The sequence below is a fragment of the Rhizobium esperanzae genome (assembly GCF_002204185.1).
Lineage (GTDB): Bacteria > Pseudomonadota > Alphaproteobacteria > Rhizobiales > Rhizobiaceae > Rhizobium > Rhizobium esperanzae.
On the sequence record NZ_MXPU01000022.1, the window covers coordinates 55,460 to 96,743 of the forward strand.

Annotated in this window: 35 protein-coding genes and 3 tRNA genes (1 of these 38 only partly in view); 16 read left to right on the forward strand and 22 right to left on the reverse strand. The window is 61.7% G+C overall.

Annotated elements, in window-relative coordinates; translation table 11 throughout:
- Together B5E41_RS26195 and B5E41_RS26200 are read left to right on the forward strand one after the other, a co-directional pair.
- Window positions 1-294, forward strand: the final stretch of a protein-coding gene (locus B5E41_RS26195; RefSeq protein WP_088396673.1) for a lipoprotein-releasing ABC transporter permease subunit. 1,011 nt of this gene lie to the left of the window's left edge; 294 of the gene's 1,305 nt are visible here — the last part of the coding sequence; its start codon lies beyond the left edge, outside the window; it ends in the stop codon at window positions 292-294.
- Between the two features lie 14 nt (window positions 295-308).
- A complete protein-coding gene (locus B5E41_RS26200; protein WP_011424942.1) occupies window positions 309-992 on the forward strand; it encodes an ABC transporter ATP-binding protein in 684 nt (227 codons plus the stop codon).
- A gap of 10 nt (window positions 993-1,002) precedes the next feature.
- Here B5E41_RS26200 and B5E41_RS26205 read toward each other — a convergent pair whose 3' ends face one another.
- On the reverse strand, window positions 1,003-1,467 hold the full coding sequence (locus B5E41_RS26205; protein ID WP_088396674.1) for a DUF5680 domain-containing protein: 465 nt from the start codon (window positions 1,465-1,467) through the stop codon (window positions 1,003-1,005).
- A 500-nt stretch (window positions 1,468-1,967) separates the two neighbouring features.
- Between B5E41_RS26205 and dnaE the strand changes: the two genes are divergently transcribed.
- The gene (gene dnaE, locus B5E41_RS26210) at window positions 1,968-5,465 is read left to right on the forward strand and encodes a DNA polymerase III subunit alpha (RefSeq protein WP_088396675.1); all 3,498 of its coding nucleotides are present in this window, start codon (window positions 1,968-1,970) and stop codon (window positions 5,463-5,465) included.
- Between the two features lie 19 nt (window positions 5,466-5,484).
- On the opposite strand, the gene B5E41_RS26215 is transcribed toward dnaE, so the two are convergent.
- Complete coding sequence (locus B5E41_RS26215; protein WP_088396676.1) at window positions 5,485-6,741, reverse strand: L,D-transpeptidase family protein; 1,257 nt, start codon at window positions 6,739-6,741, stop codon at window positions 5,485-5,487.
- Window positions 6,742-6,966: 225 nt separating this feature from the next.
- On the reverse strand, window positions 6,967-8,259 hold the full coding sequence (locus B5E41_RS26220) for a DNA polymerase IV (protein WP_088396677.1): 1,293 nt from the start codon (window positions 8,257-8,259) through the stop codon (window positions 6,967-6,969).
- 76 nt (window positions 8,260-8,335) lie between these two features.
- On the opposite strand from B5E41_RS26220, the gene B5E41_RS26225 reads away from it, so the two are divergent.
- Window positions 8,336-8,923, forward strand: a complete 588-nt coding sequence (locus B5E41_RS26225) for a GNAT family N-acetyltransferase (protein ID WP_088396678.1) — start codon at window positions 8,336-8,338, stop codon at window positions 8,921-8,923.
- On the opposite strand, the gene B5E41_RS26230 is transcribed toward B5E41_RS26225, so the two are convergent.
- Both B5E41_RS26230 and B5E41_RS26235 read right to left on the reverse strand, forming a co-directional pair.
- On the reverse strand, window positions 8,898-9,566 hold the full coding sequence (locus B5E41_RS26230; RefSeq protein ID WP_088396679.1) for a hypothetical protein: 669 nt from the start codon (window positions 9,564-9,566) through the stop codon (window positions 8,898-8,900). The genes B5E41_RS26225 and B5E41_RS26230 overlap by 26 nt on opposite strands.
- Window positions 9,567-9,568: 2 nt before the next feature.
- Window positions 9,569-9,874 (reverse strand): DUF3572 domain-containing protein, encoded by a 306-nt coding sequence (locus B5E41_RS26235; protein ID WP_088396680.1) that lies wholly within the window; start codon window positions 9,872-9,874, stop codon window positions 9,569-9,571.
- 133 nt (window positions 9,875-10,007) lie between these two features.
- Here B5E41_RS26235 and B5E41_RS26240 point away from each other — a divergent pair, with 133 nt between their 5' ends.
- Both B5E41_RS26240 and B5E41_RS26245 read left to right on the forward strand, forming a co-directional pair.
- The gene (locus B5E41_RS26240; RefSeq protein ID WP_003547430.1) at window positions 10,008-10,379 is read left to right on the forward strand and encodes a response regulator; all 372 of its coding nucleotides are present in this window, start codon (window positions 10,008-10,010) and stop codon (window positions 10,377-10,379) included.
- Window positions 10,380-10,397: 18 nt separating this feature from the next.
- Window positions 10,398-11,771 (forward strand): PleD family two-component system response regulator, encoded by a 1,374-nt coding sequence (locus B5E41_RS26245; RefSeq protein ID WP_088396681.1) that lies wholly within the window; start codon window positions 10,398-10,400, stop codon window positions 11,769-11,771.
- Between the two features lie 747 nt (window positions 11,772-12,518).
- On the opposite strand, the gene rpmG is transcribed toward B5E41_RS26245, so the two are convergent.
- The 9 genes from rpmG to B5E41_RS26290 all read right to left on the reverse strand — a co-directional run bounded on the left by rpmG (window position 12,519) and on the right by B5E41_RS26290 (window position 24,037).
- Window positions 12,519-12,686, reverse strand: a complete 168-nt coding sequence (rpmG, locus tag B5E41_RS26250; RefSeq protein WP_003587245.1) for a 50S ribosomal protein L33 — start codon at window positions 12,684-12,686, stop codon at window positions 12,519-12,521.
- A gap of 92 nt (window positions 12,687-12,778) precedes the next feature.
- Window positions 12,779-13,963 (reverse strand): MFS transporter, encoded by a 1,185-nt coding sequence (locus B5E41_RS26255; protein ID WP_011424950.1) that lies wholly within the window; start codon window positions 13,961-13,963, stop codon window positions 12,779-12,781.
- 250 nt (window positions 13,964-14,213) lie between these two features.
- Window positions 14,214-14,666 (reverse strand): DUF983 domain-containing protein, encoded by a 453-nt coding sequence (locus B5E41_RS26260; RefSeq protein ID WP_088396682.1) that lies wholly within the window; start codon window positions 14,664-14,666, stop codon window positions 14,214-14,216.
- A gap of 71 nt (window positions 14,667-14,737) precedes the next feature.
- The gene (rnr, locus tag B5E41_RS26265) at window positions 14,738-17,110 is read right to left on the reverse strand and encodes a ribonuclease R (protein ID WP_088396683.1); all 2,373 of its coding nucleotides are present in this window, start codon (window positions 17,108-17,110) and stop codon (window positions 14,738-14,740) included.
- A 1-nt stretch (window position 17,111) separates the two neighbouring features.
- Complete coding sequence (topA, locus tag B5E41_RS26270; RefSeq protein ID WP_088396684.1) at window positions 17,112-19,766, reverse strand: type I DNA topoisomerase; 2,655 nt, start codon at window positions 19,764-19,766, stop codon at window positions 17,112-17,114.
- Window positions 19,767-19,994: 228 nt separating this feature from the next.
- Complete coding sequence (dprA, locus tag B5E41_RS26275; protein WP_088396685.1) at window positions 19,995-21,137, reverse strand: DNA-processing protein DprA; 1,143 nt, start codon at window positions 21,135-21,137, stop codon at window positions 19,995-19,997.
- Window positions 21,137-21,757, reverse strand: a complete 621-nt coding sequence (plsY, locus tag B5E41_RS26280; RefSeq protein WP_088396686.1) for a glycerol-3-phosphate 1-O-acyltransferase PlsY — start codon at window positions 21,755-21,757, stop codon at window positions 21,137-21,139. The genes dprA and plsY overlap by 1 nt, the downstream gene beginning before the upstream one ends.
- A 37-nt stretch (window positions 21,758-21,794) precedes the next feature.
- On the reverse strand, window positions 21,795-23,084 hold the full coding sequence (locus B5E41_RS26285; protein ID WP_088396687.1) for a dihydroorotase: 1,290 nt from the start codon (window positions 23,082-23,084) through the stop codon (window positions 21,795-21,797).
- Window positions 23,081-24,037 carry an aspartate carbamoyltransferase catalytic subunit gene (locus tag B5E41_RS26290; protein ID WP_088396688.1) on the reverse strand — a complete coding sequence of 319 codons (957 nt, stop codon included), beginning with the start codon at window positions 24,035-24,037 and terminating at the stop codon, window positions 23,081-23,083. Before B5E41_RS26290 ends, B5E41_RS26285 begins: the two co-directional genes overlap by 4 nt.
- Before the next feature lie 177 nt (window positions 24,038-24,214).
- Here B5E41_RS26290 and B5E41_RS26295 point away from each other — a divergent pair, with 177 nt between their 5' ends.
- Window positions 24,215-25,873, forward strand: a complete 1,659-nt coding sequence (locus B5E41_RS26295; RefSeq protein WP_088396689.1) for an acyl-CoA dehydrogenase family protein — start codon at window positions 24,215-24,217, stop codon at window positions 25,871-25,873.
- Here B5E41_RS26295 and B5E41_RS26300 read toward each other — a convergent pair.
- Both B5E41_RS26300 and B5E41_RS26305 read right to left on the reverse strand, forming a co-directional pair.
- Window positions 25,855-26,073 carry a type II toxin-antitoxin system VapB family antitoxin gene (locus tag B5E41_RS26300; protein WP_088396690.1) on the reverse strand — a complete coding sequence of 73 codons (219 nt, stop codon included), beginning with the start codon at window positions 26,071-26,073 and terminating at the stop codon, window positions 25,855-25,857. The two genes, B5E41_RS26295 and B5E41_RS26300, sit on opposite strands and share 19 nt — an antisense overlap.
- Window positions 26,074-26,218: 145 nt before the next feature.
- The gene (locus tag B5E41_RS26305) at window positions 26,219-29,092 is read right to left on the reverse strand and encodes an Rne/Rng family ribonuclease (protein ID WP_088396691.1); all 2,874 of its coding nucleotides are present in this window, start codon (window positions 29,090-29,092) and stop codon (window positions 26,219-26,221) included.
- A 622-nt stretch (window positions 29,093-29,714) separates the two neighbouring features.
- On the opposite strand from B5E41_RS26305, the gene B5E41_RS26310 reads away from it, so the two are divergent.
- From B5E41_RS26310 to prfB, 4 genes are all read left to right on the forward strand, one after another.
- Window positions 29,715-30,974: an N-acetylmuramoyl-L-alanine amidase gene (locus tag B5E41_RS26310; RefSeq protein WP_088396692.1), complete on the forward strand. Its 1,260-nt coding sequence runs from the start codon at window positions 29,715-29,717 to the stop codon at window positions 30,972-30,974.
- Window positions 30,974-31,141, forward strand: coding sequence for a hypothetical protein (locus B5E41_RS31905; protein WP_176439489.1), 168 nt, complete (start codon window positions 30,974-30,976; stop codon window positions 31,139-31,141). The genes B5E41_RS26310 and B5E41_RS31905 overlap by 1 nt, the downstream gene beginning before the upstream one ends.
- Before the next feature lie 194 nt (window positions 31,142-31,335).
- On the forward strand, window positions 31,336-33,795 hold the full coding sequence (locus B5E41_RS26315) for a penicillin-binding protein 1A (RefSeq protein ID WP_088396693.1): 2,460 nt from the start codon (window positions 31,336-31,338) through the stop codon (window positions 33,793-33,795).
- A gap of 101 nt (window positions 33,796-33,896) precedes the next feature.
- A protein-coding gene (gene prfB, locus B5E41_RS26320) for a peptide chain release factor 2 (protein ID WP_176439490.1) occupies window positions 33,897-35,028 on the forward strand; the annotation gives its coding sequence in 2 pieces (ribosomal slippage) (window positions 33,897-33,965 and window positions 33,967-35,028; 1,131 coding nt in all).
- Window positions 35,029-35,079: 51 nt separating this feature from the next.
- Here prfB and B5E41_RS26325 read toward each other — a convergent pair.
- Genes B5E41_RS26325 through B5E41_RS26335 form a run of 3 tightly spaced genes read right to left on the reverse strand, consistent with a single transcriptional unit; the run spans window position 35,080 to window position 37,413 of the window.
- Window positions 35,080-36,099 (reverse strand): alpha/beta hydrolase family protein, encoded by a 1,020-nt coding sequence (locus tag B5E41_RS26325; RefSeq protein ID WP_088396702.1) that lies wholly within the window; start codon window positions 36,097-36,099, stop codon window positions 35,080-35,082.
- A gap of 32 nt (window positions 36,100-36,131) precedes the next feature.
- The gene (locus B5E41_RS26330; RefSeq protein ID WP_088396703.1) at window positions 36,132-36,635 is read right to left on the reverse strand and encodes a hypothetical protein; all 504 of its coding nucleotides are present in this window, start codon (window positions 36,633-36,635) and stop codon (window positions 36,132-36,134) included.
- A gap of 4 nt (window positions 36,636-36,639) precedes the next feature.
- Window positions 36,640-37,413, reverse strand: coding sequence for an NAD kinase (locus B5E41_RS26335; protein WP_011424966.1), 774 nt, complete (start codon window positions 37,411-37,413; stop codon window positions 36,640-36,642).
- 157 nt (window positions 37,414-37,570) lie between these two features.
- Between B5E41_RS26335 and B5E41_RS26340 the strand changes: the two genes are divergently transcribed.
- Window positions 37,571-37,646 (forward strand) — tRNA-Thr (locus tag B5E41_RS26340).
- Window positions 37,647-37,689: 43 nt separating this feature from the next.
- Window positions 37,690-38,118, forward strand: a complete 429-nt coding sequence (locus B5E41_RS26345) for a hypothetical protein (protein WP_176439492.1) — start codon at window positions 37,690-37,692, stop codon at window positions 38,116-38,118.
- A gap of 53 nt (window positions 38,119-38,171) precedes the next feature.
- Here the strand turns inward: B5E41_RS26345 and B5E41_RS31910 are convergent, their stop codons facing one another.
- The 3 genes from B5E41_RS31910 to rlmB all read right to left on the reverse strand — a co-directional run bounded on the left by B5E41_RS31910 (window position 38,172) and on the right by rlmB (window position 40,085).
- Entirely contained in the window at window positions 38,172-38,330 is a 159-nt protein-coding gene (locus tag B5E41_RS31910; RefSeq protein ID WP_020921038.1) for a hypothetical protein, read from the reverse strand.
- Window positions 38,331-38,455: 125 nt separating this feature from the next.
- Window positions 38,456-39,148 (reverse strand): AprI/Inh family metalloprotease inhibitor, encoded by a 693-nt coding sequence (locus B5E41_RS26350; RefSeq protein WP_088396696.1) that lies wholly within the window; start codon window positions 39,146-39,148, stop codon window positions 38,456-38,458.
- A 46-nt stretch (window positions 39,149-39,194) separates the two neighbouring features.
- Window positions 39,195-40,085, reverse strand: a complete 891-nt coding sequence (gene rlmB / locus B5E41_RS26355) for a 23S rRNA (guanosine(2251)-2'-O)-methyltransferase RlmB (RefSeq protein WP_011424969.1) — start codon at window positions 40,083-40,085, stop codon at window positions 39,195-39,197.
- A 203-nt stretch (window positions 40,086-40,288) separates the two neighbouring features.
- On the opposite strand from rlmB, the gene B5E41_RS26360 reads away from it, so the two are divergent.
- The 3 genes from B5E41_RS26360 to B5E41_RS26370 all read left to right on the forward strand — a co-directional run.
- A tRNA-Tyr gene (locus B5E41_RS26360) sits at window positions 40,289-40,373 on the forward strand.
- Between the two features lie 24 nt (window positions 40,374-40,397).
- Window positions 40,398-40,471 (forward strand) — tRNA-Gly (locus B5E41_RS26365).
- Window positions 40,472-40,803: 332 nt separating this feature from the next.
- The coding region (locus B5E41_RS26370; RefSeq protein ID WP_141098809.1) for a GTP-binding protein at window positions 40,804-41,284 on the forward strand (481 nt) is incomplete at its 3' end.

A 41,284-nucleotide genomic window follows, 5' to 3' on the forward strand; every position in this document is an offset into this window, starting at 1 on the left:
ATCTTCTTCATGACCGGAGCGGCGATCGGCATCGTCGGCACGCTTGCCGGTGTGCTGCTCGGCGTTCTCGTCTGCGTCAACATCGAATCCATCCGCCAGTTCTTCTCCTGGATCTCCGGCACCGTGATTTTCAATCCCCAGGTCTATTTCCTCAGCCAGCTGCCGGCCGAGATGGATATCAGCGAAACGATCTCGGTGGTCGTCATGGCGCTCAGCCTCTCCTTCATCGCCACCATCTTCCCGGCATGGCGCGCCTCCAGGCTCGATCCGGTGCAGGCCCTGCGCTACGAATAAGGAATGCCGCATTCATGAATCGCAACGTCGTCCTCAAGCTTACCGGCGTCGAGCGCCATTACGGGCAGGGTGATACGCTGCTCACGATCTTGAAGGGAGCGGATTTTTCGCTGGCGAAAGGCGAGATCGTCGCTCTTGTCGCCCCCTCCGGCACCGGCAAGTCGACGCTGCTGCATGTCGCCGGCCTGCTCGAGCATCCCGACGGCGGCGAGGTTACCATCAACGGCCATGCCTGCGACGGCCTTTCCGATGAGAAGCGCACGGCGATCCGCCGCCGCGAGATCGGCTTCGTCTATCAATTTCACCACCTCCTGCCGGAATTTTCGGCGCTTGAGAACATCATGATGCCGCAGCTGATCGCCGGGCTGTCCTGGAAGGAAGCCCAGGAGCGGGCCGGGCAGCTCCTCGACTATATGCGCATCGGCCATCGCGGTTCGCATCGCCCGGCCGAGCTTTCCGGGGGCGAACAGCAGCGCGTTGCGATCGCCCGCGCTGTCGCCAATGCGCCGACGCTGCTTCTTGCCGACGAACCGACCGGCAATCTGGATCCGGAAACGGCAAGCTACGTCTTCGACGCGCTGGAGGCGCTGGTGCGCCAATCCGGCCTTGCGGCCCTCATCGCCACCCACAATCACGAACTCGCCGGCCGCATGGATCGGCGCGTCACGATCTCCGATGGCAAGGTCGTAGAGTTTTAGTCGACGGTGATCACGGGATGACCAGCCCGCCGCGGTAATCGAGCACATAGGCCTTCCTGCCGGCGACCATGATGCATTCATGGCCGCTGAAACGCTCGCAGCCGCCTTCGCTACGGTCGACATAGCGGCCGAACGGATGATCGAATTCCATTCCGCCAAGAAAGCGGCGCTCCCGATACATTGCCGACAGCGCTGCCTTGATCACCGTTCCGGCGGCACTGCCGTCGATGAGATCGGGCGCGACGACGCGGCCGAAATAATTCATCGCCCAGACGGGTTGGCGGGCAAACCAAACCACTTCCTGTCCCGCGAAGTCGGTGCCACCGAAATAGCTGTCGAGATAATGCCAGTCGCCGCTCTCATACCCGACATCATGGGAACCCGGCCGGCAGGGCGTGCGCGGCACTCCGCCGCCGACATAGGTCGCAGCCTTCGCCTCCACGATGAATTCGTTCAGCTTCGCAATGTCGAGCATGTCATTCTCCTCTGGGCGGGATGCTGGCAAATATCCTGTGGCATGTAAAGAACATAAAGAGAACATGCGTCGGAATTCAGAAGATCGACTTGGGCGGTGGCCTATCTGAACGGAATGGCGGATCTGTCGAAGATTGGGAAAGGGGGCGGGCTGCTGCCTATCGAACCGAGCGCAGGCGCCCATGGGAATCGCCAAGCGCGTCGAGATTCTTCAACGCAAGCGCAAAGGAAAAGATTCCTGTTGACATCGGAACATAGATGGAACAAATTGAAAACATAACGAGTAAAGGAGAGCCAGATGATTGACATGATCCGTGATATCGCAGCATTCACCTCCATCGCAATGTTCGTTGCCAGCTTCTCGCTTATTGTCATCGCAATCTAAATTTTTCGGGGATCGCATGGCAGTCATGCGGTTCGCACGCGGGTCTCTTCTGGACATCATCGCCCTCAATGCCGACAATGCATCCGATTCATTTCGGCTGATTGGGAAGGCATATCATGGCGGAGACGGAAAAGGGTTCAATGGGTGAGGCGACCGGCGGCACGCCGGGCTTCATCCACCTGAGAGTCCATTCCGCCTATTCGCTTCTTGAGGGCGCGCTGCCTCTGAAGAAGATCCTCTACAAGGCGACCGGCGACAGTCAGCCGGCGATCGCCATTACCGACACCAACAATCTCTTCGTCGCCCTTGAATTCTCCCAGAAGGCAATGGACGAGGGCCTGCAGCCGATCATCGGCTGCCAGGTCTCGATCGACATGGAAGACGGATTGGAAAGCGAAAAGCGCGGCGGTCAGCCGGCCCTAGTCAAGCTGCCGTCGATCGTTCTTCTTGCCGCGACGGAGGCTGGTTACGAAAGGCTGGTCGATCTCGTCAGCCGCGCCTATCTCGGCGGCGATAGCAACCAGGCCATCCATATCAGAACCTCCTGGCTGGAAGAGGCAGGCACGGAAGGGCTGATCGCCTTGACCGGCGCCCTGACCGGGCCGGTCGACGCAGCTGTCAGGGAAGGTCATCCCGCCCAGGCGGAAGCCCGGTTGCTCACGCTGAAGCGTCTCTTCGGCGACAGACTCTATGTCGAGCTGCAGCGGCACGGCACCTACGACAAGCGGCACGAGCAGAAGATCGTCGGGCTTGCTTACACGCATGACCTGCCGCTCGTCGCCACCAACGAGGCGTTCTTTCCGACCCGCGACGATTACGACGCCCATGATGCGCTGATGGCGGTTGCGCATAATGCCATCGTCTCCGACGACAGCCGTTTTCGCCTGACTCCGGATCACTACCTGAAGAGCCGGGCTGAGATGGCCAAGCTCTTTGCCGACCTGCCGGAAGCGCTTGAAAACACGATCGAGATCGCGAGGCGCTGCTCCTTCGTGCTGAAAACGCGAAAGCCGATTCTGCCGCGTTTCACGGGCGCCACCGACGATGCCGAGGAGGCGGAACGCGCCGAGGCGGGCGAATTGCGCCGTCAGGCGGTGGAAGGGCTGGACATGCGGCTTTCGACCCTCGGCATGTCGCCCGGTTATGAGGAAAAGGATTATCGCGAGCGGCTGGAGTTCGAGCTCGGCGTCATCGAGCGCATGCGCTTCCCGGGTTACTTCCTGATCGTTTCCGACTTCATCAAATGGGCCAAGCAGCACGACATCCCGGTCGGTCCCGGCCGCGGTTCGGGGGCAGGTTCGCTGGTCGCCTATGCCTTGACGATCACCGATGTCGACCCGCTGCGCTTCTCGCTACTATTCGAGCGCTTCCTCAATCCGGAACGCGTCTCGATGCCTGACTTCGACATCGACTTCTGCCAGGACCGCCGCGAGGAGGTGATCCGCTACGTCCAGGCCAAGTACGGCCGCGAGCAGGTGGCGCAGATCATCACCTTTGGTTCGCTGCAGGCGCGTGCCGCACTTCGCGACGTCGGACGCGTGCTAGAAATGCCTTACGGCCAGGTCGACAAGATTTGCAAACTCGTGCCGAACAATCCCGCCAATCCGACGCCGCTTTCCAAGGCGATCGAGGAGGAGCCGAAGCTGCAGGAGGAGGCGGCGAAAGAACCGGTGGTGGCGCGGCTGCTCGACATCGCCCAGAAGATCGAAGGGCTTTATCGCCACGCCTCGACGCATGCCGCCGGCATCGTCATCGGCGACCGGCCGCTTTCCAAGCTGGTGCCGATGTATCGCGATCCGCGCTCCGACATGCCTGTCACCCAGTTCAACATGAAGTGGGTGGAGCAGGCCGGCCTCGTCAAATTCGACTTCCTCGGTCTGAAGACGCTGACGGTGCTGAAGGTCGCCGTCGATTTCGTCGCCAAGCGCGGCATCAATGTCGATCTTGCGGCCATTCCTCTCGACGACAAGCCGACCTACGAGATGCTGTCGCGCGGCGAGACGGTCGGCGTGTTCCAGGTGGAAAGTGCGGGCATGCGCAAGGCGCTGATCGGCATGAAGCCGGACTGCATCGAGGACATCATCGCGCTGGTGGCGCTTTACCGCCCCGGCCCGATGGAGAACATTCCGACTTACAATGCCCGCAAGCACGGCGATGAAGAGCTGGAATCGATCCATCCGATGATCGACCATCTGCTCAAGGAGACGCAGGGCGTCATCGTCTACCAGGAACAGGTGATGCAGATCGCCCAGGTCCTGTCGGGCTATTCGCTTGGCGAAGCCGACCTTCTGCGCCGCGCCATGGGTAAGAAGATCAAGGCGGAGATGGACCAGCAGCGGGAACGCTTCGTCGTCGGCGCCGTCAAGAACGGCGTATCAAAGCCGCAAGCCGACAACATCTTCGAACTCTTGGCGAAGTTCGCAAACTACGGCTTCAACAAGTCGCACGCCGCCGCCTATGCGATCGTCTCCTACCAGACGGCCTACATGAAGGCGCACTATCCGGTCGAATTCCTCGCCGCCTCGATGACGCTCGACATGTCCAACACGGAAAAGGTCAATGATTTCCGTCAGGACGCCAAGCGGCTCGGCATCGAGGTGATCGCGCCTTCGGTGCAGACCTCCTTCCGCCATTTCGAGACCGGCGACAATCGTATCTACTATGCGCTGGCCGCCCTCAAAGGCGTCGGCGAATCCGCCGTCGACCACATTGTCGAGGTGCGTGGCGACAAGCCTTTTGCCAGCATCGAGGATTTCTGCCTGCGCATCGATCCGCGCCAGGTGAACCGCCGCGTGCTCGAAAGCCTGATCTATGCCGGCGCCTTCGATTGTTTCGGCGCCGACCGCGCCCAGCTGGCCGCCGGCCTCGACCGCATTCTCGGTTATGCCCAGCGCGCCCAGGAAAACAAGCTGAGCGGCCAGTCAGATATTTTTGGCAGCGCACTAAACTCAGGCCCGGAGAAGATCTCCTTGCCGCCCTATTCACCCTGGCTGGCATCGGAGCGGCTGCTCAAGGAATTTCAGGTGCTGGGCTTCTATCTGACGGCCCACCCGCTCGATTCCTACAGCAACATCTTGCAGAAGATGCGTGTGCAGACCTTTGCCGAGTTTTCTCAGGCGATCAAGCAGGGGGCTGCCAATGCGCGTCTTGCCGGAACCGTCATTTCAAAGCAGGAGCGCAAGACCCGCACCGGCAACAAGATGGGCATCATTGTCTTTTCCGATTCGTCAGGCCAGTTCGAGGCGGTGCTGTTTTCGGAGATGCTGAACCAGTATCGCGACGTGCTCGAGTCCGGGAAATCCTTCCTGCTGACCGCGACCGGTGAGGAGCGGCCGGAGGGTATCGGTCTTCGCATCCAGACGATCCAGTCGCTTGAGGAAAAGTCGCTGCAGATGCAGAAGGCGCTGCGCGTCTATGTCAGAGATTCCGGACCGCTGAAAATGGTTGCCGGCCATCTGAACACCAAGGGCGACGGTCTGGTTTCCTTCATTGTCATCAAGGAAGAGGGCAAACGCGAGGTGGAAGTGGCGCTGCCGGAGAAATACCGCATCACTCCGGAGATTGCCGCTGCCCTTCGCGCCGCCCCCGGCGTCGTCGACGTCGAGCTTGTCTGATCAACCCAGTTGATCGTGATCAGCCCCGGGTGATTGTGATGAAATCCGTGCCTTCGCCGGTTTCGCGGCCAAGGCCCGTATCGGAGATCGTCAACGTCGAGCCGGGCGAGATCAGCGCGTCGATCCTGCGGCGGGTCTCGTCGGGGATCGTGATGCGGCTCAGCGAAAGGGCAATCGGCTTGCCCGTGACAATCGAGCTTTCCTGGCTGGTGATGCCGAGCCGTTTCATCGTCTCGCGGGAGAGACTGTTCTCGAGCGTGATGCCCAGCCAATCCGCCGTGCCGGCCTGCTCATCGAGGGCATGCAGCGTGAAAAAATGCGTGCCGAGTGCCAGGCCCGGATCCGCGATCGTCACGGGGGCCTCGAAGATCGGCTTGAAGGCCTGCCGCACCATGATGACGCCGTTCGGCGGCTCGCCCTTGCCGGTTGCGGCATAGACGGATTTGAGCAACGCGTCGGAGACCAGGCTCCTGTCGCCGGCAAATTCCGTCGGCCGCAGCATCTTGAAGGCGTTGATCGCCTGCACGGTCGACGGACCGAGCAGGCCGTCCGGATCGCCGGCGGAAAAGCCGAGCTGATTGAGTAGCGTCTGGATGTCGATTACCGTTTCGCGCAGCGTGCGCCGCGTGACGAGCATGCTGATCGGTTCGGACGGCGGCCGGATCTCCGGCGCGGTAACCGGCGACACCGCCGGCATCGGCATCGCGGCGGTGTCGTTCATGGCCACCTGCACCGGTGTCCCGGGACCGACGGGTATGGAGGGCCGCAGCTCGACGTCCGAAAGCAGCGGCATCGCTGCCGGCGCATCGGGGCGGAAAAGGTTCGGATGGTCGATCGGCTGCGGCACCAATTCGTCGTCGCTGATGATGACGGGAATGCCGGGCTCCGTCATTCGGTAGAGCATTTTTGCGAAGGCGCCGGGCATGCGTACGCAGCCGTGCGAGGCCGGATAACGCGGCACGGAATTGGATTCGTGCAGCGCGATGCCAGACCATGTCAGCCGTTGCATGAAGGGCATCGGGGCGGCCGAATAGAGGTTGGATTCGTGGTATTTCTGCTTTTCGAGCACCGAGAAAATGCCGCTCGGAGTCGTATGGCCGTCCTTGCCGGTGGAGACCTTCGAGGTCGCGACGACCTCGGTGCCGTCATAAACCACAAGCGACTGCTTGTTTTTCGAGACCAAGATCTGCAGCGTGCGTGCATCCGCGGCAAGAGCAGGGTGCACGAGTGCGGTGGCCGACAGCAAGCCAAGGCCGAAGACGAGACGCGAGAACATGATACCAAACCATACGCAATACTGTTCGGCACATTACGGGACGAAGTTTAAGGAAGATTTTAAAACCCGGACTCGTCGGCTCGCCCGGAACGGTGCAGCGGTTCCGCAACAACGATACGCATAAGATAAAGGCAAAGCATGTCGCATGAATCAAAGTTTGAGCTGCCTGATTTAAAGCATTGGTATGCATCTCTGATAACAGCGCGCACCTTTGCGCGAGATGTTCTAGTGATCGCGCTTGCCGCTGCCGAAGGTGTAGCCGGTCTCGACCGTGTTCTTGCCGAACTTGTCGCGCAGCTTGTCCATCGCCGCTTCGGCCGCCGCCCGCCGGCCTGACTGCCGGTCGATCAGATCGGGCGGATCGGCGCGGGTGGCATCGCCGAGATCGGTGACGCCGATGCCGATCAGGCGGAATTTCGTCCCGTCCGTTTCCTTTTCGAGAAGCTCGAGCCCGATGCGGAAGATCCTGTCGGCAAGCTGGGTCGGATCCTCGAGCTTGCGGTTGCGGGTGCGCGTCTTGAAGTCGGCGCTCTTCATCTTGAGCACCACGGTGTGGCCGGCGATATCGTTTTTCTTCAGCCGCCAGGAAACCTTTTCGGAAAGGTTGCGCAGGATCGGCACCAGATCGTCGTGGCGCGAGATGTCGTCGAAGAAGGTCGTTTCGGCCGAAACGCTCTTGGCGGCGTCGTTGAGATGCACCTCGCGGTCGTCAATGCCGCGCGACAGCCGGGCGAGCCGCTGGCCGATGCTGCCGTAGCGGCGCATCAGGTCGTTCTCCTCCATTTGCTGCAGCTGGCCGATGGTGCGGATGCCGTCCGCCTCCAGCGTCGCGGCAAAGGCCTTGCCTACGCCCCAGATGGTGGTGACGGGACGCGGCGCCAGGAAATCCACCGCTTCTTCACGGCCGATGACGGAAAAGCCCCGCGGTTTCTGCAGGTCGGAAGCGACCTTGGCGAGGAATTTGCAATAGGAAAGCCCGACCGAAACGGTAATGCCGATCTCCTTTTCGATGCGGCGAGCGAATTTGGCGAGCGTACGCGCCGGTGGATCGTGATGCAGCCTCTCCGTGCCGCCGAGTTCCAGGAAGGCTTCGTCGATCGACAGCGGCTGCACCAGCGGCGTCAGGTCCTGCATCAGCGCCCGCACCTGGCGCCCAACCCGGACATATTTCTCCATGTCCGGGCGTATGACGGTGGCCTGAGGGCATGCCTCCAGCGCCTTGAACATCGGCATTGCCGAACGCACGCCGTGGATACGGGCGATATAGCAGGCAGTGGAGACGACACCGCGTTTGCCGCCGCCGATGATGACCGGCTTGTCGGCAAGTTCGGGATTGTCGCGCTTCTCGACCGCCGCGTAGAAGGCGTCGCAATCGATATGCGCAAGTGTCAGTCGATAGAGTTCGCGATGGCGGACCAGGCGCGGACTGCCGCAGGATAGGCAACGACGCGCCTCGCCCTTCTGCTCGGCAAGGCAGTCGCGACAGAAGCCGGGTGTCTTGTCAGGCGCGGGCGTCATGGTGAGAACAAAGGTTGAACGGCGCGACACTACGCCTTAAGCTTATGAGTCACAAGAGAGGACGGGAGCTTTGCCTTTGGATAAAGATCTTCGTTTCGAGCCGGTGACGGCAGACCGGTGGGGCGACTTCGAGACCCTGTTCGGCCCGCAGGGGGCTTTTTATAATTGCTGGTGTGTCGCGCTGCGCTTGCCGCATGCGGTAAGGACGACGATGACGGCCGACGAGCGCAAGGCGCATATGCGCGAGCGGATCGGGGCGGGACCGCCGCCGGGGATTCTTTGTTATGCCGATGGCGGACCGGTCGCCTGGGTGCAGGTCGGGCCGCGCCACGACGTGCCGCAGTTCAATTCACCGCGCACCGCCTCGCGGCCGCTGGAGGAGGAGGATGCGCGTGATCCCTCTATCTGGGCGGTCAGCTGCTTCTTCCTGCTGCCGAAACTGCGCGGCAGGGGATTAAGTCATCGCCTGCTCGCCGGCGCGATCGACCATGCCCGGCGCCAGGGCGCGCGGCTGCTCGAAGCCTGCCCGATCGATCATGTGAAGCAGTCGAAATCGGTGACGCTCTGCATCGGCTCGACGGCAATCTTCGAGGCAGCTGGTTTCGAGACGATTGCCAGACGCAAAGACGGCCGTCCGCTCATGCGGCTGGAACTGTGCAGTTGACTGTGCCGGAAAGGAAATGGGCCTCGATCACCTCGGCCGCATGCGCCCAATCGGTGGCGCGGGTGATGTCATCGGCTGCCGCCGGCGCGAAACGATGGACGGGCGAGTCCGGCATCAGGTGAATGAGCAGGCAATCGGCCATGTATTCCCTGACAGAATGCAGATTGTGCGCCATATCGTCTATGAAGGCGACGGGAAAGGAGCGGCTGGCATGCAGTGCATGGACGATCGGCCCCTTGGGCTGCTCGCTGGCAAGCAGCGGAAAGAGCAGGCCGGCGCTGTCCAGCAGGCGGCGGCGCTGATCCTGGAACCGTGGCGGCATCGCCGTCAGGAAAAGGATATCGGCGACCTGCGAAAGCCGGCCGAGCGTTTCGACGACGCGGTCGACTGGCGTCTGCCACAATTCTTGCGCTTTGAAAAAATCTTCGATCAGCCGGCTGACCTGTCGGCCCTCGATCTCCGTGCCGTCCGCTTTCGAGACAATGTTGCCGTGGAGCCGGAACGATCGCGGCAGGAATTCGTGACCCAGGCTTTGGAGAAAAAGCTGGAAGGGGTCGATGAACCGCAGCACGACATCGTCGACGTCACAGACAATCAGTGGCCGCTCGCCGAGTCGGATGTGCGAAATATCGAGCTCTGTCACCCTCAGTATTCTCCCGAATCGAGCCCCGGCGAAGAGAAATGCCGCCAGGCGGCGGTTACCGTCTCCGGGCTGAGGCCGCTCGCCGTGCAGAAGGCCATCGCCGTCGGTTCGTGGTTCATCAGGAAGTCCATCATGCCTGAGAGGAACCCCGGATCGTTGACCGCGTTGCGCACCTGCTCGGGCGCCACGCCGGTGAGTGCGAGGAAGCGACCGAACATGTCGGGATCGGCGGCAAGCCAGCCGAGCACGGCGATCGCCGTCGCGTGCGGGTCGGCCTGTTGTTTCGAAGTCTTGAAGTTGCTTTGCATTTCGAGGGGTAAGTTACCTTTTCTTCAACCAAATACCGCTAGCGTGCGCTATCGGTTTCACGGAGCTATTCATCCGCATGTGCCTTTCCCATGGGACGAACCGCTGCGCGAACGGACGTAGGGACAGCTTGTCATGCCCAAACAGGTGATGATTGTAGAAGATAACGAGCTCAACATGAAGCTCTTTCGCGACCTCATCGAGGCGTCCGGCTATACCACGATCCAGACGAGAAATGGTATGGAGGCGCTCGATCTGGCGCGCAAGCATCGTCCCGACCTCATCCTCATGGATATCCAGCTTCCCGAGGTCTCCGGCCTCGAAGTCACGAAATGGCTGAAGGAAGATGACGAGCTGCACGTCATTCCCGTCATCGCCGTCACGGCTTTCGCGATGAAGGGCGATGAGGAGCGGATCCGCCAGGGCGGCTGCGAAGCCTATGTTTCCAAACCGATCTCGGTTCCGAAATTCATCGAGACGATCAAGACCTATCTGGGCGATGCCTGACGCATCGGAAAGACGCTTATGACCGCGCGAATACTGGTGGTTGACGATATTCCGGCCAACGTGAAGCTGCTTGAAGCGCGGCTGCTCGCGGAGTATTTCGACGTGATGACCGCTGCCGACGGTCACGAAGCGCTGGCAATCTGCGAGCGCAACCAGGTCGACCTGATCTTGCTCGACATCATGATGCCCGGTATCGATGGCTTCGAGGTCTGCGAGCGGCTGAAGGCCAGTCAGAAGACCGCCCATATCCCCGTCGTCATGGTCACCGCACTCGACCAGCCTGCCGATCGCGTGCGCGGTCTGAAGGCCGGCGCCGACGATTTTCTCACCAAGCCGGTCAACGATCTGCAACTGATCTCGCGGGTGAAGAGCCTGCTGCGGCTGAAGACGTTGAGCGACGAACTGCGCATCCGCGCCGACACCGCTCATACGATGGGCATGGGCGATCTGATGCGGGCAGGCGAAGGCCGTGGCGACGAGGCCGGCCAGGTGTTGTTGGTCGATGGCCGCGCCAATTCGCAAGAGCGCATCGTCAGGGCGTTGAAGCCCGTCGCCAATGTGCTTGCCCTCTCCGATCCGCAGGCGGCCCTCTTCGAGGCGGCCGAGAACATGTTCGATCTCGTCATCGTCAATGCCAATTTCGACGATTACGATCCGCTTCGCCTCTGCTCGCAACTGCGCTCGCTGGAGCGCACACGCTTCCTGCCGATCCTGATCATCACCGAGCAGGGCGCCGACGACATGGTCGTCCGCGCCCTTGATCTCGGCGTCAACGACTACATCATCCGCCCCGTCGATCCCAACGAGCTCGTCGCCCGCAGTCTGACGCAGATCCGTCGCAAGCGCTACAACGACCGTCTGCGCGCCAGCGTCAAGCAGACGATCGAGCTGGCCGTGACCGATCCACTGACCGGCCTTTACAACAGACGTTATCTCGACAATCACCTGAACGTGCTCTTCAACCGGTCGATGGCGCGGGGCCGGCCGCTCTCGGTGCTGATCACTGATATCGACCGTTTCAAGCAGGTGAACGACACGTACGGCCATGACGGTGGCGACGAAGTGCTGCGCGAATTCGCAAACCGCGTCCGTTCGACCATCCGCGGCGCCGATCTCGCCTGCCGTTACGGCGGAGAGGAATTCGTCGTGGTGATGCCGGACACCTCGCCGGAAGTTGCCGCCGCTGTCGCCGAGCGCCTGCGCGCGGCTGTCGAAAGCGCTCCCTTCGTGCTGAAGCGCTCAAGTGAAGCCCTGAATGTCACCGCGTCCTTCGGCATCGCCTCGCGCATTGGCGCTGTGCTGACCCCGGACCAGCTGATGAAGCAGGCCGATCTTGCTCTTTACGAGGCCAAGAATACCGGCCGCAATCGCGTGGTCGCGGCGGCTGCCTGACGAATCACTTTAGGCGCCATATCGGCCACTTGCGGGTTTTCCACTGCGGTAAGCGGTTTATTACCGATATTTAACCTTCGCCTGTGCGACGCAGGCCCAGATTTTTCCAGCCCGGTAGCCCAAAATGGACTCCGGCGTTGCTGTGGATATTGGTGCGGCGCGACAGTCTTCGGAATGCCGGAGCCCAGCCCAAAATGAAATGAAGACTATAAAAAACGCCCGCCGCCAACAGGGTCAAATAAAGTGTGGTGGCATCACCTCACGTAAGGGGAGGGGCTGCTTAAGTTAGTAAGTTATATTGTCGAACTTCTTCGAGCCCGTCGTCATTAGGCTTAGCCGTCAAGCAGAGCCGCCGAATCTTTGTATGTTCCAAAACTGGACTTTTAACCATAGAATCAAGCTCGGAAAATTCATCATTAAGAATTTGTTGATTTTCTTTCATTTCTGCGCAAATTATCGGCTCATAAAAGAAGCGCTCCCGCAGAGGAGCTGTCGATACCCCATGATGCTCAGGTCCGCCGCATCTCCTGGGTCGTGGGGTCGGTCGGCTAGTAGGCAAGTCATAACGGTTCCTCGTGCCGTTTTGCATGCTGGCCGACCCCCTTTCAAGAAAACGCCGCCACTTCCCGAAGATGGAAGGGCGGCGTTTGTCTGTTTGCGCTATCATTTTTCAAGGCCATCGTCCATGACAATAAAAAACGCGCAACCCGGAGGCGCGCGCTTTTTGAAATCCGTCAGGCCAAGTGATTACTTGATCTTGGTTTCCTTGAACTCGACATGCTTCTTAGCGATCGGGTCATACTTCGTCTTCGTCATCTTGTCCGTCATCGTACGGCTGTTCTTCGTCGTGACGTAGAAGAAACCGGTGTCGGCTGTCGACAGCAGCTTGATCTTGATTGTTGTAGCCTTGGCCATGGTCGTCCTGCCTTTAAGAAAATGAAAGCCGTGGAAGCCGGATGGGCTCCACGGCAAATTCTGGCGCGAAACTACGAATCCCGCCCGAAAAGTCAAGTCCGTTTTCGAACGAACATCAATCTGATGCCGGAAAGTAGGGCATAAAGACCGAAGAAAGCGGCAATCGCCCAGGCAAAACCATTGTTTCCGGCGACGTCGATTGCTGCGCCGATCACCTGTGGCCCAGCAACGGTTCCCATCGCATAACAGAAGACGAAGGCGGCATTGGCGGCAGCCAGATCGGAGCCTGTCAGCCGCGAGCCGAGATGGCTGAGGCCGACCGTGTAGAGGCCGGAGACGCAGCCGCCCCAAAAGAGCAGGATCCCGGCCATCAGCAGCCAGTTGTTGACGAGGATCGGCAGCGTCATCGAGCCGATAAAGCCCATCAGCGCCATCCCTGCCAGAAGCGGTCGCTTGTCGCGGATGCGGTCGGAGAGCAGGCCGAGGGGAATCTGGAAGATGACATTGCCGACGCCCATCATGGTGAGCAGCAGCGCCGCCTGCGATTCGGTGAAATGGGCGCGCACGGCAAAAATCGGAAAAAGTGACAGCCCGCCAGCTTCGACCGCGCCGAAGATGAAGACGGCAGCCGTCGCTGTCGGCACCAGCAGGACGTAGCGCATGAAATGCAATTCCGGTTTTTCCTCGAGCACCGGGCTTTCGTCACGGGCGATGAAAATCGGAATGGCGGCAAGCAGGATGGCGCCCGCGCCGACCAGGAAGGGAAAGATGCCGTCGCTGCCCAGTATCGAAAAGAGCAGGGGCCCGGCAGCGAACCCGATGGAGAGCACGGTCGCATAAATGCCGAGCACAAAGCCGCGCTTGGATGGCGGCGAGGCGGCGTTGATCCAGAATTCGGAGAGAATGAAGAGCGTCGTCGTTGCGCCATGGAAGGCGAAACGTAGCGGAAACCACATCCAGAAATCCTCGGCATAATAGAAGCCGAGCGCGCTCAGCGCCGAAATCAGCACCGCCCAGAGCATCGTCGGCGCAACGCCGTATTTGTGGGCGAGCTTGGTGGTAACGGGTGCCGCGGCCATCGCCGAGATCCCGGCCATCGCCGTGTTGAGCCCGATCAACGTGGATGAGATGCCGCGTTTTTCGAGGATGATGCTGAGAAGCGGGAGTCCGAGACCGATTGCTATGCCGACGGCTGAAATGGACGAGATGGCTGCCACCAGAGAAGGCCAATGGATTTCTTCGACATCGCCCGGTGTGCCGGTTCTCGGCTGAGACATTTATCCATCCTTAGAAAGCTGCGCGAGCGAATCGACCTCTCGTCTCACATGGAAGGGACACAGATGTGCCAAATCCAGGTGACGGGCGGCGTTTCGCAGTATTTCCGATGTGATCTGCGGAATGTAAAGCGTGTTCAGACAAGAAAAGCTTACCGTGTCAAGTCGTTGAAGATCGTTGACTCCCGCGTGTCGGTGGTGGTCGGTGGAGCGCTGGCACTACACGCTAATTATGTCTGGAAGGTGAAGGCGCTCAATCCGGCCGGTGGGGAAGCTCGTAATCATCGCGACTGTCGCTCTCGCCGCCGAAACCATGCATGCGCAGCGCCCATTGCAGGCCGATGACGCCGCCCTTGATCGGCTGGATCGAGGCGATCGCGGCGATGACCGTGATTGGCGCCCATATGGCAAGATGGACCCATACCGGCAACACGAAGGTCAGATCGGTCAGCATGTAGCCGCCGACGAGGACGTGGCCGAGGACCAGGATAACGATATAGGGCGGCAGGTCGTCGGAGCGATGGTGATGTATCGCCTCGCCGCAGGCGCCGCAATGATCGACTGGTTTCAGGAAGGCGCGGAAGAGCTTGCCGTTGCCGCAGGCCGGGCAGCGGTTCAACAGCCCGCGCATGATGGAACGCCCGAGCGGACGCTCGGCTTCGGGTCCATCCCCGTAGCGGACGACCGGATCGGTCGGTGTGTTCATTGCATCTTCCTCTTTCAGGCAAAAAGCATGAAGCGCCGCAATGGGACCATTGCTGCTTTCGGCACCGTGGCTTAGCGGCGCCCGCGCGGGGGACGCGTTCCCGGTTTCTTGCGGACCTGTCCCCTGTCGCGGCGGCCGGCCTTATGGAAGGAACGCACCGCCGTCGGCATCTCGCGTCCTTCGCTCAGCATCTCGAAACGCAGCGCGCCGGCCAGCGGGATTGCTTCCGCAAGCTTCACTGTGACGCTGTCGCCAAGACGATAGCCGAGGCCCGTCTTTTCACCCGACAGTGCCTGATGCGCCTCGTCATAGATGAAATAATCGGTGCCGAGCGTAGATATAGGAACGAAACCGTCGGCGCCATAGTCCGGCAAGGTAATAAAGAGCCCGGACTTCGTAACTCCGGAAACGCGGCCGGCAAACTCCTCGCCGACGCGGGTGCTCAAATGATGGGCGATCAGCCGGTCGATGGTCTCGCGCTCGGCTGCCATCGCCCGGCGCTCGAAGGTCGAGATCTCGGCGGCGATATCGTCGAGCGAGGCTTCTTCGTCGGGGGTGATGCCGCCTTCGCCGAAGCCGAGCGAACCGACCAGCGCCCGATGCACGATGAGATCGGCGTAGCGGCGGATCGGCGAGGTGAAGTGGGCGTACTTCATCAGGTTGAGACCGAAATGGCCGATATTCTCGGGGCTGTAGATCGCCTGGCTCTGCGAGCGCAGCACCATCTCATTGACCATGGTCTGGTGTGCCGTGCCGTCCGCCTTGGCCAGGATGCCGTTGAAGCTGTTGGCGCGCATATTGCCGCCCTTGGCGAGCGAGATGCCGAGTGTCGCCAGGAACTCGCGCAAGACTTCCTGCTTGGCAAGCGTCGGGCCGTCATGAATGCGGTAGACGAGCGGCTGACGCTTCTTCTCGAGCGTCTCGGCGGCGCAGACATTCGCCTGAATCATCATCTCTTCGATCAGCTTGTGCGCATCGAGCCGCGGCGGCACGAAGACCCGGTCGACCGTGCCGTCCGGTTTCAGCAGGATCTTGCGCTCCGGCATGTCGAGTTCCAGCGGCTGGCGCCGGTCGCGTCCGCGCTTCATTACTCCATAAGCGTGCCAGAGCGGTTTCAGGATCGGCTCGAGCATTGGTCCGGTCTGATCATCCGGTCTTCCGTCGATCGCCGCCTGCGCTTGCTGATAGGAGAGCCTGGCGGCACTCTTCATCATGATGCGATGAAAGGTATGGCCGATCTTGCGTCCTTCGCCCGAGAAGCTCATGCGCACGGCGAGCGCCGGGCGGTCGACGCCTTCCTTCAGCGAGCAGAGATCATTGGAGATGCGCTCCGGCAGCATCGGCACGACGCGATCGGGGAAATAGACCGAGTTGCCGCGCTTCAGCGCCTCACGGTCGAGCGGCGAATTGGGGCGGACATACCAGGAGACGTCGGCGATCGCGACGGTGACGATGACGCCGCCGGCATTGTCGGGCGAGGGGTCGATCTCGGCGTAAACTGCGTCGTCATGGTCCTTGGCGTCGGCCGGATCGATGGTGATCAGCGGCACGTCGCGCCAATCTTCACGATGCGCCATCGTCGCTGGTTTTGCCGCTTCCGCCTCGGCGATCACGGCCGGCGGGAAGATATGCGGGATGCCGTGTGCATGGATCGCGATCATCGAGATCGCCTTTTCCGAGCCGACCGAGCCGACAACGGAAAGGACCTTGGCGCGCGGCAGGCCGAAGCGCCCGAGGCGCGCGACTTCAATCTCGACCAAGTCGCCATCCTTGGCGTCGCCGGTATAGTCGGGGTCGATCACCATCTCTTCGCCGCGCCGTTCGATTGGCAACAGGCGGCCGCCGCCGCCCGGCGCGCTGCGGAAAACGCCCATCGCCGCACCGCGGCGCCTGTCGATCACCTTGATGATGCGCGCTGTATAAGCCGGCCCGACGCGATCGACGGCCGGGAAGATCTTCGCCAGGATTCGGTCGCCGAGCCCGGCGACGGGCGCCTTGCCCTTACCCTGGCGGCCTGCCGGCGATTGCTGACGGATGGCGACGGCAGGCGCCACACCCTGCTCCTCTGGCCATTCCGCCGGCCGGCCGATCAGGTCGCCGTCCTTATCGCGCGTCGTGATATCGAGAACGGTGACGGGCGGCAGAGCGCCGGGACGAATGAGCGACTTGCGGCTCTTTTGCAGCATGCCTTCCTGCTCGAGCTCCTGCAGCATGTGCTTGAGCTCGACTCGGCTGTCGCCTTTCAGCCCGAACGCCTTGGCAAGTTCACGCTTGGAAGCCTTCTGCGGATGATCGGCGATGAAACGCAGGATCACTTCCCGCGAGGGCAGCGTGCCGTGGACGATGTTCAGCGGTTCGACAGCGGAAATATCCCTGCCGGCGCGGCCGATCTTGCCCGGGCGCTTGCCCGCGGTGTTCGTTCTGTCGCGCGGTGTCTTGCTCACGTCAGCTCTTTTTCGATTTCGCGGGCGCCTTCGCCTTCGTTGCCTTCGGCTTGGCGGCCGTCTTGGTTGTCTTGGCTTCGGCGGCGGCCGCCTTCGGCTTGGCTTTCCCCTTAGCCGTCTTGCCCGCGGGGGCCTTGCCGGCTTTTTCCGTGATCAGCGCAAGCGCCTCCTCGATGGTGATCGCTTGCGGATCCTTGCCCTTCGGCAGCGTGGCGTTGACCTTGCCCCAGTTGACATAGGGGCCGTATTTACCGTCGCGAACAGTGATGGCGCCGCCGTCGGGATGATCGCCGAGGGTCTTCAGCGCCGCCGGCGTACCGCGCGCACCCCGGCCCGGCGCCTTGTTGGCTTTTTCGGCAATCAGCGTCACGGCTCGATTGAGGCCGACGGAGAAGACATCCTCGACGGTCTCCAGGTTGGCGTAGGAGCCGTCATGCAGAAGGAACGGCCCGTAGCGGCCGATGCCCGACGAGATCATCTTGCCGGTTTCGGGATGTTTGCCGATATCGCGCGGCAGCGAGATCAGCGCCATCGCCTTTTCATAGTCGATATCCTCAGGCTTCCAGCCCTTCGGCAGCGAGGCGCGTTTGGCCTCCTTGCCGTCGCCGCGTTGGATATAGGGTCCGAAGCGGCCGGAACGCAGCGTCAGTTCCTCGCCGGTCGTCGGGTCGGTGCCGAGGCCCTTCGGCTCGTTGAGCGCGACACCCTCCGCTTCTCCGCCGTTTTCCGAAGAAAGCTGGCGGGTGTAGTTGCATTCCGGATAATTTGAACAGCCGACGAAGGCGCCGTATCTGCCAAGCTTCAGCGAAAGGTTGCCAGTACCGCAGACCTGACAGATCCTCGGATCGCCGCCATCCTCGCGCTTCGGGAAGACGAGCGGCGCCAGCGCCTCGTTCAAAGAATCGAGCACGTTGGTGACGCGCAGTTCCTTCGTGTCTTCGATCTGCGCGAAGAAATCCTTCCAGAAATCGCGCAGCACCTGCTTCCAGTTCAATTCACCGGCGGAAATTCGGTCGAGCTTCTCCTCGAGGTCGGCGGTGAAATCATATTCGACATATTTGGTGAAGAAGCTTTCGAGGAAGGCCGTCACCAGCCGACCCTTGGCCTGCGGGATCAGCTTGCGCTTGTCGATCGTCACATAGTCGCGGTCGCGCAGCGTCGCCAGTGTGGCTGCATAGGTCGAGGGACGGCCGATGCCAAGCTCTTCCATCTTCTTGATCAGCGAAGCTTCCGAATAACGCGGCGGCGGTTCGGTGAAATGCTGGGTCGAATTGATCTTCTGCTTGGCGAGCGTCTCGCGCGCATTGATCTCCGGCAGGCGACCATCCTCGTCGCCGTCGTCGCTCTGCTCGCCGTCCTCCTTCTGGTCGGTATAGGCGGCGATGAAGCCGTCGAAGCGGATGACCGAACCGACCGCGCGCAGGCCGGCCTTCTCGCCCTTGTTCTCGGCTGTGATTTCGGCCGTCGTGCGCTCTATCTCGGCCGAAGCCATCTGGCTGGCGATGCCACGCTTCCAGATCAGCTCGTAGAGCCTGATCTGGTCGGCGTCGAGGAATTTGCGCACGCGGTCCGGAGAGCGGTAGAAATCGGTCGGGCGGATCGCCTCGTGCGCCTCCTGGGCATTCTTCGCCTTGGTCGAGTAGAAACGCGCCTTCTCAGGCAGGTAGTGTTCGCCGAACTGGTCGAGGATGGCACGCCGCGCTGCGTCGATCGCTTCGGGGGCCATCTGAACGCCGTCGGTTCGCATATAGGTGATGAGGCCGACGGTCTCGCCGCCGATATCGACCCCCTCATAGAGCTTCTGGGCGATCTGCATCGTGCGGGAGGCGGAGAAGCCAAGATTGGAGGAGGCGGCCTGCTGCAGCGTCGAGGTGGTGAACGGCGGTCCCGGATTGCGCTTGACCGGTTTTGCCTCGACCGTGTCGACGATATAGCTGGCGCCTTCGAGCAGGGCCTTCAGGCGGCCCGCATCCTCGCCGTTGCCGATCGCGCGCGGCTGCAGTCGCTTGCCGTGCGCAGAAACCAGCCTGGCCTCGAACTCATCGCCGCGGGGAGTCTTCAGCAGCGCCGAAATGTTCCAGTATTCTTCCGAAATGAAGCGCTCGATCTCGGATTCGCGGTCGCAGACCAGACGAAGCGCGACCGACTGGACGCGGCCGGCCGAACGCGCGCCCGGCAGCTTGCGCCACAGCACCGGCGAAAGATTGAAACCGACGAGATAGTCGAGCGCGCGGCGCGCCAGATAGGCGTCGACCAGCGGCACGTCGATATCGCGCGGATCGGCCATCGCATCGAGGACGGCCTTCTTGGTGATTGCGTTGAAGACGACGCGCTTGACGGACTTGCCGTTCAGCACCCGCTTCTTGTTCAGCATGTCGAGGACGTGCCAGGAAATCGCTTCACCTTCGCGATCGGGGTCGGTCGCGAGAAACAGCCCGTCGGAGGACTTCACCGCATCGGCGATGTCCTTCATGCGCTTGGCCGAAGCGCCGTCGACCTCCCAGAGCATTTCGAAATCCTGATCGGGAAGAACGGAGCCGTCCTTGGCAGGCAGATCGCGCACATGGCCGAAGGAGGCGAGCACTTTGTATCCCGAACCCAGATACTTATTGATCGTCTTGGCCTTGGCAGGCGATTCCACCACTACAACATTCATGATGATTCTCTAAAAAAGACGCCGCGCCGGCGTGGAAGCCAGCGCAACACGCAGCGCAACTTGGATACTGGCCCTCCGACATGGACAGGGAAATCGCTGCGGTCAAGGGGTTTGCAACAATTTTACTTCTTGCGTACGGTGCAAGCGAAACAAGATTTGCAGCAGAAAACAATGCTAGATTGCGCCAGTGCAGTTTTCAACACGCAGTTCCCCCGTTCCACGCAAGCTTCAATCGGAAAGCGAGACGAGACCGCCCTGATGCCGATGCAGCCTGCCTGATATATCGAGTTCCAGAAGGATGAGATAGACCGCGGATGCCGCAAGGCCGGTGTGGCGGATGACGTCGTCGATCTCGACAGGCGTCGGCCCGAGCGCGCCGATGATGCGCATCCGGTCCGAATCGCCGGGTGGCATCGTTATTGCCCGGCTCTCGCGTGCCGGCTCCTCCGCCATCGACAAGGGGAAGAGGTCGAGTTGCGCAAGCGGCGCCAGGGCTTCGATGACATCGGCAGGTTCGGTAACGATCGAGGCGCCGTCCTTGAGCAGGCCATTGGTGCCGTGACAGCGCGGATCGAGCGGCGAGCCGGGCACGGCAAACACCAGGCGGCCGAACTCGCCGGCGAGGCGTGCCGTGATCAGCGAGCCTGAGCGCATCGCCGCTTCGATGATCACCACGCCAAGTGCGATGCCGGCAATCAGCCGGTTCCGGCGCGGGAAATCACGGGCGCGGGGCTCCCAGCCGAAAGGCATTTCGCTCACCGCCAGGCCGTTGCCGCCGGTTATCTCTTCGATGAGGCCGATATTCTCCGGCGGGTAGGGCTTGTCGAGACCGCCAGCAAGGGCGGCGATTGTGCCCGTGCCGAGGCTTGCTCGATGCGCTGCCGTGTCGATGCCGCGCGCCAGGCCGGAGACCACTGTATAACCCGCCCGGCCGCAGTCGCGCGCCACCATCGCGGCGAATTTGGTGCCTGCGGCCGACGCGTTGCGGGAGCCGACGATGCCGACGGCCGGTCGTTTGGTGGCAGCAAGTGCGCCCTTGACGGCAAGAAGCGGCGGCGCGCCGTCGATCTGTTTCAACGCCTGCGGATAGTCCGGCTCGCCAATGCCGATAAAGCGGGCGCCGAAACGATGGGCCGCCTCCAGTTCCCGGTGCGCCTCGGCCTCGCTGGCAATGCGGATGGCCCGTGTCGCGCCGCCGCGCGCCGAAAGTTCCGGCAGCGCCGCGAGTGCGGCCTCGGCCGAACCGAAATGATTGATAAGATCGCGAAAGGTTGCAGGGCCGACATTGTCGGAACGGATCAGGCGCAGCCAGGCAATCCTCTGCCTTTCGCTTAGCACCGTACCTGTTGATCCCGCGCTCGGCGCGTCCATTATCCTTTCGCCCCGATCTTGCTTTCCGTTCCGCCCATCAGGCGTGAAATATTTGCCTTGTGCTTCCAGTAGGAGATGAGCGTCATGATCGCCATGACGGCCGCGACCTTTTCATTGCCGAGTATCAACAAGGCAATCGGAATGACGAGCATGGCGACGAGGGCCGACAGCGAGGAATAGCGGGTGGTGACCGCGACCGCCAGCCAGATGGCGGCGAATAGCACCACCATGATCGGCGCGACGCCCAGAAGTGTACCGATATAGGTGGCCACGCCCTTGCCGCCCTTGAAGCCGATCCAGACGGGGAAGAGATGGCCGATGAAGGCGAAGAAGCCGGCGATGATCGCGGCCTCCTCACCGAGGAAATAGCCGACGATCCAGGCCGCCGCCGATGCCTTCAGGGCGTCGAGCAGCAGGGTTGCGGCGGCGAGCTTGCGGTTTCCGGTTCTGAGCACATTGGTCGCGCCGATATTGCCGGAGCCGATGCTGCGCACATCGCCGAGGCCGGCGGCGCGGGTGAGAATCAGGCCGAAGGGGATTGAGCCGAAGAGATAGCCGATGACGGCGGCCGCAAGCGCGATCGGCAGCGTGATCTGCCATGACATGAGATTGGATAACATGTGCCCCCTCAGCCCTCCTTATCGTTCCGATCGTCTCTTAAACCGCGTGGACAAGCTTTCCCGAAACGTAGGTCGCAACCGCTCGCCCGCTGAAGCGCGCATCCTCGAACGGCGTGTTCTTAGAGCGGGAGAGAAGCATGTCTTTGGCGACAAGCCAAGGCTCATCGAGATCAATCAGCGTGATATCGGCCGCGGCACCCGGCTTCAGCGTGCCGGCCTCAAGGCCGAAGATTTGTGCCGGGCGGGTGGACATGGCGTCGATCAGCCGCATCAGGCCGACCTGGCCGCCATGGTGAAGCCTGAGGGCCGCCGCCAGCATCGTTTCCAATCCGACTGCGCCATCGGCCGCCTCGCCAAATGGCAGCCGCTTCGTGTCGACATCCTGCGGGTCGTGCGAGGAGACGATGATGTCGATCGCGCCGCTCGCAAGCGCCTCGCCCATGGCGACTCGATCGTCCTCCGGGCGCAACGGCGGATAGAGCTTGAAGAAGGTGCGGTATTCGCCGATGTCGTTCTCGTTGAGCGCCAGATTGTTGATCGAGATGCCCGAGGTCACCTTGGCGCCACGGCTGCGGGCGCGTTCGATGGCCTCGACCGACTCCGGCACGGAGATCATCGCGGCGTGATAACGGCCGCGCGTCAGCTCTGCCACCCTGAGATCGCGTTCGAGCGGGATCAGCTCGGCTTCCTTCGGAATGCCGGAGAGTCCCAGCCAGCTGGCGAAAAGGCCCTCATGCATGACGCCATTGGCGCCGAGATATTTGTCGCGGGTCTCGCAGGAGATGACGGCGCCGAATTCGCGCGCATAGGTCATGATCCGGCGCAGCACCTGTGTGTTATGGACACTGGAATGGGCATCGGTGAAGGCGACGGCTCCCGCCTGCATCAACAGGCCGATCTCCGTCATCTCCTCGCCGGCAAGACCCTTGGTGAGGGCGGCTGCCGGATAGACGTTGACGGCGGCCGTGTCCCGCGCCGTCTTCTTGACGAATTCGACCAGCGCGATGTCGTCGATGACGGGATCGGTGTCCGGCATCATGATGATCGAAGTGATGCCGCCGGCCGCCGCCGCCCGGCTCGCCGAGGCGATCGTCTCGCGATGCTCGCCGCCGGGCTCGCCGATATGGACGCGCGCATCGACGAGGCCGGGCGTTGCCACGAGGCCGGTGCAGTCGCGCACGACGGCGCCTTCCGGCGCGCCCTGGTTCTGGGCCCCGCTGCCAGCGGCAAGAATCACGCCATTTTTAGCGACGATCGTTCCGATCTCGTCGAGATTGCGCGAGGGATCGACGATGCGGACATTCTTGAGGACGATCGAGTTGCTCATGCCATCATTCCGTCGGTTCGGGGACCTTGGTTCTGCGAGACGAGCAGCGTCTCCATGACGGCCATGCGCACTGCGACCCCCATTTCCACTTGTTCGGCGATCACGCTCTGCGGACCATCGGCTACCTCGGAGGCGATCTCGACGCCGCGGTTCATCGGCCCGGGGTGCATGACCAGCGCATCATCCTTCGCCGCTTTCAGCGTTTCGGCGTCGAGTCCGTAGAAGTGATAATATTCGCGCACCGACGGCACGAAGGCGCCGGACATGCGTTCTCGCTGCAGCCGCAGCATCATCACGACGTCGGCGTCCTTCAATCCTTGCTTCATCGAGTGGAACACCTCGACGCCCATCTCGGCGATGCCGGCGGGCAGGAGGGTGGCGGGCGCGACGACGCGCACGCGTGCGCCCATCGCGTTCAGCAGCAGGATATTGGAGCGCGCCACGCGCGAGTGCAGCACGTCGCCGCAGATCGCTACGATGATGCGCGAAAGCTTGCCCTTGGCGCGGCGGATCGTCAGCGCGTCGAGCAACGCCTGGGTCGGGTGTTCATGCTGGCCGTCGCCGGCATTGACGACCGAGCAGGAGACTTTCTGGGCGAGAAGGGCGGCCGCACCGGCGCTTGAATGGCGGATCACCAGCACGTCCGGGCGCATCGCATTCAGCGTCATCGCCGTATCGATCAGCGTTTCGCCTTTTTTCACCGAGGAATTGCCGACCGACATGTTCATCACGTCGGCGCCAAGCCGCTTGCCGGCAAGCTCGAAGGAGGCCTGTGTGCGGGTCGATGCCTCGAAGAAGAGATTGATCTGCGTCAGTCCGCGCAGCGTCGACGTCTTCTTCTCTCGCTGGCGGCTGATCTTGACGGCTTCGTCGGCCTTGTCGAGAAGATAGGTGATATCCTGCTCGGTGAGGCCCTTGATGCCAATGAGGTGGCGGTGGGGAAAAAAGACCATGACCCTGCCTCTTGCTGTCTCTTGCGGTCTATAATGAGTGCCGCCCGCCGGGGCAAGCACGCGCTGTGGGCAAAGGCTTATGTCCCCATGCATTTTCGCCCGAATTCCGATAGAGCAGAATGAAGCGAATCATAACTTCCGGTTTTCCTTGCCGGGTTCTTGCACTAGAAGCGAACAATGACCTCCGCAAACCGGACTGACGACAAACTCGCAGAACTCAACCAGCCGAGCCTGTGGTCCGGCATCAATGCCTATCGGTCCGATCCGCTGATTGTCGATCTGACGGCGGCCTTGCCGCGCGGCATCCGTGAAGACCTGGAAAATATCGGCCGCTACGTCACCTCGCCGGAGGCACAGGAGCTGGCGCGCATGGCAAACCAGGGGGCGCCACAGCTGCGCACCCATGGTCCGCGCGGCGAGCGCCTCGATGTCGTTGAGTTTCATCCCGCCTGGCACGCGCTGATGCGTCGCTCCATGTCGGTCGGCCTGCATTCCTCCGTCTGGGATCCGCAGGCCGATATTGAGGCGAAGGACGCGGGCCACAAGGTCCGCGCCGCGCGATTTTACCTGACGGCACAGCTGGAATCTGGCCATCTCTGCCCGCTGACGATGACGAGCGCCTCGGTGGCCGCGCTGTCGGCGTCCCCTGCTGTGCAGAAGGACTGGGCGCCGAAGATCCTGTCGCGCAAATATGATTCGTCCAACCGGCCCGCCATGCAGAAATCGGCGGTGACGATCGGCATGGGCATGACTGAAAAGCAGGGCGGCACCGATGTCAGGGCCAACCGCAGCGCTGCTGAAAAGGTCAGCGAAGGCATCTACCGGCTTTCCGGCCACAAATGGTTCATGTCGGCGCCGATGAGCGATGCCTTTATCATGCTGGCGCAGACGAAGGAGGGCATGGGCTGCTTCCTCGTGCCGCGCCTGCTGGAGGACGGGTCCGCCAACGGACTGCAGTTCCAGCGACTGAAGGATAAGGTCGGCAACCGCTCTAACGCCTCTTCAGAGGTGGAGTTCACCGACACCTTCGGCTTCCTGCTCGGCGGCCCGGATGCCGGCATCCGCACTATCCTCGACATGGTGACGTTGACGCGGCTCGATTGCGCGCTGGCCTCCTCAGGCATCATGCGCGCCTCGCTGGCCGAGGCCGTGCATCACACGCGCGGCCGCAGCGTCTTCGGCAGGATGCTCGTCAACCAGCCGATCATGACGCGCGTGCTGGCCGACATGGCACTCGATGTCGCTGCCGCCACCGCGCTGTCCTTCCGTCTTGCGGATGCTTTCGACAAGGCGCGCGGCAATGCCGAGGAGGCGGCCTATGCCCGCGTCATGACGCCGGTCGCCAAATACTGGTGCTGCAAGATCGCGCCCGCGCTGATCTATGAGGCGATGGAATGCATCGGCGGCAATGGTTACATCGAGGAGCGCCCGATCGCCCGCCATTACCGCGAGGCCCCCGTTAATGCCATCTGGGAAGGCTCCGGCAACGTGATGGCTCTGGATGTGCTGCGCGTGCTCAACCGTGGCAAGGACCTGTTCGAGACGGTCTTCGCAGGTCTCGCCCGCGATCTCGGCCCTGCCGGCAAGAAGACGATCGACGTGTTGCGCGCAGCAATCGCGCTTTGCGAACAGGACGAGGGCGCGGCACGCCTGCTTGTCGAGCAGCTGGCACTTGCCGCCGGCGCCGCCGAGCTCTACCGGCTCGGGGCAGGGCGCATCGCCGACGCCTTCATCGAGACACGCCTCGCCGGCGGCTGGCGCTCCACTTACGGCATGCTCGACTCCCGCTTCGACGCCAGCTACGTCGTCGATCTGCTCTACCCACCGGCCGCCTGATTGTCGGCGGGGGAATGACGTATCTCGTCGAGGTCGCCTTCCCACCCGATCCCTGCGAGATCTGCGATCGCATTTTTCTGACGGTGCCTGTCGACGAGGCTTCGCAATGCCTGTTCGATCGTGGCCTTTTTCGTCGCCAATCCCGTGGGGGCCATTGCCGCTTCGAGCAAGCCCCTATCGATATCCAGAGTCGTTCGCACGGTCGCATCCCATGTGTGTAATCTCAATAATACACATACTCGCGCTGCCTTGCCGAAAATCGATGCTGATGCCGCCGCCATAAACGAAAATCCGGCCGCGTCGCCACGGCCGGATTTATCTTCATTTACGTCCGAAAATCAGCGTTCAAAAGAAGCCACGGCGCTGCCACCAGCCGGCTTTCTTCGGCTTACCTTCGTCGCTTTCGCCATTTTCGGTGCGGGTGGATTTCACCGTCGGCTCTGAGGACGAAATATTGGATTCGCGGTTGGCGCGAACTGGCTTTGCTTCTTCCTGCGCGGGCGTTGCGAGATCGGCGGAGGCTTCGACCACCTCCGGCTCTGCTTCTACGGCGGGTGCCGATTCCGCGACTGGTTCTTCGACCGGCGCTGCGGCGGGCTTGCGGCGGCCGCGGCCACGGGCAGGCTTTACCTCTTCGGCGACGACAGCCACGTCCTCGACGGCAGCCGTTACAGCTTGGCTCTCGTCGGCCTGTTCGGCAACCGTCTCGACAATTGGGGCTTCACCGGGAGCGACGTCATCCGAAGTGCCGTCGTCTTCATCCTCGCTGCCGCTGTCTTCGCCGGCTTCATTCGCCGTCAGCTCGGAGCCGTCCTCCCGGTTGCGCCGACCGCCGCGCTTGCCGCGGCGACGGCGCTTGCGGCGCTGCGATTCCTCGTTTTCGGCGCGGCTCTCGGGTGCAGCGGCGGCGGTTTCGTCGCCCTCGGCGCCCGCGTCGTCGCCGTCTTCCTCTTCGTCGCCGGCTTCGCCTGCAGCGGCTGCCGGGTGCTCGGCATTGCCGTTGCGGCCACGACGGCGGCGGCGACGCTTGCGCTTACGGTTGCCTTCACCTTCGCTTTCCGAACGCGCCGCAGCGGGACGTTCGGTTGCGGCAGCCTTTTCCTCGAGTTCTTCGTCTTCGTCCTCATCAGCCTCGATGACGATGTCGTCATCCTCATCCTCGGGAATGGCTGCGAAATTGAAGAGGCTTTCGATCTTGACCGGGTTTTCCACGGGCTCGCCGCGGTCGATTGCGAAGTGCTGCGCGCCGACCGAACCGTCAGCATCGATGATAATCGCCACGCCAAAGCGCGCTTCGTAATCGACGATCGTCTGGCGCTTGTGGTTGAGCAGGTAGAGCGCGATATCGGGCGTGGTGCGCACGGTGATGTTGTGCGTCGTGTTCTTGAGCAGATATTCCTCGATGCCACGCAGCACATGCAGCGCGACGGAGGACTGCGAACGGACGTGCCCGGTGCCGCCGCAATGCGAGCAGACCTGGGTGGTCGATTCGAGAACGGAAGCGCGGATGCGCTGGCGCGACATTTCGAGCAGGCCGAAATGCGAGATCCGGCCGACCTGGATGCGGGCGCGGTCGTTCTTCAGGCATTCCTTCAGCTTCTTCTCGACGGCGCGGTTGTTGCGCTTCTCTTCCATGTCGATGAAGTCGATCACGATCAGGCCGGCGAGGTCGCGCAGGCGAAGCTGGCGGGCGATTTCTTCCGCGGCTTCGAGGTTCGTCTGCAGCGCGGTGTCCTCGATCGAGTGTTCGCGCGTCGATCGGCCGGAGTTGACGTCGATCGAGACCAGCGCTTCCGTCTGATTCATGATCAGGTAGCCGCCGGAACGCAGCGTCACCTGCGGCTGCAGCATGCGGTCGAGCTGGGCCTCGATGCCGGAGCGCGAGAAGATCGGGTGGATATCGCGGTAGGGCTGAACCACCTTGGCATGGCTCGGCATCAGCATCTTCATGAAGTCTTTCGCTTCACGATAGCCTTCCTCGCCGGCAACGATGATCTCGCCGATATCCTTGTTGTAGAGGTCGCGGATCGAGCGCTTGATCAGCGAACCTTCCTCATAGACGAGGCAGGGGGCGGTGGAGGCGAGCGTCAGCGTGCGGACGTTCTCCCACAGGCGCATCAAATATTCGAAATCGCGCTTGACCTCGACCTTGGTGCGGTTGGCGCCGGCGGTGCGCAGGATGACGCCCATGCCCTGCGGCACTTCGAGCATGCGCGCGATTTCCTTCAGGCGCTTGCGGTCCTGCGGATTGGTGATCTTGCGGGAAATGCCGCCGCCGCGCGCCGTGTTCGGCATCAGAACCGAATAGCGGCCTGCAAGCGAGAGATAGGTGGTGAGAGCGGCACCCTTGTTGCCGCGCTCTTCCTTGGCGACCTGAACCAGCAGGATCTGGCGGCGCTTGATGACTTCCTGGATGCGATACTGCTTGCGCGGCTTGCGCTGCACGCGGTCCGGCACCTCTTCCATCGCGTCTTCGGCACCGACGGATTCGATGACTTCCTCTTCGCCGTGATCATCATCGTCATCGTCGTCATCGTGGCGACGCTTGCTGGTGTCGATATCCTCGGAGATGGCGTCGGTTTCCACCATCGCGGCCATCGTGCCGCCGGCAGGGGCATCATCGTCGTTGTCGACACTCGAAGCGCCTTCCGCTTCGACGTCGGTCGGAACGGCGTCTTCCGTCGCGGTTGTTTCGGCGACCTTCTTGCGGCTGCGGCGTGGTTTGGCCTTCTTGGCCGGGGCTTCTTCGGCGGCCACGGGCGAAGCTACGACCTCCGGCGCTGCAGCAAGCTCTCCGGTCGCTGCCTCGTCGGCTGCGGCAACCGGCTCCGGCGCCTCCGCCGGCACGATACCGACATCCGGCTGGTCCTGGGTCGAAAGGTCGACCATCGGCGCGGTTTCGACGTGCTCTACGTCTTCGTCGCGACGGTGCTCCTCGGCCTCGGCCCGAAGCAGCGCCTGACGGTCGGCGAGCGGAATCTGGTAATAATCAGGATGGATTTCGGCGAAGGCCAGGAAGCCGTGCCGGTTGCCGCCGTAATCGACGAAAGCGGCCTGCAGCGAGGGTTCGACCCTCGTTACCTTTGCAAGATAGATATTGCCGCGGATCTGCTTCTTGTGCTGCGACTCGAAGTCAAATTCTTCTATGCGGTTCCCGCGAACGACAACGACGCGCGTCTCTTCCTCGTGAGACGCATCGATAAGCATTTTGTCTGCCATGTAAGCTGTGCTCCTCGGCGTGGCCGCGAGAGCGCATTCCCGACTGCTGTTGAAACAGAAAGAATGCGGTCCACCGTGGCCGCGCCGGATAATGAAAGTCGCGCTTGACGCGAAGGGAAGAGCAGCAGCCAGACCGCAGCCGGAACCGTTTCGGTCCGGGGCCTGTACACTTCAGATAAAACCTGCTGCGAAACCATCAACAACCAAGCGTGATCGACAAATACGAAGACCCGGTTCGGGTCCGATGAGGTTGCTCCCTGAGAGCGTGGTGGCTGATCCACCAATGAAGTTCCGACAGAAGCCGGAAAATCAGGATCCAGTTCCCGGGTTGAAGCGCATGAGACGGCGGACGATGACCGATGTGGCGCCAGGTCCAGATCTGGCTGGCAGCCCTTGCGGCGACTCTATCCCGTCAACACTTCTACCCTAAAATGCGTTGTATGTTTTCTCTGTCACAATAGCAAGGGAAAAGCCAAATGTGCCATAATATTGATGGATTTCGAATCGCATAGAAACTGGGGGCAGGTGACCGCGATTCGGCAGGTCGCAAGGCGTTTCGCTCTCGGGCGTCCGTTCGGCCATATCAGGTCCATCACGGTTATAAATAGGGTGTGGCGGTTTATTGTTTAAGAGGGCTCGGATCGCGGTGCAGTCCGCAACGCGGCGATCGACATTCGCAAGACGTGTTCAGACGGCGGTGCTCATTGCAGGTTTCCTCCTGCCTGGCCTCGCGGGTTCGGCCGAGACGAAGGATCCGCTGCTCGCTTATGGGGCGCGCATCATCGGCGATGACGCCAGGACGCGCATCGTCATCGATTTCGACCGCGAACCGCATTTCTCTGTCCATTATATCGCCAATCCGGAGCGGATCGTCGTCGATCTGCCGGCCACCGCCTTCGGTTTTCCGGCGAAGGATTTGGCCGCTCGCGGCCTCTTCAAGGATATCCGCTACGGCAAGATGGATGAGGAGAGCGCCCGCATCGTGCTGACGGCGGCAAGGCCGGTGAAGCTCTCGCTCGCCAAGGTGCAGGCCGACGAGGCGGGCAGGGGCCATCGCCTGGTGCTCGACGCCGAAATGATCGATAAGCAGGCCTTTGCCGAACTGGTCAAGACACAATCCTGGGATGATCGGACCGAGGCGGCCCAGACGACGAGCGCCATTCCGGCGCCGGAGAAAGCCGCCCCCGGCGATTTCGTCATTGCCGTCGACGCCGGCCATGGCGGCATCGATACCGGCGCTATCGGCGTCGATACGAAGACCGAGGAAAAGCAGGTGACGCTTGCCTTCGCCAGGGCTCTGGCCGACCGGCTGAACAAGGAGCCGGGCATCAAGGCGTTCCTGACGCGCAGCGACGATGAGTTCCTGTCGCTTTCTCAGCGCGTGCTGATCGCCCGCCAGAACCATGCCGGCCTGTTCATTTCACTGCATGCCGATACGCTGAAACAGAAGGATATCCGCGGCGCGACGGTCTATACGATTTCGGACAAGGCCTCCGACAAGCTCGCAGCCGATCTTGCCGATCGCGAAAACCTTTCCGACCAGATCGCCGGCAAGGAGGTAGTCGCCGAGCCACCCGAGGTCGCCGACATCCTGCTCGATCTGACGCGGCGCGAGACGCAGGCCTTCTCGATCTCGCTGGCCGAGAGCGTGCTGAATTCCTTCAAGGACCAGGTCGGCACCATCAACAATCCGCACCGCCACGCCGGCTTCCGCGTGCTGCAGGCGCCCGACGTGCCGTCGATCCTGCTCGAGCTCGGGTTCCTGTCGAATGCCGAAGACGAAAAACTGCTGCTCGACGAAACCTGGCGCACCAGGATCGCCGATCTCCTGACCGAGGCGGTGAAGCGATACCGCACCGGCGTCGTGGCGAATGGCGGCTGATGGACGCCTTCAAAAAATCCCTCGCGCCTGCTGCACGGCGGCAGCCTGAAAAACAAAGACTTAGCCTGCCTCGCCTGATTCAACTTCTGAGCAAGATGTTTCAATCAGGAACAGAACGGGCGTTGCTTGGATGTGACAGTCGTGACGAAACGCTGCCGCAGCCGTGATTGCGGCGGGCAGAGCCCTATTTTGCTCACATTCGCGCCGTTACTCCGGCTTATGTTTCCTAGCTTGAGACGCGGAATCGGCTTGTGGCGGTAGCGCTCATGGAGTAAGCCGCGCGTAACGTGCAAATTGTCTCGATCTGTGCAATCGTTGCGTCTGCGCCGATTGCAGATCGAAGAGACCGGTAGCTGAAAATATGCTTAGACTTCTTGGATATTTCTTCGGAATGGCCTGCGTCCTGTTTCTGGTCGCGGCGGCGGGTATTGCCATCTATCTCGCGAATGTCGCCAGGGATCTTCCGGACTATGCCGTTCTGAACAGCTACGCGCCGCCGGTGACGACCCGCGTCCATGCCGGCAACGGCGCTCTCATGGCCGAATATGCCAAGGAAAAACGTCTCTTCCTGCCGATCCAGGCCATTCCCGACCGTGTCAAGGCCGCTTTCCTCTCGGCCGAAGACAAGAATTTCTACAACCATCCGGGCGTCGATCTTACCGGTCTCGGCCGCGCAATCCTTGTCAACCTGCAGAATTTCGGTTCCGGCCGCCGTCCCGTCGGCGCTTCCACAATCACCCAGCAGGTGGCTAAGAACTTCCTTTTGAGCTCGGACCAGACGATCGACCGCAAGATCAAGGAAGCAATCCTCTCTTTCCGTATCGAGCAGGCCTACAGCAAGGACAAGATTCTCGAACTCTACCTGAACGAGATTTTCTTCGGGATGAATTCCTATGGAATCGCCGGCGCAGCACTGACCTATTTCAATAAGTCGGTCACCGAACTGACCGTCGCCGAGGCCGCCTATCTGGCGTCGCTGCCGAAGGGGCCGGCCAATTATCATCCTTTCCGCCATCCTGAGGCGGCGCTCGAGCGTCGCAACTGGGTTATCGATCGCATGGTCGAGAACGGCTATGTCAGCCAGAGCGACGGCGCGGAAGCCAAGAAGCAGCCGCTCGGCGTTACCGCCCGCAGCAACGGTCCGTCGCTCTTCGCGTCCGATTACTTCGCCGAAGCCGTGCGCCGCCAGCTGATCGACCAATATGGCGAGAAGGTCCTCTATGAGGGCGGCCTTTCGGTGCGCACGTCGCTCGATCCGCAGATGCAGCTCGCCGCCCGCAAGGCGCTGCAGGATGGCCTCGTCACCTATGACGAGCGCCGCGGGTTCCATGGGGCTATCAAGCAGATTGACGCAAACGGCGACTGGGGCAAGGCGCTTGCCGATATTCCCGCGTTGTCCGACGTTCCGGAATGGCGCCTCGCCGTCGTGCTCGCCGTCTCCGACGATAACGTCGATATCGGCCTGCAGCCGGCCAAGGACGGGAGCGGCAAGATTGCGGCGGAGCGTCTACGCGGCACCATCGACGCCAAGAACATGCAATGGGCCTATCGTTCGGCGGATGGCTCGCGCAAGACGGCGAAATCGCCCGCCGGTGTCCTGAGCCCGGGCGATGTCATCTATGTCGAGAAGCTGGGTGACGACGCGTCGACCTCCTACCGTCTGCGCCAACCGCCGAAGGTACAGGGCGGCCTTGTCGCCATGGATCCGAAGACCGGCCGCGTGCTCGCGATGGTCGGCGGCTTCTCCTATGGCCAGTCCGAATTCAACCGCGCCACCCAGGCGATGCGCCAGCCGGGTTCCTCCTTCAAGCCCTTCGTCTACGCAGCGGCGATGGACAATGGCTATACGCCGGCCTCCGTCATCATGGACGCGCCGATCGAGATCGTCTCGGGCGGCCAGGTCTGGAAGCCGGAAAACTACGGCGGCGAAGTCGGCGGCCCGTCGACGCTGCGCTCGGGCATCGAGCATTCGCGCAACCTGATGACGGTGCGCCTCGCCAACGATCTCGGCATGAATATCGTTGCCGAATATGCCGAACGCTTCGGTATCTACGACCACATGCTGCCGGTTCTCTCGATGTCGCTCGGCGCCGGCGACACGACAGTGCTGCGTATGGTCTCGGCCTATTCGGTCATTGCCAATGGCGGCAAGCAGATCAAGCCGACGCTGATCGACCGTATCCAGGATCGCTACGGCAAGACGATCTTCAAGCATGAGGAGCGCCTCTGCGAGGGCTGCAATGCCGGCGACTGGCAGAACCAGGAAGAGCCTAATGTCGTCGACAACCGCGAAACCGTCCTCGACCCGATGACCGCCTACCAGATCACCTCGATGATGCAGGGCGTCATCCAGCGCGGCACCGCTGCCGGCAAGATCGATCTCGGCGGCCGCGACGTCGCCGGAAAGACCGGCACCACCAATGACGAGAAGGATGCCTGGTTCGTCGGTTTCACGCCGGATCTGGTCGCCGGCCTCTATATGGGCTTCGATACGCCGGCCCCGCTCGGCCGCGGCGGTACCGGCGGCGGTCTCTCCGCCCCGATTTTCAACGAATTCATGCAGGCCGCCGTCAAGGACATGCCGGAATCGAAGTTCGTCATTCCGCAGGGCATGAACCTGATCCCGATCGACCGCAAGACCGGCATGGCCGCCGCCGACGGCGATCCGAACACGATCGTCGAAGCTTTCAAGCCCGGTACCGGACCCGCCGACAGCTTCTCCGTCATCGGCATGGACAGCACCATGGCGCCGGAGGAGATCCTGAAAACCTCGCCGCAGGCCAACCAGGCGGTTCAGACCGGCACGCCTGGCCTGTTCTGAGCCTCACCTAATTTTGGAAGCCCGCTACGGCTCTTTACATCCGCGGCGGGCGTCTCTATGTCACCAGCACTTGAAGAAGACCGTTACAGAGAAGCAGGGAAATGCGAGCCGAAATCGAAAACGTGGTCGATGAAACCAAGCAGGCTATCACCCTGCTGAGGAGGCATCTTTGACTGGGACCAGGCGATAAGACGACTGGACTGGTTGAACAACAAGGCAGAGGATCCGAACCTCTGGAATGACGCTGCCGAAGCCCAGAAGCTGATGCGCGAGCGCCAGCAGCTCGATGACGGCGTTAGCGGCGTCCGACAACTGGAACAGCAGCTGAAAGACAATGTCGAGCTGGTCGAGCTTGGCGAGGAAGAAGGCGACGAAGGTGTCGTCAAAGAGGCTGAGGAAGCCTTGAAGGCACTGAAGGCCGAGGCCGCGCGCCGCCAGGTGGAGGCGATGCTCTCCGGCGAGGCCGACAGCAACGACACCTATCTCGAAGTCCATTCCGGCGCCGGCGGCACCGAAAGCCAGGACTGGGCGAACATGCTGTTGCGCATGTACACCCGCTGGGCGGAACGCCAGCGCTTCAAGGTCGAGCTTCTCGAAGTCCATGACGGCGAAGAGGCGGGGATCAAGTCCGCGACCCTGCTCGTCAAGGGCCACAATGCCTATGGTTGGCTGAAGACGGAATCGGGCGTGCATCGTCTGGTGCGCATTTCCCCCTATGACAGCAATGCGCGCCGCCATACGTCCTTCTCTTCCATCTGGGTCTATCCGGTCGTCGACGACTCGATCAACATCGACATCAACGAAAGCGATTGCCGCATCGACACCTATCGTTCGTCGGGCGCCGGCGGCCAGCACGTCAACACGACGGACTCGGCCGTGCGCATCACCCATATCCCGACCGGGATCGTGGTGGCCTGTCAGCAGGAACGTTCGCAGCACAAGAACCGTGCCAAGGCCTGGGAAATGCTGCGTGCCCGAATGTACGAAGCAGAGTTGAAGAAGCGCGAGGAGGCCGCGAGCGCCGAAGCCGCTTCCAAGACGGATATCGGCTGGGGTCACCAGATCCGCTCCTACGTGCTGCAACCCTACCAGCTGGTCAAGGACCTGCGCACCGGCGTCGCCAGCACCGCTCCGGACGACGTGCTCGACGGCGATCTGAACGAATTCATGGAAGCGGCCCTTGCCCACCGCATCAGCGGCGCCGCCGACGCGGTCGTCGAGGATGTCGACTGATAATGCAGCAGTATGGAAATCAGAAAGCCCTGGAGACGGGGCTTTTTTTGTTCAGCCTATCGCGCCGGCGCCGCCGTCATGAAACAGCGCTGCCGATAGAGCGGCAATCTCGTCATGGACGGCCCCCCGCTCGATGCCCGGCGGATCGGTGAAGAGCTCGGCGGCAAAGGCAAGACCGAGTCCTGTGCCCTCCGGCACAAAGACATAATGCCCGAGACCGCCGCCGAAGATTTTCAGGGCGCTGCCGGTCAGCCGCTCATGCAGCCATGAAGAACATTCCTCGGCTGGTGCCGCCTTATCGGCATCGCCGACAAGGATAAGAGCGGGTGCCTCGACTGTTTTCAGGCTTTCCTCGCTGAAACCGAGAATGGAACGACCTGGTGCGCACAGGAGCGCCGCCGTGATCCGGTCGTCCCGGTAGCATTGCGACATGCGGGACCAAGACTCGCGAAATACCTCGCTGGTGCGAAGTAAGGAGGGGATATGATCGGCAAGGTCGGGAAATTCCCTTGGACCGCGTGGACCACCCGGCTTCAGCCTTGATGGTTCGAACTGGGAGAACTGGGTGACCGCGCCGAGAAGCAGCATGACGCTATAGGCTCCGGCTGAAAATCCGGCCGCGAATACACGGTCTGCATCGATCCGACCGGCGAGATCGCCAAGCCAGTCGCGACAGCGGTCGAGCATCAAGCTCAGATCCGGCGCCCGTTCCCAGAGACAGGCAAAACCTTCGGCGCGATAATCCTCACTGCCCGTATTGCCGTGATGGTCGACGCCGAGCGCTGCAAATCCGCGATCGACCAGGCGTCGCGCCAGCCATTCCAGTCCCGCCGCAGAACCGCCGGTGCCGTGTGACAGCAGCACGAGGGGATAAGGCCTGTCTGAAAGCCGAATCGGTGCATCGCGAGCGACCGCCGCCTTGCGAAACCAGCTTCTCTCCCGGATCTCAAGTTCCCGCGCGTCATCGGCAGCCGGATACCACAGCGACCAGCGGACGGGCCTTGGGCCAGCTGCGTCCCAGGCCGGTCTCCGGTCGTCGTAGAGGACGCCCTCTCGAAAGCCGAGCTTCATCTTGGTCGCCTGTGCGAACAGCGTCTCGCTGCTCAATTGGTCGCTTTCTCAATGGTGATGTCGCCGAGTTCGTCGATCAGCACGGTCCAGCCGTCCGGCTCGGCCGCGGGATCGGTCTTCAGATAGATCGTGGCGAAGAGGCCGGGTTGCTTGATGATGCCGTTCGAGTTTTCCGGGCGGATATCGGTCACGTAAGGCTTCAGCTCGCTGATCTCCTGCAGTTCGATGGTCGAGGCAATCATCGGACCGGTCTCGGTCTGGGCAATCTGCTGAAGATAGACTTTCGACGTCCTGTCCGGCTGACGCACGGCAAAGAGCTTATAGTAACCATGGCGCTTTTCCTGGGTGTCGGAAACGCTTTCGGCCTTGGTGGGCGCCCGCTCGACATCAGGCGCGTTGCCGTCGTCCTCCCAGTAGCCGGTGCTGGTCGCAAAAATCACAGAAGCCGGCAGGACGACGTCCTGCGTGGGAGCAGCGATCGCGGCCGAGCATCCGACGAGGAAAATCGTAGCCATCAATGTCAGGCGCATTGCCATCATCTCAATCCTTGAACTGCTCGGCGAGAATGCGGTCGGACCAGGAGCGGTCCGGATCGGAGAGGATACGCGCCGTCATATGCTCCGACTGAGCGATGCGGACATGCAGCACCGATTTGACTTCCGTATTGTCTGCCACCGCGTTCACCGGCCGCTTCACCGGCTCGAGCACGTCGATATCGACAGTCACCTTGTTCGGAAGCAGGGCGCCCCTCCAGCGCCGCGGCCTGAAAGCGCTGACCGGCGTCATGGCGAGCAGTGGCGCCTCGAGCGGCAGGATGGGACCATGGGCGGAAAGATTATAGGCCGTCGATCCGGCAGGGGTAGCCACCATCAGCCCGTCGCAGATCAGCTCCTCCAGACGCACGCGCCCGTCGACCACGACCCTCAGATTGGCGGCCTGATAGGACTGGCGGAAAAGATAGACTTCGTTGATGGCGAGCGCTGTGGAATTTGTACCGTCGGCATTGGCCGTTGTCATCTTCAAGGGACGGAAGGCGTTTTCGACGGCGACGCAGATACGCTCCTGAAGCCGTTCCGTGCTGTAATCATTCATCAGAAAGCCCACCGAGCCTCGATTCATGCCGTAGACCAGCTTGCCCGAGTTCATGGTGCTGTGCAGCGTCTGCAGCATGAAGCCATCGCCACCCAGAGCGACAATGACATCAGCCTTGTCCTGCGGCACGTCGCCATAGATGCGAATCAGCTCTTCGCGCGCTGCGAGCGCCTCCATCGTTGGCGAGGCGATAAAGGAAAGCGTCTGGAATGAACGGCCCATACAATGCCCTTTGTGAAGCTGCTCTAGCTAAAGGATAAATGGCAGTCGCGACAAGGCCGTTTTGCACGGCAAGGCGTTTTGGATCCACGCCGACTTGTCCGTGCCGACACGGATTTTCCTTTACAGGATCGCAGAATCTGCTAGTTGGGCAGCTATTGCCCTTGTAGCTCAGTTGGTAGAGCACCTGATTTGTAATCAGGGGGTCGCGGGTTCGAACCCTGCCGGGGGCACCAGACCTCTTTGCGCGAGCGGCGCGTTTTCCTTAATGAACCCTGTCTGAAGGACTGCTTCAGCAGCAATTCAGCCTTGGCGGCCCAGTGTCTCCTTATCGTCAATGAGGAAACAGCCATGAAATTCGCGCCTATTTTCCTGACCGCAACCATCTCCATCGGTGCGGCCCTTGCTGCCGTTGCACCCGCCGCCGCCATGCCTGTCGACCGGTCGGCGCTATCCGCGCAAAGCGACATCATCCAGATTCATGACAGCTGGCGACGCGACCGCTGGCGTGACGATCGTGACTGGCGTGGCGACCGTGACTGGCGTGGCGACCGTGACTGGCGGGATGATCGTGACTGGCGCGATGGCCGTGATTGGCGCCGGTCCGAATGGCGCTATGAACGCCGCCATTGGCGGCCGTGGCGCTGGGAAGAGCGTCGCGAGTGGCGCCAATATGATCGCGACATGCCTCGGTTCTATCGCAGCTGAGCATAGTCGTTCGGTGGGATTAACGCGCAATCGCCGTCGGCGTTTCTCTCGACCTATTGCACCGGCCCCGGCGTCGCGGGGCCGGGCGCCGTCGGCGACAGGGGATCGGGCTGGCGGACGGGGTGCGACGTGTCCACCCAGATGATGCTGAGGATGATTCCCACAAAGGCCGCGATGAAGAGGATACCGAAAATCAGCGGTCGAATGGCCATGATGGGAATCGCTCCTTCTTACTTGTGACCGGTCGCTACGGATCGATCGCCGCCAGATCATAATGCTCCAGAAGGTCATTCCAAGGCAAAAAGTGGATTTCTCCGGGTCGAGCCCTGCGCCGGGATCAGTGGCGCACGAGCGAAAGCGGCTTGCCGCCTTCCTCTCTGGACTTGTCGAAATTGCCGTCGGCGCGCATGTCGAAGCTGAGCGACGAACCATCATGGCTCATCAACGTCAGCCCGAAACCGTTGATATTCCATACGACGAGCTTGAGCCTGGCGACATTGGCGGCGCAGTCTGCGGAAAGCGACAAGGGCGCGTGGCCGTCCGCATCGATGGTGCCGTCGAGTGTCACGCTGCAGAGTTCTTCGCCGCCCGGTCTTTGCATCGCCCATGTCCCGGCAAGGCCCCTGAAGGTCGGCAGGCGATCGACACCATCGGGTGCGGAGAGCAGCAGCAGCGGTGTTTCGTCTTCCGTTTTCATCGGCGAATCCTCATTCTCGACGAAACGGGCGATGACCTTGCGCGTCGGATCGATCAGGATGAGGCCGCCATTGCCGTTGAAATTCCAGGCAGCGGCTTCGGCAAGCGATGGCAGCGGCTTGGAACAATGGTCCTGGCCCGAGAGCGAATAGCCGCCGATCGCAAGGTCGGTTTCGAGCGTCAGCCGGCATCCGGCGCGTCCGTTTTCGGGCGCGACCAGATAGGTTCCCGCTTGCGCCCTGAGAATATCAGGATCGATATCCTGCGCCCCAGCCGGACCGCAGTCCAGCAGCATGGCTGCTGGAATTGTGAGCCGAAGCATGAAACCAATCATCGCAATCCCCCTCTGCCGCGGCCCGTAAGCCGCTTTTAAGTCCAGCCTATGCCTTTAAGTAAAGCCGCGCGGCGTAGAGCGCGATCGCCGCGGCGTTCGATACGTTCAGCGATTTGATCGCGCCCGGCATGTCGAGGCGGGCAAGCGCCGTCACGGTCTCACGTGTCTTCTGCCTCAGCCCCTTGCCCTCCGAGCCGAGCACCAGCGCCACCTTGTCGCCTGAGAAGGTGCCTTCGAGCGGCGCCGGCCCTTCCGAATCGAGGCCGATGGTGGAGAAGCCGAGCTTGTGCAATTCGCCGAGCGCATCGGCGAGGTTGGTGATCTGTATATAAGGTATCAGTTCCAGGGCGCCGGAGGCGGATTTGGCGAGCACGCCTGACTCGGTCGGGCTATGTCTCTGAGTGGTGATAACGGCCCCGGCATTGAAGGCGACGGCCGAGCGCATGATCGCGCCGACATTGTGCGGATCGGTGACCTGGTCGAGCACGAGCAGGAGAGGGCTGTCCTTTAGCGCTTCGAGCCGGCGCACCGGTAGCGGCCGCGTTTCCAGCATGACGCCCTGATGGATCGCCTCGGGACCGAGCACCTTGTCGATCTCGTGCGGCGAGACGATTTCGAAGGGAATGCCGAGCGTCTCGACGTCGATTTCCAGACGCGCGAGCGCATTCTGCGTCGTAAACAGCTTGATCTTCTTGCGCTCCGGATTGTCGAGAGCGGCGCGCACTGTATGCAGACCGTAGAGATATACCTGATCGGGCGCGAGCGCCGGCGGCTTCCAGTCCTCAGCCCCACGCCGGCGCTTCTGTGGCTGGGGTGTCGGGATCTCGCCGCGTTCGCGCTTGGCGTCGCGGTGGGCGCGCCTCAGATTGGCGTAGTGCGTATCCTTGGCGGATGGGTCTGTCGCGGCCTTGCCGCCGGATTTGTTGTCTTTGCTCATGCGGCTTTATAGCCATGGCGTTCGCGGCCGCATAGGCTTTCTTTCATGTGCCGGCTTTCGGCGGCGAATGAAATTTTTCGTGTTTTTTCCATTGTCATCGTGTTGACAGACGGAAATGCTCCGGTCATATACGCGGCGCAGACGACGGGCGGCAACGCTTCGAAGTCTGACGAACTTGGTCTTCAAGATCCGGACGAAAAACTGGAGAGATGCCCGAGTGGTTAAAGGGGACGGACTGTAAATCCGTTGGCTCAGCCTACGTTGGTTCAAATCCAACTCTCTCCACCATTCGTCATTGGATCGGACCATCCCGCGGGTATAGCTCAATGGTAGAGCAGCAGCCTTCCAAGCTGAATACGCGGGTTCGATTCCCGCTACCCGCTCCAGTCTCCCTTAAAATCAATTGATGCGATCGCAGTCGCGGTCGTCGCGCACGCTGTTTCCAGTCGTGGGGGACGCCGACCGCTGTGCCGCAGGCGAGGGATCGTCAGTGGCCGCGGTTCATCCTTGGTAATCCGTGCGAATTTCCCTGGGATTCCAGCGATTTTTGGAGGGGCTGCGGCGAATCGCCTTGCAGGCGGCGAATTGTCTCCCATATGCGCTGTCACGCCAAGATTGGCGTCTGCAATTAAGTCTTGCGCAATTTCGCCGAAAGCCTTAAACGGCGGCACTAAACCGGTTCGCCGGGGCCACCATTTCGTTCACAGGAAGCATTCAAATGGCAAAGAGTAAGTTTGAGCGCAACAAGCCGCACGTCAACATTGGCACGATCGGCCACGTTGACCACGGCAAGACGTCTCTGACGGCAGCGATCACGAAGTACTTCGGTGAGTTCAAGGCGTACGACCAGATCGACGCGGCTCCGGAAGAGAAGGCCCGCGGCATCACCATCTCGACGGCACACGTCGAGTATGAGACGCCGGCCCGCCACTACGCGCACGTCGACTGCCCCGGCCACGCCGACTACGTGAAGAACATGATCACCGGTGCGGCGCAGATGGACGGCGCGATCCTGGTTTGCTCGGCTGCTGACGGCCCGATGCCGCAGACGCGCGAACACATCCTGCTCGCCCGCCAGGTCGGCGTTCCGGCGATCGTTGTGTTCCTGAACAAGGTCGACCAGGTTGACGACGCCGAGCTTCTCGAGCTGGTCGAGCTCGAAGTTCGCGAGCTTCTGTCGTCCTACGACTTCCCGGGCG

What these genes read in the sequence shown, in the direction of transcription:
- B5E41_RS26215 (WP_088396676.1), bottom strand. Translation starts at nt 6,741, where the DNA reads ATGTTCTCGCGTCTCGTCTTCGGCCTTGGCTTGCTGTCGGCCACCGCA.
- B5E41_RS26335 (WP_011424966.1), bottom strand. Translation starts at nt 37,413, where the DNA reads ATGGGCCGTTCATTCCAGACGCTTTCCTTTATCGCCTCGCCAACGATG.
- B5E41_RS26330 (WP_088396703.1), bottom strand. Translation starts at nt 36,635, where the DNA reads ATGGCAATGCGCCTGACATTGATGGCTACGATTTTCCTCGTCGGATGC.
- B5E41_RS26240 (WP_003547430.1), top strand. Translation starts at nt 10,008, where the DNA reads ATGCCCAAACAGGTGATGATTGTAGAAGATAACGAGCTCAACATGAAG.
- rlmB (WP_011424969.1), bottom strand. Translation starts at nt 40,085, where the DNA reads ATGAGCAAAGACAACAAATCCGGCGGCAAGGCCGCGACAGACCCATCC.
- B5E41_RS31905 (WP_176439489.1), top strand. Translation starts at nt 30,974, where the DNA reads ATGGACGCCTTCAAAAAATCCCTCGCGCCTGCTGCACGGCGGCAGCCT.
- B5E41_RS26245 (WP_088396681.1), top strand. Translation starts at nt 10,398, where the DNA reads ATGACCGCGCGAATACTGGTGGTTGACGATATTCCGGCCAACGTGAAG.
- B5E41_RS26325 (WP_088396702.1), bottom strand. Translation starts at nt 36,099, where the DNA reads ATGAAGCTCGGCTTTCGAGAGGGCGTCCTCTACGACGACCGGAGACCG.
- dnaE (WP_088396675.1), top strand. Translation starts at nt 1,968, where the DNA reads ATGGCGGAGACGGAAAAGGGTTCAATGGGTGAGGCGACCGGCGGCACG.
- B5E41_RS26295 (WP_088396689.1), top strand. Translation starts at nt 24,215, where the DNA reads ATGACCTCCGCAAACCGGACTGACGACAAACTCGCAGAACTCAACCAG.
- B5E41_RS26200 (WP_011424942.1), top strand. Translation starts at nt 309, where the DNA reads ATGAATCGCAACGTCGTCCTCAAGCTTACCGGCGTCGAGCGCCATTAC.
- B5E41_RS26220 (WP_088396677.1), bottom strand. Translation starts at nt 8,259, where the DNA reads ATGACGCCCGCGCCTGACAAGACACCCGGCTTCTGTCGCGACTGCCTT.
- B5E41_RS26305 (WP_088396691.1), bottom strand. Translation starts at nt 29,092, where the DNA reads ATGGCAGACAAAATGCTTATCGATGCGTCTCACGAGGAAGAGACGCGC.
- rpmG (WP_003587245.1), bottom strand. Translation starts at nt 12,686, where the DNA reads ATGGCCAAGGCTACAACAATCAAGATCAAGCTGCTGTCGACAGCCGAC.
- B5E41_RS26255 (WP_011424950.1), bottom strand. Translation starts at nt 13,963, where the DNA reads ATGTCTCAGCCGAGAACCGGCACACCGGGCGATGTCGAAGAAATCCAT.
- dprA (WP_088396685.1), bottom strand. Translation starts at nt 21,137, where the DNA reads ATGGACGCGCCGAGCGCGGGATCAACAGGTACGGTGCTAAGCGAAAGG.
- plsY (WP_088396686.1), bottom strand. Translation starts at nt 21,757, where the DNA reads ATGTTATCCAATCTCATGTCATGGCAGATCACGCTGCCGATCGCGCTT.
- B5E41_RS26235 (WP_088396680.1), bottom strand. Translation starts at nt 9,874, where the DNA reads ATGCAAAGCAACTTCAAGACTTCGAAACAACAGGCCGACCCGCACGCG.
- topA (WP_088396684.1), bottom strand. Translation starts at nt 19,766, where the DNA reads ATGAATGTTGTAGTGGTGGAATCGCCTGCCAAGGCCAAGACGATCAAT.
- B5E41_RS26205 (WP_088396674.1), bottom strand. Translation starts at nt 1,467, where the DNA reads ATGCTCGACATTGCGAAGCTGAACGAATTCATCGTGGAGGCGAAGGCT.
- B5E41_RS26315 (WP_088396693.1), top strand. Translation starts at nt 31,336, where the DNA reads ATGCTTAGACTTCTTGGATATTTCTTCGGAATGGCCTGCGTCCTGTTT.
- B5E41_RS26260 (WP_088396682.1), bottom strand. Translation starts at nt 14,666, where the DNA reads ATGAACACACCGACCGATCCGGTCGTCCGCTACGGGGATGGACCCGAA.
- B5E41_RS26350 (WP_088396696.1), bottom strand. Translation starts at nt 39,148, where the DNA reads ATGATTGGTTTCATGCTTCGGCTCACAATTCCAGCAGCCATGCTGCTG.
- B5E41_RS26290 (WP_088396688.1), bottom strand. Translation starts at nt 24,037, where the DNA reads ATGGTCTTTTTTCCCCACCGCCACCTCATTGGCATCAAGGGCCTCACC.
- B5E41_RS26285 (WP_088396687.1), bottom strand. Translation starts at nt 23,084, where the DNA reads ATGAGCAACTCGATCGTCCTCAAGAATGTCCGCATCGTCGATCCCTCG.
- B5E41_RS31910 (WP_020921038.1), bottom strand. Translation starts at nt 38,330, where the DNA reads ATGGCCATTCGACCGCTGATTTTCGGTATCCTCTTCATCGCGGCCTTT.